Source organism: Bradyrhizobium sp. HKCCYLRH2047, from assembly GCF_051168175.1.
Classification (GTDB): Bacteria; Pseudomonadota; Alphaproteobacteria; order Rhizobiales; family Xanthobacteraceae; genus Bradyrhizobium.
In genome coordinates, this window is record NZ_JBNPUM010000012.1 from 1 (window position 1) to 57,671 (window position 57,671).

A 57,671-nucleotide genomic window follows, 5' to 3' on the forward strand; every position below is an offset into this window, starting at 1 on the left:
GTCGCGGCATGGTGGCCAACAAGCCCGGCGCACCAGGGAGACTGCGTATAAGCGTGAAGACCGTCGCGCAGGGAATGCCGGAGTGTTCGGCTTTGCCTGTGGTACCTGCCGCCTGCATTTTTTTCGCAGGCGGGCCATGGGTGAGGCCTTCACCCGGCATTCCCTGCGCCCTCTGCATGATTTGCGAGGGGCGAATTGAATGTAGAACTCGGGCGCGACGCGCCGCGAGGCTGAGATGTCGTGTCCCGTGCTGTTTGAGACTGTGAATTAGATGAACGGAGACACCTCTGCCGTGCAACAGCTGGATTCAATAGCGCCGCTTGACGACGGAGAAGATGCGACATGCTGATGACTGCGCCCTCTCCCCTTGTGGGAGAGGGCATGTACGACAGTGTGACAAGGACGGTCGGGTGAGGGGTATCTCTCCAAAAACGCCAATCGCGGAGAGATCCCCCTCACCCAAACGAGTATGCGGAGAGGCTATACATGCCCTCTCCCGCAAGGGGAGAGGGCACTATATCACACAGCTCGACTTGTCGAGCCAATCGTCGCCAGCACTATGCGCTCATGTAGCAAGCTTATCCAGCCGCCTGCCGCGCCGCCGGCTTGCGCTCCACCGGGTGGATGTCGATGCCGCGCAGCCTTCCCAGCCGCAGCACATCCATCGCGACGGTGCGGCCGATGCGATCGCGGTCGAGCACGCGGATCAGGTCGTCGACGCCGTTGATGTCGGCGCCGTCGAGGCTGATCACGACATCGCCCGGCAGCAGGCCGGCACGCGCCGCCGGGCCATCCGGCTCGATCTGCATCAAGAGCGCGCCCATCTTGTTCTCGACGCCGGCGAGCAGCGCGTGACGCCGCGGCACCGGCGCGGTCTGCCCGGAGACGCCGATATAGGCGCGGCGGACATAGCCGTGGCGGATGATTTCCGACAGCACGAACTGCGCGGTGTTGCTCGCGACCGCAAAGCAGATGCCTTGCGCCCCCTGGATGATGGCGGTGTTGATGCCGATCACCTCCGCGGCCGAGGACACCAGCGCCCCGCCGGAATTGCCGGGGTTGAGCGCCGCATCGGTCTGGATGACGTCCTCGATCATGCGGCCCGAGACCGAGCGGATCGAGCGCCCCAGCGCCGACACCACGCCGGCCGTCACCGTCGATTCGAAGCCGAGCGGGTTGCCGATCGCGACCACGAGCTGGCCGCGCCGCAGGCTCTTGGAGTTGCCGAGCGCGGCGTAGCGCAGGTCGCGCGCGTGATTGGCGCGCAGCAAAGCGAGATCGGTGTCGGGATCGACGCCCAGCACCTGCGCATCGGTGACGACGCCCTCGACGTCGCGCAGCCGGATGGCCTTCGACGAGCCGACCACATGGCTGTTGGTCAGCACCAGCCCGTCGGGCGAGATCACGATGCCCGAGCCGAGGCCGCCGCGCTCGGCGCGGGAGCCGGCTTTGGGGCCAGTCTCGACACGCACGACCGCAGGGCCGACGCGCTCGGTGACGTCGATGACGGCATTGGAATAGGCGTCGAGCAGCGCCCGGTCATCGGCCGGGGCAGCAGACGACGCTTGCGCCGGCGACAGCGCGTCGCCGGCGAGATCGGAGGTAAAGTCCAACATGGCAAGATTTCCTTCGGCCGCTCAGATGGGTAGCAGCCTGCCCCGGCGCAAGGTGGCGGTCTGTCCCGTTCGCAAGGCGGGCGAGCTGATCCGCACTTGCGGCCGTCGTTCAAGACGCCCGCCTCCGGCAGGCTCCTCAGGACGAGGACCGGCTGCGCGGCAATATCTCAAACCCTCATGGTGAGAAGCGCCGCACGCCAAAATGAGCCAAGCAGTCGGTCCAGATGGCGGTGCGTCTCGAACCATGAGGCCGAGACGCCGGATCCCAAGCCGCACTTGCCGTGACTCACGAGCGATGTGATAGGACTGGACGCGGATATTTGATGCAATTGATTGCGGGAGAAAACATGCGGCTGCGAGACCGGCTGTTGTCGTTGTGTGGGGCCATTGTGCTGGGAGCCGGCATGACCGGCGCATCGCTGGCGGCGAGCGCCACGGTGCGCAGCGGCGACACGATCCAGCTCGGCGACACTGTGTTCCGGCTCGACGGCATCGATGCGCCGGAGGTCGACCAGCTCTGCATCGACGATCACGCCGATTCCTGGAGCTGCGGCGTCGAGGCGCGCGAGCAGCTCGGCAAGCTGATCGGCGGGCGCTCGGTGCGCTGCGACGATCTCGGTCCCGACAAGCCGCTCAAGACCCGCAGGATCGGCCTCTGCACCATCGACGGCGACAAGGTCAGCCTCAACCAACAGGTCGCGCGCGCGGGCTACGCCATGAGCGCGGATCCGGCGATCAAGTATCGCGCCAAGGACGATGTCGCCGCGGCCAAGGAGGCGGTGCGCGGGCTGTGGAAGGGATGCTTCGTCGCGCCCTCAGAGTTCCGCGCCGACAAGAAGGACGGCGCCCTGCTCGGCGCCGCCTGCCGCGCCGACCGCGACCGCGAGATCCGTGCGGTGCTGTTCCCGGACGCGCCGAGCGCGCCGCCGGGCTGCAGCATCAAGGGCAAGTTCGCGGTGCGCGCCCGCGTGACCGGCAACATCGGCATCTACCATTTGCAGGGCTGCCCGAGCTATCCCGCGACCACCGAGCCCGACCGCTGGTTCTGCTCGGAGGACGACGCACGCGCCGCCGGCTTCCGCCGTGCGTTCAACTGCCGCGCACCGAAGAAGTGAGGACGGCCCGCTCGTGCTTCTCAATGCCGCATCAGCTGGTCCATCAGCGGCTGACGCGCCAGATCGTGCCGTTGCCGTCTTCGGAGATGAGCAGGCTGCCGTCGCGCGCCACGGTGACGCCGACCGGCCGCCCCCAGACCTCGCGATCGTTGACGACGAATCCGGTGACGAAATCCTCGTATTCGCCGGTGGGCGCGCCGTCCTTGAGCCTGATCCGGATCACCTTGTAGCCGGTGCGCTTCGACCGGTTCCACGAGCCGTGCTCGGCGGCGAAGGCATCGCCGCGATACTCCGGCGGAAACAGATTTCCGTCGTAGAACGTCAGACCGAGCGAGGCCGAATGCGGCTGCAGCAGCACGTCGGGCACGGTGATCCTGCCCTTCAGGTCGGGGCGCTCGCCGGCATGGCGCGGGTCGGGGTTGTCGCCGATGTAGTACCAGGGCCAGCCATAGAAGCCGCCCTCCTTCACCCGCGTGACATAATCCGGCACCAGATCGTCGCCGAGCCCGTCGCGCTCGTTGGTCGAGCACCACGGCGCTCCGGTTGCCGGCTGGATGGCGAGGCCGACGCAGTTGCGGATGCCGGTGGCGAACAGGCTGCGGTTCTGGCCGTCGGGATCGAATGCCAGCACGCCGGCACGGTCGGTCTCTCCGCCCCAGCCCGCGCCGAGCGGATGCGCCTTGATCCAGGCACTGATTCCGCCGGCTGGCTCTCCCAGCGCTTCGCCGACATTGCCGGCGGAGCCGACCGACACCAGCATGCGCTTGTCGTCCCTGGTGAAGACGATATCGCGCGTCGAATGGCCGTAGCCGGCCGGCAGATCGGCGATCGTCTGGGCCGCGGCCGACGCCTTCATGTCGCCAGCCCGATAGGGAAAGCGCATGACGCGCTCGGTGCTTGCGACATAGACCCATTGCGGATCGCGGCTCGGATAGAACGCGATGCCGAAGGGATGGCCGAGACGGTCGGCAAAGATCTCGCTGGAGGCGACCTTGCTGCCGTCCTCGCTCGGGCGCAGCACGCGGACGCGCCCGGCCCGGGTCTCGGCGACGAAGATGTCGCCATTCGGCGCGGTGCGGAGGATGCGCGGCCCGTTCAGCCCCTCGGCGAACAGCGCGACCTTGAAACCGTCGACGACCTTCGGCACGGCGGAGGCCGGTCGTTGCACCACGCGGGACACGTTCGAGGCGGACGCCGTCGCCCCGGGCTTGGGCAGGTCTTCAGGGCGGATCAGCCTGATCGTGCCCGGTGCATCACCCTGCCAGCTGCCGAACGCGTCCTTGCCTTTCAGCACAGCAGGTTCGGCTGCGGCGGCGGTCGCCGCCAGCGCGCTCAAGGTCGCCACGACAGCCGTGCTCATCAGTCTCGTCATGCAGTCCTCGCGCGTCTCGAACGGCCGGCAGTCTACCCCGGTCGAGGACCGGCGATCACGTGTCGCGGCGATGGGACGCGATCACGACAGCGCCCCGAGCACACCGCGCGTCGCCTGGTCGATCTCCTCGACATAACGTCGGCGCGCGAAGGACTCGGTCAGGAAGCCGATCACCTTGCGGCTGTTCTCCGATTCCAGCACCGCCAGCTCTTCCGCGCCGGAATCGTCGAAGATCTTCATCGCCGTCTTGACGTTCATTTCGGGCAACAGCGCGACCTCGAAATATTTAGCGAGCTCGACCACCTGGATCTCGTCGGCAATGGAGTCCAGTTCGCCCGAGAACAAATCGGGCAAGGAGACCAGCCCGCAATAATCGTCGCTGTTGTTCACCACCACCACCGCCTGGCGCGTGCCCAGCGCGAACTCGCGCCGACAGGCCGCGATGCTGGTCGTGGTCGGCACCTTGGCGACGTCGGAGCGCATCAGCCGCTCGACCGTGAGGTTGCGCAGCCAACCGACGTCATTGGCGCTGCGGATGGTCTCGCCGCGCAGATGCAGTCGCCAGGTCGAGAACGAGTGGCCGAACAGGACGCGGACGCACACCGACGTCACGATGCAGGCGCCCAGCACGACGGCCGTGACGTCGACGCTGCGGGTCATTTCCAGCACCAGGAACGACATCGTCAGCGGCCCGCCGACGATGGCGACACCGAGCGTCGCCATGCCGGTGAGCATCGCCACCAGCGGGTCGATCGCGAGCCCGAGGCCGGCCAGCGCGAGCAGTCCCGCAAACAGCTTGCCGAGCAGGCTGCCGACGAACAGCGAGGCGAAGAACAGACCGCCGCGGAAGCCCGAGGCCAGCGAGATCAGGCAGGCGGCGAGCTTGAGCACGATGATGGTGGCGATCATGCCGACCGCCATCTCGCGATGCAGATCGAGCAGCATCGCGCCGTGGCCAGCCGCCAGCACCTGCGGCGTCACGATCGCCATGGCGCCGACACAGACCCCGCCGATCACCGGGCGCAGCCAGACCGGGATGCGGACGAACAGCCGCTCGACCGCCGGCGAGGCGCGCATCACCACGATGCCGATGCCGGCGACGAGGAGCGCCAGCACGAACAGCGCGATGTATTGCTCGAAGCCGACCGCGCCGACCTTGGCGATCTCCAGCGAATACGGCGCGCCGGCGAGATATTGCGAGGTCAGCGCACCTGCCAGCGACGCCGCCAGAATCGGCGCCGCGCTGCCCACGGAGTAGACGCCGACGATCAGCTCACAGGCATAGAACGCGCCGGTGATCGGCGCGCCGAAGGCGGCCGCAATGGCTGCCGCCGCACCGCAGCCGAGGATGAGGCGCAGATCGTTGCGGCGGAGTGTGAGATACTGCCCGAGCAGCGAGGCGACGCCGGCGCCGATCTGGGTGTAGCCGGCCTCAAGCCCGACCGACGCGCCGGAGCCGTTGGAGACCAGGGTCTGGCCGCTCACCACGATGCTGTCCCGCATCGACAGCCGTCCGCCGCGCAGCGCATTGGCCTCGACGGGGTCGACCGCGGCGGCGATCTTCCAGCGCCGCCGCAGCCATTCCATGATCCCGAGCGCGAGGCCGCCGCAGGCGGGTGCGATCAGCGCGACCGCCGGGTTGACCCAGGTATGAGCGCTGAGCCGGACATCGATCGGAATGCCATAGATGACCACATGCGCGACCTGCGCGATCAGGCTCATCACCGTCACGATCGCACCCGTCGCGACGCCGATCACCAGCGCCAGCGGTATCAGGTAGAACTCGTTGCTGCGCAGCAGGGCCCGCAGCCGCGTGACCACCCGGTTCGAAGCCTTGCGATCGATGATATGCGACAGCGTCGACAGCACGGAGAGCCATTTCTTCTACGATGAGGCCTCGCCGTGGCAATAACCTGTCGCAACTAGCGGAACAAGCGCGAATTCCTGTCCAGTCGAAACGTGGTTGACCGGTCCGGAAAGTGGAACCGCCGCGGCCCGCGCGATCCTACGCCTCCGCGCGGCACCGCTGAGGTCACAAGCAGCCCAAGTTTAAAACGACGGCGCCCGCCACGGGAGACTCCGCAACGGGCGCGTGCAACTCAAATCGAGGAGATCGACCGTTCAGACCCGCTCGATGATGATCGCGGGTGCCATGCCACCGGCCGCGCACATCGTGACCAGGCCGCGCTTGAGATCGCGCCGCTCGAGTTCGTCGAGCAGCGTCCCGATCAGGATGGAGCCGGTGGCGCCGATCGGATGTCCGAGCGCGATCGAGCCGCCGTTCACATTGACCTTGGCGCGATCGAGCTTGAGGTCGCGGATGTACTTCTCGGCGACGACGGCGAACGCCTCGTTGATCTCGAACAGGTCGATGTCATCAAGCTTGAGCCCGGCCTTGGCCAGCACCTTGCGCGTCGCCGGCACCGGGGCGTTCAGCATCAGGGTCGGGTCGTCGCCCATGTTGGCCATCGCCACGACGCGTGCCCGCGGCTTCAGACCATGAGCCTTGGCATAAGACGGCGACGCCAGCAGGATCGCTGCCGCACCGTCGACCACGCCCGAGGAGTTGCCGGCGTGATGGACGAAGTCGATCTCGAGGTCGGGATAGCGCTGCAGGATCAGGTTGCGATAGGTCGTGCCCTTCTCGTCAAGCGCGTAGTCGGCGATCGCCGGAAACGCCGGCTTCAGCCCGGCGAGCGCCTCCGCCGTGGTCTGCGGCCTGGGATATTCTTCGTGGTCGAGCGCGAGGCTGCCGTCCTCGCGGCGTACCGGCACCAGGCTCTTCTTGAAGTGGCCGGCAGCGATCGCCGCCGCCGCGCGCTTCTGGCTCTCCAGCCCGAGCGCGTCGACGTCGGCGCGGGTGATGCCTTCCATCGTGGCGATGGCGTCGGCACAGACGCCCTGGTGCGACTGCGGGTGCAGCGCGCGCAGATGCAGATTGCCGGCATCCATCATCAGCGGCCCCTCGCCGCGCCGGCCCTCCATCGACATCATCTCGCAGCCGCCGGCGACGACGAGATCCTCCTGCCCTGCCATGATCGAGGCGGCGGCGATGTTGACGCTGGTGATGCCGGAGCCGCAGAAGCGGTCGAGCGTGACGCCGGAGGCGCGGATGTCGTAGCCGGCATCGAGCGCCGACATGCGGCCGAGGTCGCCGCTCTGCGGGCCGCGCTGCGACGAGCAGCCCCAGATGATGTCGTCGACATCGCCGGTGTCGATGCCGGTGCGCTCGGCCAGCGCACGCAGCACGGTGGCGCCGAGATGCTGCGGATGCAGCCCGGCGAGCGCGCCCTTGCCGGCCTTGCCGATACCGCGCGGCGTCCTGCAGGCATCGATGATGAGCGCGTCGACCATGGTGTTTCCTTTGCCCGATGTTGCTGTGCGCTGACAGCGCGCAGCGTCTCGGCGGCCGCACGCTCTCTTTGTTGTCGCATAGCATTGCGCATGCGGTCTTCACAACGGCGCTTGAAGCTGCCGGCGCATGACCAAAACGCACGCCATGGCGTTGATGCAACTCACCTTTCCGTCGCACGAACAATTCCGCGGATCGGCGCGCTCACGCGGCCTTCTCGCAGACTGGTTGAAGAGCAGCCGATCTCGCCCAGCCGCGCTGCAACGCAGCTCGAACGGAGGGTCTCGGCAACGTTGGCAGTTGGACTGCGGAGCATTGTCCAAGCAAGCGAACTGTCCGTTCACCCAATGCTTCTTGTCGTGCCGCAGAGGCTGCAAGATCCTCGATCGGGAACGACCGGGATCACAGCGATCCGCCGGCTCCGGATCCGGAGCACTCATGATCACGACGCCACGTTGAAATGTCGCCTGACCTCGCCATTGTGGCGTGACGATAGCAAACACGAACGATGCCGGCGCCTGGCAAGCGACGCCTGCCGTGACCGCGGCCATCCCGAGGAGGACGCTCTGATGTTGAGACGAGACCTGCTGGCCACCATGGCCGGACTGGGAGCGGCGAGCGTGCTCGGCGCGGTCCCCGCGCAACTCTCCGCCGAAGAGGCCAAGATCCCCAACATCGCCGGGCCGGATCCGGCACCGAAGACCCCAAGCTTCAGGGCGCCACCGGGCAGCGTCGATACCCACACCCATATCTTCGGACCGGCCGCGACCTATCCGTTCTCGCCCACCCGCCCCTACACGCCGCCCGACGCATCGCTGGAGATGTTCCGGGCGCTGCACGCCAAGATCGGCGTCGAGCGCGCCGTCATCGTCAACGCCACCGTCCACGGCACCGACAATCGGGTCGTGACCGATGCGATCGCGCAGAGCAACGGCAACTACAAGGGCGTCGCCAACATCAATGCGGCGATGTCCGATGCCGACCTCGCGGCGCTCGGCAAGGCCGGCATCTGCGCCTGCCGGTTCGCCTTCCTCCGCCGCCTCGGCGGCGTCGGCGACATGAACGTCTTCCGCAGCCTGGTGGACCGCGTCGCGGCGATCGGCTGGCACGTCGACATTTATCTCGAGGCCGGAACGATCCAGGAATTCGTGCCGATCCTGAAGGCGCTGCCGGTCACCTATGTGATCGACCACATGGGCACGATCAGCGCCGCCAAGGGGATCGACGATGCCGGGTTCAAGGCGCTGCTCGACCTGCAGGCGAGCGACGACAAGTGCTGGATCAAGATCACCGGTCCCGAGCGCGCTTCGGCCTCCGGCCCCCCATTCCACGACGCGGTCCCGTTCGCCCGCAAGCTGATCGACAACGCGCCGGATCGCGTCATCTGGGGCACCGACTGGCCGCATCCGAACGTCAAGATCATGCCCAATGACGGCGATCTGGTCGATCTGATCCCACTCTACGCCCCGGATCCGGCCATGCAGCGAAAGCTGCTTGTCAGCAATCCCGAACGGCTGTTCAAGTTCGAGCCCAAGAGCTGAGTCACCGCCAGCTGCGACTTCGAACCTTTCAGCGACAGGACCGATCATGACCGCCACGACCCTCACCGCCGACAGCAAGCCAGGCGCCCGCCGAGGCTGGTGGAAGGAGCTTTGGGTCCAGGTCATGATCGCGATGGCAGCGGGCATCCTGCTCGGTGCCATCAAGCCGGATCTCGGCGCCCAGATGCAGCCGCTCGGCGACGCCTTCATCAAGGCGATCCGGATGCTGATCGCGCCGATCATCTTCTGCACGGTGGTCAACGGCATCGCCCACATGGCCGACATGGCCAAGGTCGGCCGCGTCGCGATCAAGGCGCTGATCTATTTCGAGGCCATCACGACGCTGGCGCTGATCATCGGCTTGACCGCGGTGAACCTGTTTCAACCCGGCGTCGGCATGAACGTCGACCCGGCGACGATCAACTCCGCAACGATCGAGCCCTATGTCAAGCAGACCGCTGCGGTCGGCTTTGTGCCGTTCCTGCTCAACATCATCCCGCAGACCTTCGTTGGCGCCTTTGCCGAGGGCAATATCCTGCAGGTGCTGTTCATCTCGGTGATGTCAGGCTTTGCGCTGATCTGGCTCGGCGATCGCGCCAAGCCGGTGACGGACGTGATCGAGGTCGCCGGGCAGATGATCTTCGGCGTCGTCCGGATCGTGATGTGGGCAGCGCCGCTCGGCGCCTTCGGGGCAATCGCCTTCACCGTCGGCAAGTTCGGCATCGGCTCGCTCGCCAAGCTCGGCCTGCTGCTCGGCAGCTTCTACCTGACCTGCCTGATCTTCATCGCCGCCGTGCTCGGACCGATCGCCGCCTTCACCGGCTTCAGCCTGTGGAAGCTGATCCGCTACCTCAGGGACGAGGTGCTGGTCTGCATCGCCACCACGTCATCGGAGACCGTGCTGCCGCGCATGCTGGCGAAGCTCGAAGCCGCCGGCTGCGAACGCAGCATCGTCGGTCTCGTCATCCCCACCGGCTATTCGTTCAATCTCGACGGCACCTGCCTCTACCTCGCCACCGCCGCGGTGTTCCTGGCGCAGGCGACCAACACGCATCTCGACGTCAGTCACCAGATCGGGCTGCTGCTGATCCTGCTGGTGACATCGAAGGGCGCAGCCGGCATCGCGGGCGCCGCTTTCGTCGTGCTGGCCGCAACGCTGGCCGCGACCGGAACGATTCCGGTCGCCAGTGTCGCCTTGGTGCTCGGCATTCACCGGCTGATGTCGCAGGGGCTGACGCCGACGAACCTGATAGGTAACGCGGTCGCCACCATCGTCATCGCGAGGTGGGAGAATGGCTTGGACGCGACGCGCCTGCGCGAGGTGCTCGATGGCGTCATGACGGCATCTGATGCAAATTGAAATCATTGAAGCAGACGTGAAGCGAGTCTCGCCGCATTGACGCCGATCAAACGGCGCATGACCTAAAATTAATAGTTGTCTTCTTTCGTCTCGCTGCTGTGCTCAGCTAATGAAGCGCAGCGGACGACGTGTCGATATCCCCGCGTCGTCCAGCAAGAACGATCAGAAACGTTCACGGAGCAAGCGCCTGAGGACCACCGGTCCCGCATGACACCGTGCGCGAGACGATCAATCGGAGACGATCATGAACAAGCAGCTTCTGCTCAAACTTCACCGTTGGATCAGCCTCGTCTTCGCGCTGCCATTGCTTGTCATCATCGTGACCGGGATGATCCTCTCCTTCGAGCCGATGGCACAGGTCGCCGCCGTCAAGCCGCACAGCGTCGATCCGGCGCGCGTGGTCGCGCTGATCAAGCAGTACGATCCCGACGGCAAGGCACGCGGCCTGTCAATCGACGCCTCCATGCAGCACCTGACCTTGCAGGGGGCGCCAGGCACCGAGGTCGACATGACGACCGGCGCCGCGGTCGAGAGGCCGGCGATGGCCAGCGTCTTCTCGTGGGCGCGCAGGACCCACGAGCATCTGATCGGAATCCCCGGCCTCACCCTGATCTCGACCGTCGCCATGGTCGGCATCATGATCATCGGCATCCTGATGGGACTGCCGCGGCTACGCAACACGCTGTCCGGCTGGCACAAGGGCACGGCCTGGTTCACGCTGCCGCTGATTTTGCTCAGCCCGCTCACCGGACTCTGCCTCGAGCTCGGCCTCACCTTCGCAGGCAGCGCGCCGCCCGCAGCGGCCAAGCGCATCTCGCTGCCTGAGGCCGTCAGCATCGCCTCCAGGGACCACGACCTGTCGTCGGTGAACTCGATCGGCAATCGCGGCGGGCGGATGATGGCGAGGATCATCGAGGACGATGAGCTCAGGGCCTATGCGGTCACGTCCGACGGGCTCTCCGCATTGCCGCGCAACTGGCCGCGCCTGCTGCACGAAGGCAACTGGTCTCTGATCGGAAGCGCGGCCAACATTCTGATCTCGGTCGCGTTGTTCGCGCTGCTGGTCACCGGCGTGTTGATCTGGACGCAGCGCCGGCTGCGGCGCCCGAGCCGCGCGCGCGACGTGCCGGCGAAGACCGCCGTGGCATCCTCGATGCCGTCCTGACGATTGCGATCATCGCATGGAGCCGGCCCGCCCTGCGGGCCGGCTTCCAATTACGACCTTCTGCGCGATCTGCGCGGCCCGGTTCGTCGCCGCGGCCTGGCCCGGAGAACGCGGGCCCGGCAGCAGAACGTTCCCGATCATTGTGACGAGCGACGTCGGCCCTCGCCAATACGCGACGAGCAGCGGCGTTCTCGGCGTTCGTCTCAGAACTGTCATTCGCGTCCGGCGCAGGCGGGCACCGACAGTGCGCGAGACGTCAAGCTGTGAGTAAGCCCGTCCTGTCATCAACGTGACTTGACCAGATCGGTACTGCCAAGCATCGTCAGCAGCAGAAAACGAAACGGTTTAGTTTCATGTCTGATGATGTCCATTTGTTTCCCGCCTGTTCGGGACCCGTCCCGAGACGCAGCGCATGGCCTCTGCCGCTCGGCCTGCTCGGCTGCGGCGTGCTGCTCGCGTCGTGTGCTGTCGGCCCGGACTTCTTGGCCCCCGATGCGCCGGCCACAACCGGCTACGTGACCGAGCACCGCCTCGCCGCGACCGCCAGCGCCACGACGCCGGGCGGCAATGCGCAGAGCTTCGCGCCGGGAAGCGACCTGCCGGGCACCTGGTGGGCACTGTTTCATTCCCGGCGGATCAACGCCTTCGTCGAGGAGGCGATTCGCAATCATCCGGACATCGAGGCCGCGCAATTGGCGCTGCGTGCCGCGCGCGAAAATGCGCTGTCGCAGCAGGGCGCGCTGTTTCCGCAGGTGAGCGCGAGCGGCTCGGCCGAGCGCGCCCAGGCCTCCACCACGCAGCAGGGACAATGGCCCGGCCAGACCTCGCTCTACACGCTCTACGGCGCCTCGGTGAGCGTCAGCTACGCCCTCGACCTGTGGGGCGGCACGCGGCGCCAGGTCGAGGCGCTGCAGGCCCAGGCCGACTATCAGGGATTCAAGATGGAGGCGACGTATCTCGCGCTGACCGCCAATGTCGTGACCGCCGCGATCACCGACGCCTCGCTGCGCGACCAGATCACGGCGACCGAGGAGATCATCAAGGCCGAGACCGATCAGCTCGGCCGCATCCAGCGCCAGTTTGACGTCGGCGCGATCTCAAAATCCGACGTGCTGGCGCAGGAGGCGACGCTGGCGCAGGCCAAGGCGACCCTGGCGCCGCTGCAGAAGCAGCTGGCACAGCAGCGCAACCAGTTGATGGCCTATCTCGGCCGGCTGCCCAGCCAGGACCGCGGCGAGCACGTGACGCTCGCGGAGCTGAAACTGCCGCGCAAGCTGCCGGTCTCGCTGCCCTCTTCGCTCGTCCGTCAGCGTCCCGACATCCGGCAGGCCGAGGCGACCCTGCACCAGGCGACCGCGACCGTCGGCGTCGGGATCGCCAACCTGCTGCCGCAGGTGACGCTGTCCGGCAGCTACGGCGCGAGCGGGCCGGAGCGGCTGTTCTCGCCGACGACGCTGGTGTGGGATGCCGCCTCGAGCGTCAGCCAGAAGCTGCTCGACGGCGGCACGCTGTATCACACCAAGGAAGCCGACGTCGCGACGTTCGAGCAGGACCTGTCGCTCTACAAGAGCACGGTCATCACGGCGTTCCAGAACGTCGCGGATTCGCTGCGCGCCATCCAGTACGACGCCGAGGCGCTGAAGGCGCAGGCCGCCGCCGAGAAGGCCACGGCCGACAGCCTTGCAATGTCGGTCGAGCAGTTCAGGACCGGCGCCGTTCCCTACGCCAACGTCATCACCGCGCAGCAATCCTATCTCAACGCCCGGGTCTCCCGCATCAAGTCGCAGGCCACGCGCTTCACCGACACCGCGGCGCTGTTCCAGGCGCTCGGCGGCGGCTGGTGGAATCGGCAGGACGAGACACCGGCGGCGCTGCCGCGCGCCAATCCCGGCTATTTCGCCGGTCCCAATCGTACGACCCAGGAAGCAATGTAATGAAGAAGCGCATGGTCATCATGCTGGCCGCCATGGCCGCTCTGTTCGGCGGCCTGTACGGCTTCCAGACCTTCAAGGGCGTCATGATCGCCAAGGCGATCGGCGCCATGGCGAACCCGCCGCAGACGATCTCGACCACGGTCGCGGCGACCGCGCCGTGGCGCTCCAATCTCACCGCGGTCGGCTCGCTGCGCGCCGTCAACGGAGCGGATCTGTCGCTGCAGGTCTCGGGCATTGTACAGAGCATCCAGTTCAATTCGGGTGATGCCGTCGAATCCGGCCAGTCCCTGCTGCAACTGGTCGCCACCGACGACGTCGCCAAGCTGCAATCGCTGCAGGCGACCGCCGAGAACAACGCCATCGTCGTCAAGCGCGACGAGGAGCAGATCAAGTTCAATGCCGTCAGCCAGGCCACGCTCGACAGCGACCGCGCCAACCTGAAGAACGCGCAGGCCCTGGTCGCGCAGCAGAAGGCGGTCGTCGAGCAGAAGACCCTGAAGGCGCCGTTCGCCGGCCGGCTCGGCATCCGCGCCGTCGATCTCGGACAATTTCTCAGCGCGGGCACCACCATCGTGACCTTGCAGAGCCTCGATCCCATCTTCGTCGACTTCTATCTGCCGCAACAATCGCTCGCCGACATCCGCATCGGCCAGGACATCACCATCGTGGTCGATGCCTTCCCTGCCGAGCGTTTCGCCGGCCAGATCTCGGCCATCAACGCCAAGGTCGATTCCACCAGCCGCAACGTCCAGGTCCGCGCCACGCTGCACAACGAGGCGGCACGGCTGCTGCCGGGCATGTTCGCCAAGGTCGAGATCGCGACCGGACAGCCCGAGCAGCTCGTCACCCTGCCGCTGACGGCTGTCGTCAGCAATCCCTACGGCGACCTCGTCTATGTCGTCGACGATCTCAAGGACGGCCAGGGCAAGGCGCGGCAGACCTTCGTCAAGAGCAAGCCGGCCAAGGGCGACCGGATCGCGATCACCGACGGCATCAAGCCGGGCGAGACGGTGGTGATCGCGGGCCAGATCAAGCTGCGCAACGGCAGCCCGGTGAGAATCGACAACTCGCACGTCCCGGTCGCTGAGGCCGCGCCTGACGTCGTCGATCAGTAATTCGCGAAAAGCCTCCGACCTTCAGAGCCCGCCCATGCGCTTCACAGACATCTTCATCCGTCGGCCGGTGCTGGCGCTCGTGGTCAGCGCGCTGATCCTCGTGCTCGGCCTGCGTTCGATGACGACGCTCGCCATCCTGCAATATCCGCGCACGCAGAACGCCATCGTCACGGTCAGCACGGCCTATGCCGGCGCCGATAGCGATATCATCGCCGGCTTCATCACCACGCCGCTGGAGAATGCGATCGCCCAGGCCAACGGCATCGACTACATGACGTCGACCAGCGTCACCGGCAGCAGCACCATCACGGTGAACCTGCGGCTCAACTACGATTCCGGCAAGGCGATGACCGAGATCAACGCCAAGGTGAACTCGGTGCTGAACCAGTTGCCGACCGGCACGCAGCAGCCGACCCTGACCCTGAAGGTCGGACAGACCATCGACGCGATGTATATCGGCTTCGCCAGCGACGTGCTGGCGCCGAACCAGATCACCGACTATCTGACGCGCGTGGTTCAGCCGAAGCTGCAGGCGGTCTCCGGCGTGCAGACCGCCGAATTGCTCGGCGCCAAGAAGTTCGCGCTGCGCGCCTGGCTCGATCCCGACAAGCTCGCGGCCTATGGCCTGACGGCGACCGACGTGTCGACGGCGCTGTCGGGCAACGACTACATCTCCGGGCTCGGCACCACCAAGGGCCGCCTCGTGCAGGTCGACCTCGCCGCCGCGACCAACCTGCATTCGCTGGAGCAATACCGCAACCTCGTCGTCAAGCAGGTCAATGGCGCCATCATCCGCCTGCGCGACGTCGCCAATGTCACGCTCGGCAATGACGACTACGACAGCGCGACGCGTTTCAACGGCAAGACCGCGGTCTATATCGGCGTCCAGGTGGCGCCGACCGCGAACCTGCTCGACGTCATCAACGGCGTGAAGGCGGTCTATCCGGAGCTGCAGCGGCAATTGCCGAACGGCATCACCAGCGAGATCCTCTACGACTCCACCGACTTCGTGAACTCGTCGATCGACGAGGTGATCCACACGCTGGTGGAGGCCATCGGGATCGTGATCGTCGTGGTCTTCATGTTCTTAGGCTCGTGGCGCTCGGTGCTGATCCCGGTGATCGCCATTCCGCTGTCGTTGATCGGCACCTTCGGCCTGATGCTGCTGATGGGCTTCTCCATCAACCTGCTGACCTTGCTGGCGCTGGTGCTCGCGATCGGCCTCGTCGTCGACGACGCCATCATCGTGGTCGAGAGCGTGCACCGCCTGATCGACGAGGGCGTGCCGCCGGTCGAGGCGGCGATCCAGTCGGCGCGGACGCTGGCGAGCCCGATCATCGCGATGACCGTGGTTCTGATTGCGGTGTACGTGCCCGTCGGCTTCCAGGGCGGCCTCACCGGCGCGCTGTTCACCGAATTCGCCTTCACGCTGGCCGGCGCCGTCACCGTCTCGGCGGTGATCGCCCTGACCTTGTCGCCGATGAACTGCGCCTGGCTGCTGCGCCGGACCGAGCGCGACGCCACCACCCTCGAGGCGCGGCTGGTGAGAACGATCGACCATGTGCTCGAACGGCTCGCGCATGGCTATCGCCGCGGGCTCGAAAGCGTGTTCTCGACCAAGCCGGTGGTCGTGGTGTTCGCGCTGCTGCTGCTCGCGATGATCCCCTGGCTCTATGTCAGCTCCACCAGCGAGCTCGCGCCGGACGAGGACCAGGGCATCGTGCTGTCGCTGACGAATTCCGCGCCCTCGGCCACGCTCGAGCAGCGCCAGTTCTACGGCCAGCAACTGTACGGCCTCATTGCCCAGCGGCCGGAGACGCGCACCGTGTTCCAGATCGACACCTCGACGCAGGTGATCGGCGGCTGGGTGCTGAAGCCGTGGGATCAGCGCAAGGCGACGACCAAGACCCTGCAGCCGGAATTCCAGCAGCTCCTGAACGGCATCGCCGGCGCGCGCTCGGTGGCGTTCCAGCCCTCGCCGCTGCCGGGCAGCAACGGCCTGCCGGTCCAGTTCGTGATCGGCACCACGGGGGCCTTCAACGAGCTCAACGACGTGTCGCGGGATTTCATGACCAAGGCGCTGGCGAGCGGCAGGTTCATCTTCCTCGACAGCGACCTGAAGATCGACAAGCCGCAGACCACCGTGGTGTTCGACCGCGACAAGGCCGCCGATCTCGGCCTCAAGATGAGCGATCTCGGCGGCGCGCTCGCGACCATGCTCGGCGGCAATTATCTCGACTATTTCAGCCTGGAGGGCCGCTCCTACAAGGTGATCCCGCAGGTCCGGCAGAACGACCGCCTGACCGACACGCAGCTGCTCGACTATTCGATCCGCACCAGCGGCAATGCCATGGTGCCGCTGTCGACCGTGGCCCGGCTCGAGCGCAAGACCATTCCTGAGTCGCTCAATCACTTCCAGCAGATCAACGCGGCGACCATCTCCGGCGTGGCGATGCCGGGCATCGCGATGGGTGACGCGCTCGCCACCCTGAAGGAGATCGCGAAGTCGCTGCCCTCGGGCTACTCGATCGACTATGGCGGCGCGTCGCGGCAGCTGATGCAGGAATCCGGCGGCTTCGTCACGACCTTCGTGTTCGCGCTGATCATCATCTTCCTGGCGCTCGCCGCGCTGTTCAACAGCTTCGTCGATCCGGTCATCATCCTGGTGTCGGTGCCGATGTCGCTGGCGGGCGCGCTGATCTTCATCAGCCTCGGCATCGGCGGCGCCAGCATCAACATCTACACCCAGGTCGGCCTCGTCACCTTGATGGGCCTCGTCAGCAAGCACGGCATCCTGATGGTGGAGGTCGCCAACGAGCTCCGCGAACACGGCAAGGACCGCACCGAGGCCATCATCGCGGCGGCCACCGTCCGCCTGCGCCCGATCCTGATGACCACGGCGGCGATGGTGCTCGGCGTGATCCCGCTGATCGCCGCGAGCGGCGCCGGCGCGGTGTCGCGCTTCAACATGGGGCTGGTGATCGCCACCGGGCTCGCCATCGGCACCCTGTTCACGCTGTTCGTGGTCCCCGTCGCCTATGCGCTGATCGCCCATCGGGGTACGGCGCACGAGACGCCGGCCCAGGCTGCCGGGGCGACAGCCGCTCCTTAAACGGCTTACAAAACAACGAAATATCAGAAGCTTAGGCGAAGACCCGACAATCGAGCAGCCCGGCATTGACAAACGATATACGTAAACGATATATCGTTTGTACGAACGGGAGATCATATCGTATGAGACATCATCATTGGAAATTCGGACCTTCTCGCCGCGACGACGAAGAGCGCGGTTGGGCGCAACGCGGACGGCATGAGCGGCATGGCTTCGGCGAGACCTGCGAGGACATCCGGCTCAGCGGGCGCGGCCCCGGATTCGGCCGCCATCGCGGTCCCGGCCTGTTCGAACGGGACGGTCGCCGTGGCGGGCGCGAGGAATTCGGACGTGGCGGCGGGCGCTTCTTCGGCCCCGGCGACCTGCGCAGCCTGCTGCTGTGGCTGATCGGCGAGAAGCCGCGCCATGGCTACGAGCTGATCAAGGCGGTCGAGCAGCTGGTCGGCGGCGCCTATTCGCCGAGCCCGGGCTCGGTCTATCCGATCCTCAGCCTCCTCGAGGACATGGGCCAGATCGAAGCCGCCTCAAGCGAGGGTGGCAAGAAGCTGTTCGCGATCACCGACGCCGGACGCCAGGCGCTGAAGGACGACGAGGCGGCGATCGAAGGTCTGCTCAGCCGGCTGCGCATCATGGCCCGCACCATGGGCGGCATGCGCCCGCCCGAGCAGGTGCTGCAGACGGTGCAGACGCTGAAGATGGCGCTCAAGATGCACCGGCAGGGTTGGAGCGAGGACGAGGCCAAGCGTGTCAGCGACATCCTCACCCGGGCCATCGCCGAGATCCAGGGCGATGACGACGGCGCGGCGAGCTGACATCAACATCAGCCAGAAGCGGAGGCGTAGCAGCCGGAATTGATATCCGTGCTTGCGCCGTGCAGACGGTGCGCTCCCTCTCCCCGTTCTTCACGGGGAGAGGGGCAGCCACGCGGGAAGCGTCGGTTGAGAAACCATACTCCCCTCATCCAAAACATCTGCTGTCGTCCCGGCCTTTAGCCAAGACTGCTAACATCGGGTCGCGATGAGACAGGCGACTGATAGCGACGTTCCTCGATAGCATCCGCGGTATGGGTCCCGGCGTTCGCCGGGACGACACCGTTGATGCGGCCTAGTCGAGCCAAACACACTGCTGTCGTCCCGGCCTTGCGCCGGGACCCATACCGCGTGATGGTCATTGGCGGAACGGCTCTCGGTCATCACCGTCCGCACCAGGATCCCGCAAGAGCCGCTACACCGGCTCCAGCACCATCAGTCCCGTCGCCGTGTTGGAGATCGGGATGTGATAGTTGGAATGCTCCTTGCGGACCTTCTCCGGCAAGGTGCCGCGCGCCACCATCCAGTTCAGCAGCTCGACGCCCTGGGTGCCCGACAGCTCGACCAGCTCGGTGGTCGAATACTTCGTCGCCCACGAGGGATCGTCGACCATGCTGGCCATGAACTTCTCATCGAAATCCTTGTTGATGAAGCCGGCCCGCTCGCCGTCGAGCTGGTGCGACAGGCCGCCGGTGCCCATCACGACGACGCGCTCATCCCCAGGCCAGGATTCGATCGCCCGCGCCAGCGCCTGACCGAGCTTGTAGCAGCGTGCAGCCGATGGCAGCGGCGCCTGCACCGTGTTGACGACGACCGGCACCACCCGCACCGGCCATTTCTGATCCGGCCAGCACAGCGCCATCGGCAGGGTGAAGGCGTGATCGACCGCCATCTCCTGGCAGGTCGTGAGGTCGAAATCCTCCTTCACCAGATGCTCGATCAGGTGCCACGACAATTCGCTGTCGCCCTTGAACGGCGCGGTCTGCGGAATGCCCCAGCCCTCGTCGGCATTGCTGTAGCTGTCGGCCGCGCCGACCGCGAAGGTCGGCATCTTGTCAAGGAAGAAGTTGAGGCCATGGTCGTTGTAGACGAGCACGACGACATCCGGCTTCACCCTGGCGAGCCATTCGCGCACATGCGGGAAGCCGTCGAAGAACGGTTTCCAATACGGATCCTGTTGCAGGCCCTTGGCGATTGCGCCGCCAATGGCCGGAACGTGGGAGGTGGTGATGCAGCCGACGATCTTTGCCATGACGATTACCCCCTCGCCGCCAGAAGCTTGGCCTTGAACTGCTCTTTCGTCAGGCCGGTCTGCTGCGCGCCGATGTCCTGCATGTCGAGCCCGAAGATGCCGGCAAACTTGGCGAGGTAATAGGCGTTGCCGCCGGCCTCGATCAGCTCCAGCACGTTGCGGTTCTTGATCGCCGCGCGCTGCTGGGCATTGAGGCCATATTTGGCGCAATAGCCGTCCTCGTCGGCGACGAAGGCCTTGCGGTTGGCGGCATCGTTGAACGAGTAGCACATCTTGTTGAGCGCGTAGCCTTTGCGCGCCTGCTCGCCGTCGAAGATGGTGGTGCCGGGCACGGGCTGCCGGGCTGACGTGGCGGACATCGTCGCCTCCCCTGTTCGTGTTACGACGACCACGCTTGATCTGGATCAAACGCGGCGCCGGTTCGTGCCGCCAGTATCGCCGACAGACATCCCCGATAAAGGCCGCGCGGCCGATCTGATCCATGAGCCAATTCGATCATTTGGACCTCGACGGCCACCTGCTGCAGCTGCTGCTCGCCGTCATCGAGGAAGGCTCGGTGACGCGCGCCGCGCAGCGGCTCGGCGTCACGCAGTCGGCCGTCAGCCATCTGCTCGACAAGCTGCGCGCGATCACCGGCGATCCGCTGTTCGTGAAGTCCGGCCGCGGCATCGTGCCGACCGCGCATGCGCAGCTCCTGGCGTTGCGCGCCCGCGCGCTGCTCGACGATCTCCGGAGCTTCTCGCACACCGCCGCGTTCGAGCCGGCGAAAATCTCCGCGCAGGTGACGATCGCGGCCAATGATCTGCAGCGCGACCTGCTGCTGCCGTCCCTGCTCCGCTACGCCCGCGCGCAGGCGCCGGGCCTCAGCCTGCGGGTGATCCCTTCAGGCGCACCGGTGCCGGAAATGCTGCGCGAAGAACACTGCCAGCTGATCATCACGCCGCGCCCGCCCGAGGGCAGCGACATCCTGCAGAAGCGGCTGTTCGAGGACAGCTATCGCGTGTTCTACGATGCGGGCCAGCGCGAGCCGCCGGAAAGCCTGGAAGACTATCTCGCCAGCGACCATGTCACCGTGCTGTACGAGCCGCGACGCCGGCTCGACATCGACGAGGTCCTCGCCGAGCGCGGCATCGTCCGGCGCTTCGCGGCGCAGGTTCCCGGCTTCGGCGGCATCGGGCCGTTCCTGCGCGGCAGCCGCATGATCGCGACCCTGCCGAGCCTGCTGCGCGCCTACATGCTGCGCGGCCTCGCGGTCGCGCCGGTGCCGGTCCCCTGCCCGGCGATGCCGATGTACATGGTCTGGCACCTGCGCCACCACGAGGATCCGATGCACCGCTGGCTGCGCCAGCAGCTCGAGATCGTGGTCGCGCCGAGCCTCGCCGCTGCGGCCGAGCACATGCCCATCATGGCGTGACTCATCCCGAGAGGTGAGCGGCCCTCACCCCGGCGTATGGCACACCGCCTCGATGTTGTTGCCGTCGGCGTCGCGCACGAACGCGCCGTAATAGTTCTCGTGATAATGCGGCCGCAGTCCAGGCGCGCCGTTGTCGCGTCCGCCTGCCGCGATCGCCGCCTGATAGAATGCATCGACCGTGGCGCGATCCTTGGCGTGGAACGCGACATGCGTCGAGGTCGCGGCCGTCCCGCCGGTGCCGATCCAGAAATCCGGACGGCCGTCGCCGAAGCCGGCGTGATCACCGTGGCCGCCGGTCTGCGCGTCGGTGATCTCCATCATCAGGACGTAGCCGAGCGGCGCCAGCGCCGCCGCATAGAACGCCTTGGCGCGGGCAAAGTCGGAAACGGGGAAGCCGACGTGGTCGAGCATGGCGATCCTCATCGATGATGACGGCCGAATGCTAGCTCCGCCGGCAGGACGGCGCAACGATGCACGCGGCACGCTCACATCGCGAGGATGCGCCGCGCCGTCCGTTGCCCACTCGCCAGCGCCGCCTCGACCGTTCCCATGTCGCGGCCGCGATACAACGCCTCGCCGGAGATCAGCACCTGTCCGCCATCCCAGTGCGAGAGCATGTCCTGCGCCTCGCGCGAGGTCAGCGTCGCGTAGGAATAGGCGCCGCACGCGAACGGATCCTTCGCCCAATCCGTGACATGAGACGCGACGAGTTGCCGCTTCAGCGAGCCCAAGGGCCGTGAGAAGATGTTTGCGAGCGCCGAAAGCCCTTTTTCGATCAGCACGTCCACGTCGCACGCGGCGAAGGCAGCGGCCGGCGGCCCGGCGAGCCAGCCAGTCAGCACCGCGTCATCGTTCGGATGCTGCGTCCACCACACCGGCACGTCGGCATCGGACAGCACGAACAGCATGTCCGAAAGATCCTCGGTCCGGGCCTCGCGCCACCACCGCCGCTCGAAGCGCAGCAGCAGCTTGATGACGTTGCCGAAGCCGATGGTTTCGGCGGCGGCCAATTGCGGACGCATGGAAGGCGGCAGCGCGATGGTTCGCAGCAGCGGCAGCGGCACGGTCAGGATGACGCGATCGCCGCGCTGCGCGCGGCCGTCGGCGCAGCGCACGACGACACCATCATCGGCGCTCTCCACCGCGCGCACCACCGCCTCGAGCTGCATCGCCACGCCATGCGCCCGGCACTCCGCCAGGAGATGATCGAGCAGCGCCGCGTAGCCGCCGACGATGCGCGCCTGAGCGCCGCGCTCGCCGCCCATCCATTCGTCGCGCAGCGCGAACACGCTGGCACGGGCGGGATCGGCCGCGTCATAGCCCTGCACCATCCCGAGCACGGATTTGCGCAGGGCGGCGAACTCCGCGCCGGCGAAATGCCGGTCGAGCAGCGCCGTCACGGTCATGTCCTCGGCGAGCTGCCGCGCCACGCGGTGCAACTGGCGCATCTGCCGATCGGCGGGATCCTCGCGCGAGAACGCGCCATCCGCCACGTACCAGCGCGTGCCATCGACCGGCGTCGAGGCCAGCCCCGCCTCCGCCATCAGCGAATGGGTGACCGGCGCCTCGCCATGGATGAATTCCGCGCCGGCATCCGCGCGATATCCGAACCTGCTCGCGGGCAGCGGATGGATGCGTCCGCCGCAGCGGTCACGCGCTTCCAGTAGCGTCACCTGCAGGCCGGCGCGGGCCAGCTCGCGCGCGGCCATCAGGCCTGCGGCACCGGCACCGACGATGATGATGTGCATTCGCCGCTCAGCCATGACTTGCCTGGGCCGGCATGGCCGAGCCGTTGGTGATCTTGTAGCGCAGCCACAGCGCGCCGCCCTCCAGCGCCGTGCTGCTTTCGAGCGTCATCGCCGTGATCGGCGCGCGCATGCCGGACTCGGCTTCCGTCGAATCGAACACGCTGGGCGCCCCCTTGGCGCCATCCACCGCCGGACACAGAACGAGGTTGAACTCGTCGACCAGACCGGCGCGCAGGAACGCGCCGTTGGCGCCGCCGCCGCCTTCGAGCAGCAGCCGTTTCACGCCGAGCTCCTGCGCGACGATGTCGAGCACGCGCTGGAGATCGAGCTTCGACTGGCCGGCGAAGACGTAGGACACGCCTTCGCCGCGCAGTCCCGCGAGATGCGCATCGGACACGGCCTCGGTCAGCACGACGACGATCGGATCGCCGCCGATGTCGGAGCGGCCCCAGCAGATCTTGCCATGGGGATCGAGCACGATGCCGTAGGCCTTGGCGCCGGGCCGCGCGATCCAATGGGTGCGCGGGAAGCGCTCGGTGGTCTCGGCGGGATAGGCCGAGCCCTTGGCGAATTCCTGGCCGGTGACGCGGCCAATCAGCCAGGCGTCGCCGCCGAGCTGGTCATGCACCTGCTCGAACAGATCGCCCGATCCCTTCGGACGCCAGCGGCTCGGCAACGTGCGGCCGTCGACGCTCGACGCCATCAGGCAGATGACTTCCGGTTTCATGCATCCTCCTTGTCGCCGCCAAACGGGGGTCACCGAATATCGGTGCGGCGGCGTTGTCAACGAAGCGGCGTGCGTTTCGTTCGATCGCGGCCACGCCGCTCGCCTGCGGCGTCGTTGTTATGGCGCACATTCCTGCGCTAGTTTCGGCTGCAAACGGAGCCAATCATGGACGCTGCGGCGCGCAGACGGGACGCCATCGGTTTGCGCGGGGCAGCCCTGCTGGCTGCAGCGCTTGCCGGCCTCGCGCTCTGCGTCGCCGGACTCTGGCGCCTCGAAGCCGAGCGCATGGGCATCTCGATCACCCCGCTGCAGGCGGGCTCCACTCCCGTCACCGTCTATCGGCGCGACGGAGCGGCTGCGTCGCCCGTCGTCGTCATTGCCCACGGCTTTGCGGGCTCGCGCCAATTCATGGAAGCCTATGCGCTGACCTTGGCGCGCGCCGGCTATGTCGCGGTCTCGTTCGATTTCGAGGGGCATGGCCGCAATCCGACGCCGATGTCGGGCGACGTCACCCGCATCGACGGCACGACGAGGAAGCTGATGAGCGAGATCGGCCGCGTCACCGACGCCGCGCTGTCCCTGCCGGGCAATGACGGCCGGGTGGCCCTGCTCGGGCACTCGATGGCTTCCGACATCATCGTACGCCAGGCCCTGGCCGACCCACGGATCAGGGCAACGGTGGCGATCTCGATGTTTTCCGAGGCCGTCACGCCGAGCGCGCCGCGCAATCTGCTGATCATCACCGGCGAATGGGAGACGGCCCTGCGCAGGGACGCGCTGCGTAACCTCCGGCTCGCCGATCCCGCCGCGCGCGAGGGCGACACCGTGGGCGATCCCGCGGACAACGGCGGACGCCGCGCCGTCGTCGCGCCCGGAGTCGAACACGTGAGCGTGCTGTATTCGACGACCGCGCTGCGCGAGGCGCGCGACTGGCTGGATCGCGTGTTCGGGCGCACCAGCAGCGGGCCGGTGGCGGCGACCGGCGGCCCGATCGCGCTGCTGCTGGCCGGCATCGTACTGCTGGCCTGGCCGTTGGCCGCGCTGCTGCCGAAGGGCGATGCGCCGCCGCCTTCGATTCCGCCGCGTCAGCTTGCGATCGCCACGCTCGTGCCCGCGGCAGTCACTCCGGTCGTGCTGCGATTCGTCGACACGCATTTCCTGCCCGTGCTCGTCGCCGACTACCTCGCCGTTCATCTCTTCGTATACGGCGCGCTGTCGCTGTCGCTGCTGCGCATGCAGGGTGTTCGCTTCGGCCGCGTAGCCCGGCTCGCGGCGCTGGTGCTGGCCGCCTATGGCATCTTCGGTTTCGGTGGCGCGCTCGACCGCTACGTCGCCTCGTTCATGCCGATCGCCGCCCGCCTGCCGATCATCGCGGCGATCGCCGTGGGCGCAGTGCCCTGCATGCTGGCCGACAGCATCGCCAACCAGGGCGGGCACGCCGCGCTGTGGCGCACGGTGTGGATCCGGACCGCGTTACTGGCCTCGCTCGGCGGCGCGGTCGCGCTCGATTTCAGGCGGCTGTTCTTCCTGCTCATCATCGTCCCGGTGATCGTGCTGTTCTTCGTCGTGTTCGGACTGATCGGCGGCTGCGTCGGCCGCCGGACCGGCTCGCCGATGGCCGAGGGCATCGGTCTCGGCCTGATCCTGGCGTGGTCGCTCGGCGTATCGTTCCCGATGTTCCTGCCGGGCTAGCGCTCCGGTTTCCCCGGTGCACGAAGGGGCTACATCATGATACCAATGACGGACAGGGAGCACTCATGGCGAAACACCGCATCTACACGACGAGCTTCGCGAGCGTGTACCGGCTCTACGTCGCGAAGGGGGAAAAGAAAGGACGAACCAAGGCCGAGGTCGATCAGATCATCTGCTGGCTGACGGGCTACGATCAGAAACAGCTCGACGCCGAAGTGGACCGACAGACGGACTTCGAGACCTTCTTTACGCGGGCGCCGGCCATGAATCCGGCGCGCTCCCTGATCAAGGGCGTGGTCTGCGGCGTCCGCGTGGAGGACGTCGAGGAGCCGACGATGCGCGAAATCCGCTACCTGGACAAGCTGGTCGATGAGCTGGCGCGCGGAAAGGCGATGGACAAGATCCTGCGCACGCCGTGAGCGCCAAGCGCGCGGCGGCGGTCGTGCAAACCCAAGCCTCAGTCCTGCTCCTGCCCCGGCGCCTGCCGCAGCATGAAATGCCCGAATGCGGTGGCAATCGGCTTCGTATCATCGTCCTGCCAGGCGCGGGCCTCGAAGGCGACGACGCGGCGGCCCTGCTTGACGATCGACGCCGACGCGATGCTGTCGAGCGCGCGCCCCGAACGGAGATAGTTGATGGTGAGGCCGATCGGCTTCGGCGGCGCCGACGCGCCGAGCTCGCGCATCACGGTGATGATCGCCGCGGTTTCGAGGAATGCGCCGGTCATGCCGCCGTGGATCGCCGGCAACACGGGATTGCCGATGATCTGCTGCGAGAACGGCATCATCAGCGTCTCGTTCTCGGCGAGACGAATGCCGAGACAGCGCGCGAACGGACTGGTGGCGAACGGCCCCGTCGGATCCTCAGGCGCCTCGAGCGGTGGCGGCGCGCCGGTGAACGCCGGGCGATCGGTCAGCATGTTGGTGCGGTTGGCGCCGATCATGAAACAGGCCGTCGCGGTCGCGACCGGTTCGCTTTCTTCCTCCTGATAGGCGGTGGCGCGCACGAAGGCGATCGAGCGCGTGACGCGGAAGCACACGGCATGCGCCTTGATGTCGAGCCCGGGGGTCGCCGGCTTCTGATAGTCGATGCGCAGATCGAGCGTGGCGATCGCCCGGCTGCCGTCGAGCGCGAGCTGCACCGCCATGCCGCAGCTCTCGTCGAGCATCGCGGTGACGACGCCGCCATGGATGACGCCGGTCTCGCTGTCGCCGACGAACACGGGACGATAAGGCAGGGTCGACCAGGCCTCGCCGGGCGCGAAGCGGTCCATCCTGAGCCCGCTGATATGGCCGTAGACCGAGCGGCGATTCCTGATGGCCCCGGCGAGTGCGTCGAATGCCGGCGGTGCGGCGGTAGGCGGAAGGTCGGACATGCGCGATTTAGAGCATGATCGCACGGAGGCACGAAGTCTTTTTCCGGCACATCTGCGTTGTGTGCGAACGATCCGCCCCGGACCACCGCTGCTCCCGCCTCCGCACCGTTCTGCACCGCCGACCACGTTCACGACGCGCGCCGCGAGACCGACGTGCAGCAGCGCGCACCGCACGGCCTTGCAGCTCGGCGCCGGGACCGCATTCCGCAAAACTACGTGGATGAAATGTTCCACCGGCGCGGCGCGCTTAGAACATTGGCAACCTTAATATGATCATAATTGTCTCCATCAAATCCCGGAGACCCCGTCGATGCGCAGATCCACCAAGACGCCGGACGCCCCGCCGAGCAGCGGCACGGCCTCTCTACGAATTGTCCTGAGCCTGGCGCTCGTTGCCAGCGCCGGCGCGATGTGGTGGAGCAGCGGCGGCGCCAACAGCTTCTCCTTCGGTAACGGAGCGCCTTCGCTCGAGACCCGCGTCGCCACGCTGACATCGGAGCTGGCGCAGCTCAAGGCCGAGACCGCCCAGTTGCGCGACCGCCAGAGCGACACCTCCGGCGAGCTCATGCAATTGCGCGCCAGCCTCACCACGACCGAGACCGGCCTGGCCACTCTGCGCACCGCCGCCGACGAGACCGAGGCGCGCCGCCGCGATACGGCCGACAAGATCGAGTCCGATCTCGCGCTGCTGAAGCGCCAGGCGGTCCGCCTCCGCGGTGCCCAGGAAGATGCGGCGACCGAGCTGAGCGGGCTGCGCACCGCCGCCGCGAACAGCGACATGTCCATCGAGCAGCTCCGGACCTCCACCGGCGAGATGCGTCAGCAGTTGGCGCGCATCGAGACCGCGCGCGAAGCGACCAGCTCGATCTCCCGCAGGCCTCACCGTGTCAGGCGCGTAGCGCGCGCGGCCGAGGCGCAGCACGAGCCGCAGCCCTTCCTGATGCAGTGGCCCGGCGTCCTCCCCGCAGGCCGCAACTGATTTGAAGTGCCACCCGGCCTGACCCGCGAATCGCGGTCAGGCATCAGCCCGGCTGGTCACCACCAGCCCGGCTGCACCGGCCGGTAGTAGGTCGGAGGCGGCCCGCGACGACGCGGCGCCGCGACGGGCTGGCCATCCCAGCTGCGCTGGAAGAAGCTGCCGAAGCCATCGTCATATTCGTCCCCGCTGGCGACGACATCGGCATTGGTCGTCGGCCGCCGCGTGATGAAGCCGCCCTGCGGCTGGTTGCTCAGCACCGCCACGAACTCGGTCCGGTAGTTGGTCTCGCTCGACAGCGGCTCGTCCGAGACGATGATCGAGGAGCGCGGCACCGCCGTCGGCGCGATGCGGTCGAGCACGTCCTTCGGAATGGTGATGCGGTCGAGCGCGTCCTTGGCGGTGTCGCCGTCGTCGATGGTCACCGCCGTCCAGCGCAGCCCCGCGCCGTCCTGCGCCACCGCGGTGAACACATGCGTTCCGATCGGCCGGTCGGGATCACGGATGGTCACCGGGGCCTCGATCGAGGTGTCGAACACCTCGCCGCCGCCATCGGGGGCCGGCTTGTGCGTGTTGCGCCTGACATAGAGCATCTGCGTCGACCGGCTGATATAGACCGCGACCGGCTCGGTCGCGAGCCTGGCGTCGGTCGCGGCCTTGCTCGTCTCGGTCTTCCTGGCCGCCGCCGCCTTGGCGGCGTCCTTGGTCGAGGTCGCCGCTGCGAGCTTCACGGTCGCGTCCGACTTCGCGGCCTCGAGCTGCGCTGCCGCGTCGGTCGCCTTGGCGGCGGCCTTCTGCTTCGCATCCTCGGCCAGCGTCCTGGCCTGATCGGTCTTGGCGGCGCCTAGCTTCCTGTCGGCGAATTTGAGCTCGGCCTCGGCGCGTGCCTTGGCCTGCTCCAGCTTGCGCAAGGACGTCTTCAGCGCCTTGGCCTCGCGCTCGGCCGCGGCGGCCGCCGCCTTGGCCTCGTCGGCGCTCTTGGCGGCGTCCTCGGCTTCGTGGCCAAGCGTCGCGGCCCGCGAGGGCACCGCGGCGAGCGCCTGCGCATTTGGTACGAACAAGGCGGGATGGGAGAACTCGACCGGCGCCGGGTCACCCGGCGCGATGATCACCCGCATGCCGATCCAGGTCCGATCGAACAGCTTCTCGGCAAAGCCATAGGGCATGCGGACGCAGCCATGCGAGGCGGCATAGCCAGGCAGCGGCCCGCCGTGCAGCGCCACACCATTCCAGGTGATGCGCTGCATGTTCGGCATCCAGGCATCGTCGTAGAGCGTCGAGTGGTGGTCCTTGTCCTTCTCGATGATGGCGAACACGCCGGCCGGCGTCTCGCGGCCGGAGACGCCGGTCGAGACCGGCGCGCGCCAGATCCAGCCATCGGCGTCGTAGAACGTCACCTTCTGCGCCTTGATCGACACGATCGCCATGATCGGATCGCCATGCGCGCGCGGCGCCGTCGCCTCGGTCACCGGCGCCGGACGCGCCTGCCGTGCACCGGCCTCGGATCCGGCCAGCGCCAGCACGGTGGCAGCCGCGAGAGTCGTCAGGAGCGCTCCCCGACGCCGCATCGCTGCAAGGTTCTGAGCCGCCGTGGATCGTGTCGCCATGCTGTTTCCCGAATCGTCATTGCTGTTCCGCCGGCGCGATCGGCGCAGGACGATCTATACGCTCGATCATGTCTTGGGGTGAAGTGAGGCGAAGGCGCGTCCTGATGTCATCGGCTTTCCGCTCGCCGCAATTGGGGCAGGATCGGGCAACGAATCGGACTTGGGACGCGCCCTTCCGTCGCACGCCCCCAAGACCCGCATTCCACCACCCCACCGGTTGCCCATCGCTTAACGCCGAACAGGGCGATCGGGTCCGTGGCTCGGCCTGGAGAACCGCAAGGCGCAGGCGCCGCGAGATCAACCTGAAATCCGCTTCTCGAAGAACAAGTCCGGATAGGGGTCGTCGTTGAAGCGGTCGATCTCGGTCCAGCCGGTGCGGCGATAGAGCTGCATGGCCTCGGCGAGCGCGCTGTTGGTGTCGAGGCGAAGAAGGCTGATCGAAAGCTTGCGCGCAGCCGCTTCGGCCGCATCCATCAGGCGGCGGCCGAGGCCGAGGCCGCGCGCGGCGGGCGCGACCCAGAGCCGCTTGATCTCGGCGGCATCGCCGCCGCTGCCCTTCAGCCCGACGCAGCCGAGCGGCAGGCCGTCCGACAGCGCGACGAAGAAGGCGCCGCGCGGCGACGTCATGTCGGCGGCATCGGGATCGCGCGACAGCGCGACGTCGAAGCCGCGCTCGAACCGGCGTGACAGCTCGGCGTAGTATTCGCCGAGGCAGTAGCGCGCCTGTTCGCTCCTGGGATCGGTCTCCCCGATCGTGATGCGGCTGCGGCCCAGTGCGGCGGCTACCATGTCCATGGCGGCAAGCAGCGCCTCGGGCTGGTTCGACCGCGCCAGCATCGACTCCGCCTGAGCGTTGGAGAGCGTCTCATAGGCCTCGAATTCGCGCCGGCCGCCTGCGGTGAGCCTGGCGATGCGGCGGCGCGCGTCGTCGGGATGCGGCCGGGTCGTCACCAGCCCCTCCTCCTCCAGGCCGCGCAGCAGCCGGCTCATCAGCCCGGAATCGAGCGCGAGATAGTCGCGCAACTCGGCGACGTCGCTGCGGCCGTGGCCGATCGCGTTGAGCACGCGGGCCGCGCCGAGCGGCCGACCCCGCCCGAGAAACGAGGTGTCGAGCGCGCCGACCTCCGAGGTGACGGCGCGGTTGAAGCGGCGGATGCGGGAGATTGGGTCGAGCATGATATCTGACCTAAGTCAGATAACTCGCGATGTCAACGCGGAGACAATCACGCCGACTGCAAACAAAAAAGGGCGGCCCAGCCGCCGGCCGAAGCCGGATGCCGGACCGCCAGGTTTTCCCCGGGAGGAACTCAGTTCAGGAGCTTGGCGACGTTGTCCTTGGTGACGAGGTCGAGACCCGTGTAGATCACCTCAGGCACCTTCTCGCCCTTCTTGATCGCGAGCAGCGTGTCCATCGCCTTCTCGCCCATCTCGAACGGACGCTGGCCGGTCAGCGCGTTGGAATAGCCGTCGCGCAGCAGCTCGAGCTGCATCTTCAGCGTGTCGGCCACGACCAGCGTCAGCTTGCCGGCGTCGATGTCCTTCTTGTTCTTGTTGACGAAGGCCTTGTAGCCCTCGGGTGCGAACATCGGCCAGCCGCCGATCGGCACGATCGCGCCGAGGTCCGGCGTCGCGATGCGCAGGTCGGCCATCTGCTGCACGGCGAGCGCGGGATCGTCGTTGCAGAAGGTCGGCGAACCGGCCACTTCCGTCCACTTCGAGCCCTTCAGCGCCTCGCGCACGCCGTCGACACGCTCGGCGAGGTTCTTGGCGCCGGGACCGCCGGAGACGATGGCGTACTTGCCGCCGTCAGGCCGGAGCTCCCGCAGCTGCTTGCCGAGCGCGAGGCCGAAGTCCTTGTTGTTGGTGCCGATATAGGCGAGGCGCTTGGAGCCCGGCGCATCGGCGTCGAAAGTGATGACGGGAATGCCGGCGGCGGTCGCCGCCTCGATCGATTTCGTCATCGATGGAACGTCGGCGACCGAGATGGCGAGGCCGTCGACCTTCTGGGTGATGAAGTCCTGGATGATCTGCGCCTGCGTGGCCGGCTCGTGCTCGACCGGACCCTTGTAGATGCACTCGACATTGCCGAGCTCCTTGGCGCGCTTCAAACAGCCGTCGCGCGCGACGTCGAAGAACGGGTTGTTCATCGCCTTCGGCACGATGGCGAAACGATATTTGGTTTCGGCCTGCGCCGGGGCCAGCATGATCGCGAGCGACGCGACCGCAAAGAGCAGCTTCTTCATGGGTTCCCTCCTCCATGTCTATCCCTGATGATTGTCTGTTCCGGGTGAGGATAGACGTGATTGTCATCCCGGCCAGTATTCGTCACAGCAGGCGGGCGCGGATGCGGTCGACCAGCACGGCGGCGATGATGATCACGCCGACCAGCGTCTGCTGCCAGTAGGAATTGACCTGCGCCAGCACCAGCCCGTTCCTGATCACCTCGAGCAGCACGCAGCCGACGATGGCGCCGAGCGGGCCGCCGAGACCGCCGGCGAGGTTGGCGCCGCCGATCACGGCCGCGGCGATCACGTTGAGCTCGTAGGACGTCGCCATGTTGGCAGGCGCCGAGCCGAGCCAGCCGGAGATGATGATGCCCTGCAGGCCGGCTGCCAGCGCGCCGATCACATAGACCTCGATCTTCACGCGGGGCACGGAGACGCCGGTGAGCTCCGCGGCCTTCTCGTTGCCGCCGATCGCGAACACGTGGCGGCCGAACGCGGTGTGGTGCAGCACCAGCGCCATCACCAGCGCCAGCGCCATCAGATAGATGAAGGGCGCCGGCACGCCGTACACGTCACCCTGCGTCAGCGCGTAGAAATAATCGGCGTCCGGCCCGCCGGGGAAGCTGCCCTTGCCGTTCGAGATCACGTAGCTCAGGCCGCGCACGATCGAGAGCATGCCGAGCGTGGTCACGAACGGCGACAGCCCGAGCAAGGCGATGCAGACGCCGTTGATGAGGCCGACGACCAGCGAGACCGCAAGGCCGGCCAGCACCGAGACGATCAGGATCAGGCCGGGCACGTTGGCGACGACGGTCTTGCCGTCCGCGGCGAGATGCACGAACAGCGAGGACAACGGCATGCCCGGCGTCGACAGCGTCGTCATCACCATCGAGGTGATCATCGCCGCGAAGCACATCATCGAGCCGACCGACAGGTCGATGCCGCCGGTGATGATCACGAAGGTGATGCCGAGCGTCGCGATGGCGATGAAGGAGAAGTTCTTGGCGACGTTCTGCAGATTGCCTTCGGTCAGGAAATAGGGACTGGCGAAGCTCATCACGATGATGAGGGCGATGAGCGCCAGCGTGACGTAGGCCGTCTGCGAGGCGAACACGCCGCGATGCCACCATCTGATGGCGCCGACATTGGTGAAGGTGACGTCGGTGCCGGCGGAGCTGGTCTCGGATGGAACGGACATCACGCCGCCTCCTTGGCGCCGGTGATCAGCGCGGTCACTTCCTCGGGGCTGGTCTCGCCGACCGGCTTGTCGGCCTTCTTCTCGCCGCGGCGCATCACCACGACGCGATCGCAGACCGCGAAGATGTCGGGCATGCGGTGCGAGATCAGGATCACCGCGATGCCCTGCTCCTTCAGGCGATGGATCAGGCTCAGCACCTGCTCGACCTGACGCACCGAGATCGCCGCGGTCGGCTCGTCCATCATCACCAGCTTGGCGTTCGACAGCCGCGTGCGCGCGATCGCCACCGCCTGGCGCTGGCCGCCCGACATGTCCTTGACGAGATCGTGCGGCCGCGTCTCCGAGCGCAGCTCGCGGAACAGCTCCAGCGCGCGCGCCTCCATGCCCTTGTGGTCGAGCAGCACGAGGGGACCGAAATTGCGTTTCAGCTCGCGGCCGAGAAACACGTTGGCGGCGGCGGTGAGATTGTTGGCCAGCGCGAGGTCCTGGTACACGACCTCGATGCCGACGCTGCGCGAATCCATCGGACGATGGAAATGCACCTCGCGGCCGCCGAAATGGATGGCGCCCTGGCTCGGCGGAAAGTTGCCGGCGATGATACGCACCAGGGTCGACTTGCCGGCACCGTTGTCGCCCATCAGGCCGACAACCTCGCCCGCGCCGATTGTCAGATCCACGCCCTGCAGCGCGCGGATCGCGCCGAACTGCTTGCCGAGGCCCTTCAGCTCCAGCACCGGCTGCGCGGCGGTGCTCATCGCGGCGCGCCCAACCTCGTTCGTGGACATGCGCAGGCTGCTGTCGTCAGACATAGCGGTTCACCACGCTTTCGAGATATTCCTGCCGGCCGGAGCGCGGCTGCGGATCGAGGCCGGTGTCGGCGGCGCGGTCGGCGAGCTCGGCAAGCGAGCGGCGGCCGGCGAGGATCGCCTGCCCCTCCTCGCCGTCCCAGCCGGCGTAGCGGGCTGCGAGCGGCGCGGTCAGCGCGCTGTCGGTCAGCATCTCGTCGGCCGCGATCAGCGCCCGCGCGCAGGCGTCCATCGAGCCGACATGGGCGTGCAGCAGATCATCCGGATCGATCGACTGCCGGCGAATCTTAGCGTCGAAGTTCAGCCCGCCGGTGGTGAAGCCGCCGCCCTTGAGCATGTCGTGGAACACCAGCGCCAGCTCCGGCACGTTCATCGCGAACTGGTCGGTGTCCCAGCCCAAGAGATCGTCGCCGCGGTTGATGTCGAGCGAGCCGAACACGCCGAGCGCCTGCGCAAGCGCGATCTCGTGCTGGAACGAATGGCCGGCGAGGATGGCGTGGTTCTGCTCGATGTTGAGCTTGACGTCGTCGAGCAGGTCATAGCGCTGGAGGAAGCCGTAACAGGTGGCGACATCGAAATCATACTGGTGCTTGGTCGGCTCCTTCGGCTTCGGCTCGATCAGCAGCGGGCCCTTGAAGCCGATCTTGTGCTTGTGCTCGACGACCATCGAGACGAAGCGGCCGAGCTGATCGAGCTCGCGCTTCATGTCGGTGTTGAGCAGGGTCTCATAGCCCTCGCGGCCGCCCCACAGCACGTAGTTGGCGCCGCCGAGGCGGTGCGTCAGCTCGAGCGCGGCGCGCACCTGCCCGGCGGCATAGGCGAAGACATCGGGATCCGGATTGGTCGCGGCGCCCGCCATGTAGCGGCGGTGCGAGAACAGATTGGCCGTGCCCCATAGCAGCCGCACCTTGGCAGACGCCATCTTCTGCTCGAACAGGTCGCCGATCGCATTGAGATTGGCGACCGACTCCTTCAGCGTCGCGCCTTCCGGCGCCGCATCGACGTCGTGGAAGGTGAAGAACGGCACGTCGAGCAGCCGGAACAAGTCGAACGCGACGTCGGCCTTGGCGCGCGCCATCGCCAGCGCATCGTCGCCATGCTGCCACGGCCGCAGGAAGGTCTCGCCGCCGAACGGATCGCTGCCCGGCCAGCAGAACGAATGCCAGTAGCAGACCGCGAAGCGCAGATGATCCTCCATCCGCTTGCCCCGGATGACACGGTCCTTGTCGTACCAGCGGAACGACAGCGGGCTGCGTGACTCGGGCCCGACATAGCTGACGGTCGCGCCGGTCTGGAAGAAGGGAGCCTGGACGTTCACGAGATGCACTCCTTGAGAGCGGGATAGAGCTTGCGCCATTGCGCGTAGGCGTCGTCGTAGGCGGCGCGCTGCGGCGCGCGGGGTTCGAAACTCTGCAGCCGCTGTGGCTTGCGGCAGACATCGGCCGGGGCTTCGCCGGTCGCGGCCAGACGGCCGAGCCTGGACGCACCGATGGCGGCGCCGACCTCGCCCTCCTCGACGCGATGCACGGTGACGCCGAGCACGTCGGCCATGATCTGCGCCCACAACAAAGAGCGCGAGCCGCCGCCGACGAGATCGAGCTCTGTGATCGGCTGCGCGCTGCGCGCGAGCGCGGCGAACATGTCGCGTGAGGCGAACGCCACGCCCTCCAGCACCGCCTGCACGAGATCAGCGCGGCCGGCAGCGCTGCGCAGCCCGACCAGGGCGCCGGCGGCATGGGCATCGTTGTGCGGCGTGCGCTCGCCGTCGAGATAAGGCAGGAACTGCACCGGGCTCGGACGTTCGACGCTGATACCGAGCGGCGCCAGCAGCGCGGCTTCCGGCGTCTCGAGAAGGCGCGCCAGCCACGCCAGCGAGGCCGCGGCCGACAGCATCACGCCCATCTGATGCCAGAGACCGCCGAGCGCATGGCAGAACGCATGCACGGCCGCTTCCGGCACCGGCGCGAAGCGGTCGGTCACCCGGAACAGCACGCCCGATGTGCCGAGCGACAGGAATGCATCGCCGGGCGTGATGGCGCCGAGCCCGATCGCGCTCGCCGCGTTGTCGCCGGCGCCGCCCGCGATCACGACGTCAGCGCCCATGCCCCAGCGCCGCGCCAGCTCGGGCGACAACACGGCGCTGCGCTCATTGCCCTCGACCAGGCGCGGCATGTGATCGAGACCGAGCCCGGTTGCCGCCAGCAGTTTCTCCGACCAGCGCCGCGCGCCGACGTCGAGCCACAGGGTGCCCGCCGCATCCGACATGTCCTCGACCATCTCGCCGGACAGCCGATAGCGCACATAGGCCTTCGGCAGCAGCACTTTCGCGACCTCGGCAAATATCCTCGGCTCGTGCTTCGCCACCCAGACGAGCTTCGGCGCGGTGAAGCCGGGCATCGCGAGGTTGCCGGCGATCGCATGCAGTTCGGGGCAGCGGCGTTCGAGCTCGGCGCATTCGGCTTGCGAGCGGCCGTCATTCCACAGGATTGCCGGCCGCAGCGGCCGACCGGTGCGGTTCAGCAAGGTCGCGCCGTGCATCTGGCCGGACAGGCCGATGCCGCTGACGGCAGCGGTCTCGCGCGGACGCGCCCGCGCGAGATCATCGACCGCGCCGATGACGGCCTCGACCCAGTGATCCGGGTTCTGCTCGGACCACAGCGGCTGCGGATGCGACAGCGCCAGCGGACGCCCGGCGCTTGCGATCAGCGCGCCCGCCTCGTCCTCCAGCACGGCCTTCACGCCGGATGTGCCGACATCCAGTCCGAGAAACACGACTCCACTCCTCCCACCGACCGCCAGGCGCTTCGGCGATCTGCTGTCGCCTCGAAACCAGCACCTCGGTCTTTCCCGTTCCGTACGCAAACGACCGCGTCACCGCGGCCGCCCGCTCACGGCAGATTGTCCCGCATCACGATGTCGATGCGGATCGTCTCCTGTTCGCTCAGGATCGGCTCGCCGCGCGCCAGCGCCAGCAGCACGCGCACCGCGGAGCGCGCCTCGTGGCCCGGGTTCTGCGAAATCGCCGCGTCCATCACGCCGTTCAACAGCAGCTTGCGCGTCAGTGCCGTCACGTCGTGGCCGACGAACACGATGTCGTCGGCGCGCCCCGACTCGGTCAGCGCCTTGGCGACGCCGGCCGTGCCGGCGCCGACATTGTAGAGCCCGACGATGTCGCGGTGCTCGGTCAGCAGCTTGCGCATGAGGTGCTCTGAGCGATCGTCCACGTCATGCCCCTCAGCAACCGGCAAAACCTCAAGTTGCCGAAACTCCGCCGCGAGAACCTGGCCGAAGCCGAAGATGCGCTCGGCATGATCGCGCAGGCCTTGCGAGCCCGCCATGATCGCGATCCGCCCCGCCTTGCCGCCGGCGAAGCGTCCGACCAGCGCCCCCGCGGTGCGGCCAGCGGCGATGTTGTCGATGCCGACATAATGCTGCCGCCGCGACGATGGCACGTCCGACACCAGCGTCACCACCTTGGCGCCGGACTCGACGAGATCGTTGATCGCCGCGCGCACGCCCGGATGATCGAGCGCCACCACCGCGACGCCGTCGACCTGACCGACGAGCTGCTCGAGCTTCGCGGCCAGCACGGCGGCATCGAACACGTCGGTCGTGACGACATCGACCGTGAGCCGGCGCGCGGCCATCCAGCTCGCCAGATCGCCGAGATGCGCCTGAATCTGCTGCATGAAGGGATTGATGCCGGACGGCATCACGAAGGCAAAGCGCCGCGCGCGGGCACGGGCGAGCTCGGAGGCCGCCGCATGCGGCTGGAACGCGCTACGCGCCATGGCGTCCTTGACGCGTCGCACCGTGTCCGGGCGCACGCCCGGCCGGTTGTGCAGCACGCGGTCGACGGTGGCGAGGCTCACACCCGCCTGTCGCGCAATGTCCCGCAATGTCAGCGGCGCGTTCATGGTCCTCCCCTTTGGGTTGAGGACCATAACGCGGTTTTTGAGGTGCGCAACTCATTTTTGAGGGGCGGCGCGCCCGGCCGCGCCTGGAAGCCCCGAGGGAGTTAGACGAAAGCGACCTCGATCCGCTTGTCGGACCGCGCCGTCATGCGACAGGCGCGTGAGAAGCCGTCGCTGGCGATCGCGAGCTTGAAGTGCTCCGGCAACTCCGCCGTCGAGATCACGTCCAGTGCAGCCGCGTGTTCGGACAGTGCACGGACCGTGCAGTCGAACGTCGAACGTCCGGCGTTGAACGCGATCTGCCCCGCCTTGAACACGCGGCGCAGCGCAGGCGCGATCGACGGTGACGCCTCCACCCAGGCGATGACCTGATTGCGGCCGTTGTTCTTGGCGGAGTACATCGCCATGTCCGCCCGCTCCTGCATGGCATCGAAGCCCAGACGGGAAGTCAGATCCGCGGCGCCGAAGCTGGCGGTGACCCTGATCGGTCCGCATGGCGTGTCGATCGACAGGCCGGCAGCCGCCGACCGCATCTTCTCCAGCACCGCCAGCCCGTCGTGCAGGCCCGTATGCGGCAGCAGGATGCCGAACTCCTCGCCCCCGAGACGGCCGATGACGTCGGAGCTCCGCAGCACCGACCGCCAGGTCTCGACCAGCCTGGACAGAACGAGATCGCCGACGGCATGGCCGTAAGTGTCGTTCACCGATTTGAAGTGATCGATGTCGACCATCGCATATGTCAGCTTGTGGCCGTGACGCTCGGCCAGCGCCCGCAACCGCTCGCCTTCGTTGTGAAAGGCGCGGCGCGACAGCGCGCCGGTGAGAGCGTCGCGCATGCTCAGCTTGCGCAGCATCAGCTCGTCGACGGCGATCGCGGCGAGATCCTTCAGCATGTCGACATCGTGCGCACTGAACTCGCGCGGCGCCGTGTCCATCGCGCATAGCGTGCCGACGTTCACGCCGGAGATGCGCAGCTGCGCACCGGCGTAGAATCGAATGAAGGGCTTGCCATGAACGAGCACGTTGTCCGCGAACCGCGCATCCTGGTGCGTGTCGGGGATGATCAGCGGCTCGCTTTCCTGAATGGCATAGTTGCACAGCGCGGGCCGCCGCTCGCCCTCACGGTCGGCCATCCCTGTGGCCGCCTTGAACCATTGGCGATGGCCGTCGATGAGGGTGAGTGTCGACATCGGGACGCCAAAGACCTTCCGGCACAGGCCGGTGAGACGGTCGAAGGCGAGCTCGCTGGGTGTATCAAGGATGTCGAGTTCGGCAAGGGCTTCCAGGCGGCGGGCATCGTCGTGGTGGTGGGCTGACATCGGCAACTCCTCGCCGACAGCTTCTCGCGGAGGGACTTAACGCCGGATTTAGGAGGAGAATGAGCAAATTCCTAACAGGAAGCACGACGTCCGGCGGGGGAACCGCCCGAGGGCCGACCTGCCTGCCATCGGCCGGCCAGCCGCCGCCATCTTCCGATAAAAATAATCATCTTGCCATTTATCCGAATTCATGATTATCTCCCGCCATCCCGCCTCAACGAGAGGGGCGTTGCGCGCGATCGTCACGACACGCGAGGCGGGGATGCGGTGGCCGCGAGAGATCGCAGCAGGCTCGTTGAGAGCGGGCGGACGAACGATCGCTTGCGGACGTGAAGTCGCAGCGGCCTGACACCCCGAAGCTGGTGTTAACCCGCGACGAAGCTTTGCTTCGCGTGGGGATGGTGGCCAACAAGCCCGGCGCACCAGGGCGACTGCGTATAAGCGTGAGACTGCCGCGCAGGGAATGCCGGTTGATCGGCTGCACCTGTGGTACCTGCCGCCTGCATTTTTTTCGCAGGCGGGCCATGGGTGAGGCCTTCACCCGGCATTCCCTGCGCCCTCTCATTTTAGAGGGACACGTTGATCGCAGACCTCGGGCGTAACGAGCCGCGAGAACGAGATATCATGTCTCTCTTGCCTGCTTCGCTGTTTGAGCCGTGAATACCGCCCCGCCCAAAGCCGTCGTCCCGGACAAGCCGCGACGCGCAAAGCGCGGCACGGCGCCGATCCGCGATCCATACGCCGCCGCAGCCGACGTGAATGGCACAAAGCCAGTGGCCAGCCTGCCTCAAACCGCTCCCGGCGGGTATGGGTCCCGGCTCAAGGCCGGGACGACAGCGGATTTTGCCGATGCGCTTGCGCCACAATCAACGCAGGCGAAGCACGGAGCGCGGGCATCACTCAGAACGGCAGTCCGACATAGTTCTCCGCCAGCGACCGCTGCGCGGCCTCGGACGAGAACAGATAGGCGAGCTCGGTGTCCTGAAGTCTGTCGTCGTAGGACAGCCGGTCGGGGAAGCGATGCAGCAGCGTCGTCATCCACCACGAGAAGCGCTGCGCCTTCCAGATCCGCGCCAGCGCGCGCTTGGAGTAGCCGTCGATGCCGGTGTCGTCGCCCTTTTTGTAATGGTCGAGCAGCGCATGATAGAGATAGTAGATGTCGGACGCCGCCGAGTTCAGCCCGCGCGCGCCGGTCGGCGGCACGATGTGGGCGGCGTCGCCGGCCAGGAACAGCCGGCCGTAGCGCATCGGCTCGGCGACGAAGCTGCGCAGCGGCGCGATGCTCTTCTCGATCGACGGGCCAGTGATCAGCTTGGCCGCGATCTCATTGGGCAGGCGGCGCTTCAGCTCCTCCCAGAACGCATCGTCGCTCCAGTCCTCGACCTTGTCGGTGAGCGGCACCTGGACGTAATAGCGGCTCAGCACCTGGGAGCGCAGCGAGCACAGCGCGAAGCCACGCTCGTGCTTGGCATAGATCAGCTCCGGCGACACCGGCTTGGTGCGCGACAGCACGCCGAGCCAGCCGAACGGGTACACGCGCTCGTATTCCGTCAGCTTGTCGTGCGGGATCGACTTGCGGCTGACGCCGTGAAAGCCGTCGGCGCCGATGATGTAGTCGCAGTCGACGCGGATCACCTCCTCGCCGCTGCGATAGGTGACGTAGGGCTTGTCGGAGGCGATGTCGTGCGGCGTGACGTCGGCCGCGTTGTGCACGACCTTGCCGCCGAGCTTGTCGCGGGCCTCGTAGAGATCGCGCGTCAGCTCGGTCTGGCCGTAGACCATCACCGAGTTGCCGCCGGAATATTTGTGCAGGTCGACGCGGTCGAGCTTGCCGTCATGGGCGATGTAGAAGCCGTGATGGATTTCGCCCTCGCGATCCATGCGCTCGCCGCACTGCGCCTCGCGCATCAGCTCGGCAAAGCCGTGCTCGAGCACGCCGGCACGGATGCGCGACAGCACGTAGTCGCGGCTGGACTTCTCCAGGATGATCGTATCGATGCCCTGCAGATGCAGGAGCTGCGACAGCATCAGCCCCGAGGGGCCTCCGCCGATGATGCAGACTTGGACTTTCATGGGCGTGTTCTCCCGGATTCGCAGACGCAGGCTTATTGGGTTTGGTTTTCAGTCGCGGATTTTAGCAAGGAATGCACAGGGATCACTTGGATGGACGCGGCATTCTCTTGCACTTTTCCAACACCATGCCGCGATGCAAAACGAATGCGACGGTGGTATCGGGCGACGCCGGTCAGCCGGCCGGCGGCGCCGCGCCGTCTCCCACGCCCATCGCGCGCCGATAGTCGCGCGGGCTGGCGCCGGTGTGGCGCTTGAAGAAGCGGCAGAAATAGGCCGGGTCCTTGAAGCCGAGCTCGAACGCCAGCTTCGACACCGGCGCTGCAATATAGGTCAGCCGACGACAGGCCTCACGGGCCAGACGCGCATGCACGATATCGAGCGCGGACTGGCCGGTCTCGGCCCGCGTCAACCGATTGAGCCGCTCCGGCGTCATGCCGAGCTCGTCGGCGTAGCGCGCCACCGACCAGTGATCGCGGTGATGCGCCTCGACCAGCACGATGAAGCGGGTGAACAGATCAGCGTGCCCACTGCCGCGCCGCGCGCCTTGCGACTGCCGCGCGCTCTGCTGCGCCAGCCGCCACACGATCGAGCGCCCGAGCCAGTGCGGCACCGGCGAAGCCGCGGAATCGGCCGCGGCGAACTCGTCGGCGAGGTCGACGAACAGCGTGCCGATCCGGCCCGTCGCAACGGCTTGCGGCTCCAGATGCAGGATTTGCGGCGCTGCAAACAGGTCGCGCAGCGCCTCGCCGGTCGCCGGCACGTCGCCCTCGACGACCGCCCGCGGATTGAACGTCAGCACATAGCCGTCGGTGTCGCGCGAGAAGCGGAAGGCATGGACGACGCCGGGGGGAATGATCACGGCGACCGGGCCGGTACAGCGCTCGCGGCTTTCGTCCAAGGCGATCTCGGCCGGGCCGGAGGCGACCCAGAGGATCTGATGCAGGCCCTGGTGCGTATGCGCCTCGATTTCCCAGCGATACAGCTTGCTGCGCACCTGGATCGGCTCGACATGCAGCATGTCCGGCTGCGCGGCGGAGGCTTCGCCGTACAGCGCGAAGGCCGGGATCGACGGCTTGGTGCGAAAGCGGGGCATGAGCGAGAGCTAACCCCGAATGTCGGAAAAGTACAAGTCTTGACCGGCTTTCGTGTCTCACGCCGCGGCCACGGCTCGGCTAGATCAGTGAAAAGAACAACAACGACCACACTCAATGGAGAGGAGGCCCGACATGTTCACGTTCGACCCGTATTCGCCGGCGGTCGATGCCGACCCGTTCCCGTTCTACAAGACGCTGCGCGACGAGCACCCCTGCTTCTGGAGCCAGCAAGCCCAGATGTGGATCCTGTCGCGCTATGCCGACGTGGCAGCGGCGGGCACGAACTGGCAGACCTATTCGTCGGCTAAGGGCAACCTGATGACCGAGCTGCCGAACCGCGCCGGCGCGACGCTCGGCACCACCGATCCGCCGCGCCATGACCGGCTGCGTGGCCTCGTCCAGCATGCCTTCATGAAGCGCAATCTGGAGAGCCTGTCAGGCCCGATCCGCGACATCGCGCGCGACAGCGCCGAGGCGCTGCGCGGCCAGGACCGGTTCGACTTCATCGACGCCTTCTCGTCGAAGTTCACGGTGCGCGTGCTGTTCGCCGCACTCGGCCTGCCGCTCGGCGACGAGCAGACGGTGCGCGACAAGGCGGTGCTCATGGTGCAGAGCGATCCGGTGAGCCGCGCCAAGGGACCGCAGCACATCGCAGCCTACAACTGGATGCAGGACTATGCGGCCGGCATCATCGCGGAGCGCCGGGCGCGGCCGCAGAACGATCTGATCTCGCATTTCAGCATGGCCGAGATCGACGGCGACAAGCTCGACGAGCGCGAGGTGCTGCTGACGACGACCACGCTGATCATGGCCGGCATCGAGTCTCTCGGCGGCTTCATGACGATGCTGGCCTACAATCTCGCCGATCACGACGACGCCCGCCGTGCGGTCGTCGCCAATCCCGATCTGCTGGCGGACGCCGTCGAGGAGTCGCTGCGCTTCAACACCTCGGCGCAGCGTTTCCGCCGCTGCCTGCAGAAGGATCTCACCCTGCACGGCCAGACCATGCGCGAGGGCGATTTCGTCTGCCTCGCCTACGGCTCCGCCAATCGCGACGAGCGGCAGTTTCCCAATCCCGACGTCTACGACATCACGCGCAAGCCGCGCGGCCACCTCGGCTTCGGCGGCGGCGTGCATGCCTGCCTGGGATCGGCGATCGCGCGCATGGCGATCAGGATCGCGTTCGACGAGCTGCACAAGGTCGTGCCGGACTATCGCCGCACCCAGGAGCAACTGCCCTGGATGCCGTCATCGACCTTCCGCAGCCCGATGTACCTGGAGCTGACGGTGCATTAGTTGCGGGGTTGCAAGCTCAGTCGAGCAGGGCGCAAGGTGACTGCCCCTCACGAGACAACAACAAGCGTTCCACTTCGTCGAGAGGAAGGACGAACGAGCGACAACGGCGGTGCACCCTCTTCCCTTGTGGGAGAGGGTGCACCGGGCTCGTAGCGACTACTCGAACTCAACTGACAGCGCAGATAGCCTGCGCTGCGAAAGGAGGACGCGAACAGACTGGATGAAGGAGCCGCGACACAGCTCACACCAGCGCGCCGAGATCCGCCGCGCTGAAGCCCTTCAGGCCGGCCTTGTCGCCGGACTTGATCTTGGCGACCCATTCGGCATCGCTGATCAGCGCGCGGCCGACTGCGATCAGGTCGAACTCCTCCTTGGCCATGCGCTCCAGCAGCGCATCGAGATCGGCTGTCGTCGACGGCTTGCCGGCGAACGCCGAGAAGAACTCGTCGGACAGGCCGACCGAGCCGACGCTGATGGTCGCGGCGCCCGTGATCTTCTTGGCCCAGCCGGCGAAGTTCAGGCCCTTCTCGCCGTCGACGTCCGGGAATTCCGGCTCCCAGAAACGGCGCTGCGAGCAGTGCAGGATGTCGACGCCGGCCGCGACCAGCGGCTGCAGCCAGTCGGCCATCAGCGCCGGCGTCTCGGCGAGGCGCGCCGCATAGTCCTGCTGCTTCCACTGGCTGACGCGCAGGATGATCGGAAAATCCGGCCCCACCGCCTTGCGGATCGCGGCGACGATTTCGCCGGCGAAGCGCGAGCGCTCCTTGATGCTGGCGCCGCCATAGCGATCCTCGCGCTTGTTGGTGCCGGACCAGAAGAACTCGTCGATCAGATAGCCGTGGGCGCCGTGGATCTCGAGGGTGTCGAAGCCCGTGCGCTTGGCGTCGGCCGCGGCCTGCGCGAATGCGGCGACGGTGTCGGCGATGTCGTTCTCGGTCATCGCGTTGCCGCGCGGCTTGCCAGGCGCAACCAGCCCGGACGGGCTCTCGACCGGCGCATCAGGCTCCCAGCGGCTCATGCCCTTGGTCGAGCCGGTGTGCCAGATCTGTGGCGCGATGCGGCCGCCGGCCGCGTGCACGGCGCTCGCCACGCTCCGCCAGCCGGCCAGGGCTGCGTCACCGTGGAAGAAGGGAATATTGGGCTCGTTGCGCGAGGCCGGACGGTTGACGACAGTGCCCTCGGTCAGGATCAGCCCCACGCCGCCTTCGGCGCGGCGACGGTAATAAGCGGCATTGGCCTCGCCGGGAACGCCATTCGGCGCCGCGTTGCGGGTCATCGGCGCCATGACGATGCGGTTCTTCAGCTCCAGCGACTTCAGGCGAAACGGACGAAACAGCACGCTGGTATCGAGGTCGGACATTCAGAGGGCTCCATTGCGTTCGGAACCGCTCCAGTATACTTCGTAAACCTGAAGTCAATCAGGCACCCGAAGTCGCTCAGGTATATCAGAGGAAACCGCGTCGTGACCGTCGCGTCGACATCAGAGACCGCCCCGCTCCGCTGCAAGCCGCAGCACTTCTCGTCGGAGTGCCCGAGCCGGGTGCTGATCGACCAGATCGCCGACAAATGGTCGATGATGGTGCTGGCCGTGCTGGACGGCGGGCCGTTGCGCTTCAACGTGATCAAGAAGCAGCTCGAGGGCGTCACCCAGAAGGCGCTGACGCAATGCCTGCGCCGGCTCGAGCGCAACGGCCTCGTCGCGCGGGAGGTGATCGCGGACTCGCCCGTTGCCGTCCAGTACGAGATCACGCCGCTCGGCCGGACCCTGCAGCCGCCATTCCGCGCGCTCTACGCCTGGACCATCGCCAAGATGCCCGAGGTCGAGCAGGCGCGTCAGGCCTTCGACGAGCGCCGCGGCCGCTGATCGGCGGCGGTCGCAGACCGCTACTGAAAGGCGACTTCGGCGAAGCTGCGCAGCTTGCGCGAATGCAGCCGCTCCGACTCCTGGTGCTTCAGCAGTTCCAGCGCCTTCAGCCCGATCTGAAGATGCTGGCCGACGCGCTGCCGGTAGAAGTCGCCGGCCATGCCGGCGAGCTTGATCTCGCCATGCAGCGGCTTGTCGGAGACGCAGAGCAAGGTGCCGTAGGGCACGCGGAAGCGATAGCCGTTGGCGGCGATGGCGGCGGACTCCATGTCGAGCGCGACGGCGCGCGACTGCGACAAGCGGCGGATCACCCCAGGGCCGGAGATCTCCCAATTGCGGTTATCGACGCTGGCCACCGTGCCGGTCCGCATCACCCGCTTCAGCTCAAAGCCGGAATAGCCGGTCACCGTCTCCACGGCCTCTTCGAGCGCGACCTGCACCTCGGCCAGCGCGGGGATCGGCACCCAGGGCGGCAGCTCCTGGTCGAGCACGTGGTCCTCGCGGACGTAGCCGTGCGCGAGGACGTAGTCGCCGAGCCGCTGAGTGTTGCGCAGTCCCGCGCAGTGGCCGACCATCAGCCAGGCATGCGGCCGCAGCACCGCAATGTGGTCAGTGACGTTGCGCGCATTCGACGGGCCGGTGCCGATGTTGATCAGCGTGATCCCCTGATGGCCCGGCTCGACCAGATGAAGCGCCGGCATCTGCGGCGTGCGCGCCGGCGCGGAGCCCGTGGTTCCGCCGCCGAGCCGCGCGGTTCGCGTGATCACATTGCCCGGCTCGACGAAGGCCTCGGCTGCCCCCTGCGCGGCCGCCAGCTGCTGGCGGCCCCAATCGGCGAAGGCGTCGACATAGAACTGATAGTTCGTGAAGATCACGAAATTCTGGAAATGGTCCGGGTCGGTCCCGGTGTAGTGATAGAGCCGACGCAGCGAGTAGTCGACGCGCGCGGCGCGGAACAGCGACAGCGGCTCCGGCATGCCGGGCTTCAGCTCGAGCGTGCCGTCGGCGATCGCATCGTCCATGGTCGCGAGATCCGGAGCGTCGAACACGTCGCGCAGCGAGCGCGTCACCAACGGGCTCTCATGGTGCGGAAGCGCCGTCTCGATGTTGATGTCGCGGCGATAGGCGAAATGCACCGGGATCGGCTCGGCCGACTCGCCGATCTCGACCGGCATGCCGTGGTTCTCCACCAGCAGACGGATCTGCTCGGTGAGATACGAACGGAACAGGTCTGGCCGCGTCACGCTGGTCTCGTGCACGCCGGGCCCTGCGACGAAGCCATAGGCCAGACGCGAGTCGAGCCGGGCATGACTTGCGGTCGTCAGCCGCACGAAGGGATAGGTGGCGCGGATCCGTGTCGCCGGCACGAGGCCGTTGGCATAGGCCTCGAAATGGCCGCGCAGAAACGCCGTGTTGCGCTCGTAGATCTCCTCGAGCCGGGCCACCGCGGCGGCCGCGTCGGTAAAGCTTTCGGTCTGGAACGGTTGCGGCGATTGCACGGTCAAGGGCGGCCTCATCTTGCTGAAGCCGATGGTAAGCGAAGCCGCCATACGAGTGCAACGCTCGTCGGCGGATCTTCCAGGCGCCGCCGAGGGTCCCCTCCCCGCGCGCCGAGACGCGAGGAGGGAATCGGCTCAGCCCTTCGCGAGCTGCGCGTCGAGGTCGTGCAGCACCTGGTAGCAGGGCAGCACCTGGGCAACGGACGCGTTGGGCTCGCGGCCCTCGCGGATCGCGGCGAAGAACTCGCGGTCCTGCAGCTCGATGCCGTTCATGGAGACATCGACCTTGGAGACGTCGATCTTCTCCTCCTTGCCGTTCACCAGATCGTCGTAGCGCGCGATGTAGGTGCCGGTGTCGCCGATGTAGCGGAAGAAGGTACCGAGCGGGCCGTCATTGTTGAACGACAGCGACAAGGTGCAGATCGCGCCATTGGCGGCCTTGAGCTGGATCGACATGTCCATCGCGATGCCCAAGGTCGGATGGATCGGCCCCTGGATCGCATTGGCCTTCACGATCGGCGAGCCCGCCTGGTAGGCGAACAGGTCGACGGTGTGCGCGGCGTGGTGCCACAGCAGATGGTCCGTCCAGCTGCGCGGCTGGCCCAGCGCATTCATATTGGTGCGGCGGAAGAAGTAGGTCTGCACATCCATCTGCTGGATGTGAAATTCGCCGGCCTTGATCTTCTTGTGCACGAACTGGTGGCTCGGATTGAAGCGGCGGGTGTGACCGCACATCGCGACCAGCTTGGTCTCCTTCTGCAGCTCGACCACCTGCTGGGCGTCCTTCAAGGAGTCGGCGAGCGGAATCTCGACCTGCACGTGCTTGCCGGCCTTGAGGCAGTCGATCGCCTGCGCCGCATGCATCTGGGTCGGCGTGCAGAGAATGACGGCGTCGACCTCCGGCAGCTTGAGGCTGTCGGCGAGCTCAGTCGCGACGTGCTTGATGCCGTATTTGTCGGCGACTTCCTTGGTCTGGTCGAAGCGGCGGCCGACCAGCGACACCACCTCGACGCCATCGATGTTCTTGATGCCGTCGAGATGCTTGATGCCGAAGGCGCCGGCGCCGGCGAGCGCGACCTTGATCGTCTTGGCCATTTAGTTGTTCTCCAGGATCAGATGGCCGACCGCGGTGTTGCTGGCCGGCACATGATAGAAGCGGTGGCGCACGGTCGGAGCGTTGCCCTTCTTGGTCTCGTTGACGTCGCTCATGGCGCCGCGCGCGATCAGCCACATCACGAGCTCGATGCCCTCGCTGCCGGCCTCTCGGACGTAGTCGATATGCGGCACCTTGGACAGGCCTTCGGGATCGTTGATCAGCTTGTCGAGGAACATGTTGTCCCATTCCCGGTTGATCAGGCCGGCGCGCGGGCCCTGCAGCTGATGGCTCATGCCGCCGGTGCCCCAGATCTGCACGTTGAGCGGCTCGTCATAGCTCTCGATCGCCTTGCGGATCGCCTTGCCCAGCATGAAGCAGCGGCGGCCCGACGGCACCGGATATTGCACGACGTTGACGGCGAACGGGATGACGGGGCACGGCCAGGCATCGACCTGGCCGAACACGAGGCTAAGCGGCACGGTCAGGCCGTGGTCGACGTCCATCTTGTTGACGATGGTGAGGTCGAAATCGTCCTGGATCACCGACTGCGCGATATGCGCGGCGAGCTTCGGATGCCCGATCACCTTGGGCACCGGGCGCGGCCCCCAGCCCTCGTCGGCCGGCTGATATTCGGCTGCGGTGCCGATCGCGAACGTGGGAATCATGTCCAGGCTGAAGGCGGTCGCGTGGTCGTTGAAGACCAGGAACACCACGTCCGGCTTCTGCTCCTTCTCCCACTGCTTGGCGAAATCGTAGCCGGCGAACACCGGCTTCCAATAATCCTCGCCGGTCTTGCCGAGGTCGAGGGCGGCGCCGATCGCCGGCACGTGCGAGGTGAAAACGCTTGCGGAGATTTTTGCCATTTACTTCTTCTCCCCGGTGTAGCGGTTGCCCTCAACCGAGCGGCCGCCCTTGATCATCATCTCGCGATACTGGTCTTCAGTCATGCCGGTCATGCTGCCGGCCATCTGCTGAAAGCTCTTGCCGTCGGTCGCGCCGATCTTGGCGAGGAAGTAGATGTTGCCACCAAGCGCAATGCAGCGGTTGAGGTCGCGGTCGAGCACGGCCTGCTTCTGCTCCTCGCTCATCGGCCATTCGTCGAGATAGGCGCGCTCGTTGGCCTTGAAGCGGGCGCGGTTCTCCGCCTTCATCAGCGACATGCAGAACTGGTTGAGGTGATAGCCCATCCGCGACATGTCCGCGTCGAAGATGGTCGTGCCGGGAACGTCGGTATAGGGTTTGTCGAGCGACATCGCTTCCCTCCTTCAGGATTCTTCGGGCCAGTACAGCCGCATCGGATTGTCGACCAGGAGCTTCTGCTGCAGCTCCGCGGTGACGGCGATGTGGGGAATGAAGTCGACCAGCAGGCCGTCATCGGGCATGTGGTCCTTGAGGTTCGGGTGCGGCCAGTCGGTGCCCCACAGCACGCGATCCGGGAAAGTCTCGACGATGCGCTTCGCAAACGGCACCACGTCGCGATAGGCGTTCTGCTCGCCGTTCAGCGCTGGCGGTCCCTTGACCGAGAGACGCTCCGGGCAGCTCACCTTGGACCAGACGTTGGAATGCTCGCGCATGAACTTCACGAACAGCTCGAACTCCGGGCCATCGACCGGCTTGGTCACGTCAGGACGACCCATGTGGTCGACGACGACGGTGGTCGGCAGCGACGTGAAGAAGTCCCACAGCTCGGGCAGGTCGACGGCTTCGAAATAGATCACGACGTGCCAGCCGAGCTTGTTGATGCGGTTGGCGATCTCGATCAACTCGTCCTTCGGCGTGAAGTCGACCAGGCGCTTGACGAAGTTGAAGCGGACGCCGCGCACGCCGGCGTCGTGCATCGCCTGCAACTCGGCGTCGGTGACGCTGCGCTTGACGGTGGCGACACCGCGCGCCTTGCCGTTCGAATGCGCCAGCGCATCGACCATCGCGCGGTTGTCGGCACCGTGGCAGGTCGCCTGCACCACGACGTTGCGGGCGAAGCCGAGATGGTCGCGCAGCGCGTAGAGCTGCTGCTTGGAGGCGTCGCAGGGCGTGTACTTGCGCTCGGGCGCGTAGGGGAATTCGGCGCCAGGGCCGAACACGTGGCAATGCGCGTCGACGCTGCCGGCCGGCACCTTGAAGCGCGGTTTCGACGGGCCGTCGTACCAGTCGAGCCATCCCGGGGTCTTCTGGAACTCCATGAGGTTCCCTACTCCTTGGACTTGATCTTGTTAATGATACGATCGGCCTCGGTGCGCCAATCCGGGCTGCGCGCGAACTCCTTGGTGCCGCGCATGCCGAACAGGCCCTCATCGGCGAGATCGGCGACCCAGGCCTGGCGCTCGGCGGTGCCGTCCGCCGACCACGGCGTCAGCCCGATGTCGCGTACGGTCTCGGCCACCTCCCTCACCTCCTCGGCGCGGCGGCGGCCATGCTCGATGACCCGCTGAAAGAAATAGGCGCCCTGCTTCTCCCAGTCGATCCCGGGAAAGGTCTCCTTCAGCGAGGCCAGCACCGCGTCCTCGACGCCATAGGCGCGGGCGGTGGTGAAGCTCTCGATCACCATCGCCTCCAGGCCCTTGATCATGATGCTGCGGCACATCTTTGTGGCCGAGGCCACGCCGAGCTTGTCGCTGGCGGGCTTGGCGGCAAAGCCGAGATCGTTGAGCAGCGGCGCCAACTCGCGCGCACCGGCACCGCCGAGCAGCAGCGGCACCTTGATGCGATAGGGCGGCACCGAGGTCATCACCGCGCCTTCGACATAGCGGCCGCCGGCGCCGTCGATCAACGCGGCCGCGCGCTGCTTGGCGCCGGGCGAAGCCGAGTTGAAGTCGAGGAACCACGCGCCTGGCTTGATCTTCGGAGCGCAGGCTTCCGCCACCGCCACGTCCTGACTGGCGGTCACTGCCGAGACGATGAAGTCGGCCTGCGCCGCCAGTTCGGCATGCGAGGCCGCGAGCGTCACGCCGATGCCGTCGGCATGGCTGCGCATGGCGTCGCCGCGGCTGTCGGCAAGCTTCACATCATAGGCCGAGACGCGCACGCCATCCTTGCGCAGATCCTCGGCGAGTATCTTGCCGACCTCGCCGTAGCCGATCAGCCCGACATGCCACTGGTTCGACGCCGCGGTCATCGCTGCTCAATCGATGTATTTGAGCCCGGCCTTCGCCAGCGGCTCGCGCATCTTGTACATGTCGAGGCCGAGCACGCCCGACGCCAGCTTCTCGCGCTTGTCGGCCTCGTTGGCCTCGCGCGCCGCGGCCGCATCCGCCGCCTGATGTGCGACCGCGGCCGGCACCACGACGATGCCGTCGACATCGGCGACGATCACGTCGCCCGGATTGACCGCGGCGCCGGCGCAGACGATCGGGATGTTGACCGAGCCGAGCGTCGCCTTGACCGTGCCGCGCGCGGAGATCGCGCGCGAGAACACCGGGAACTGCATGTCGGTGAGATCGGCGACGTCACGGACGCCGCCGTCGATGACGAGGCCCTGCGCGCCGCGGGCGCGGAAGCTGGTCGCCAGGAGATCGCCGAAGAAGCCGTCGGTGTTCTCGACCGTGCAGGCCGCGACGACGACGTCGCCGGGCTGGATCTGCTCGGCCGCGACATGCAGCATCCAGTTGTCGCCGGGCTGCAGCAGCACGGTGACGGCCGTGCCGCACATCTTGGCGGTCGGATAGATCGGGCGCATGTAGCATTGCATCAGGCCGACGCGGCCCATCGCCTCGTGGATGGTGGCGACGCCGAACTTCGACAGCTTCTCCACCGCCGCCTTGTCGGCGCGGTTGATCTTCGTCTTGACGATGCCGAGATTGTTCATGGGGGTGCTCATATCGCCTGCCCTTTAGATTACTTGCCCTTGGCCTTCAACGCGGCGTCGAGACGCGGGAACACGCGCCGCGCATTGCCTTCGTAGATCTGGTGGCGCTGCTCGGGGGTCAGCTTGGCGGCCTCGATGTAGCGCTTGGTGTCGTCGTAGTAGAAGCCGGTCTCCGGATCGATGCCGCGGACGGCGCCGATCATTTCCGACGCGAACAGGATGTTGTCGATCGGGATCACGCCGGTCAGGAGGTCGATGCCCGGCTGGTGATAGACGCAGGTGTCGAAGAAGATGTTGTTGAGCAGATGGTCCTTCAACAGCGGCTTCTTCAGCTCCTGGGCGAGGCCGCGGAACCGGCCCCAGTGATACGGCACCGCGCCGCCGCCATGCGGGATCAGGAACTTCAGGGTCGGGAAGTCCTTGAACAGGTCCGACGTCAGGCACTGCATGAACGCGGTGGTGTCGGCGTTGAGATAATGCGCGCCGGTGGTGTGGAAGCAGGCATTGCAGCTGGTCGAGACGTGGATCATCGCGGGGATGTCGAGCTCGACCATCTTCTCGTAGATCGGATACCAGTGCCGGTCCGACAGCGGCGGCGAGGTCCAGTGGCCGCCGGACGGGTCCGGGTTCAAATTGATGCCGACGAAGCCGTACTCCTTGATGCACTTCTCGAGTTCGGGAATGCAGGTCTTGGGGTCCACGCCCGGCGACTGCGGCAGCATGGCGACGCCGATGAAATTGTCCGGGAACAGCTTGCTGACGCGGTAGCAGAGCTCGTTGCAGATCCCAGCCCAGGTCGAGGACACCTGGAAGTCGCCGATATGGTGGGCCATGAAACTCGCGCGCGGCGAGAACACGGTGAGGTCGCTGCCTCGCTCCTTCATCTTCTTGAGCTGGTTGCTCTCGATGCTCTCGCGCAGCTCATCGTCGCTGATCGAAAGCTCCGACGCCTTGGGCATGACGGAGGGATCCTTGATGCCCGCGATCTGCCGGTTGCGCCACTCTTCGAGCGCCTTCGGAGCCGTCGTGTAATGGCCGTGCACGTCGATGATCACGTCAGTCTCTCCCTCAGATTGTCTCGCGAGCCAGCTAGCGCCTTCAATGCGCCGCCACGGGGGCGCCGACATCCTTGCCGCTGGCGCGGCCTCCCGGTCCCACGACCTGCTTTACCACAAGGGCGAGCGCCGCGATCAAGCCGGGAACTGCGATCACGGTGAAAATCTCGCTGAAGGTCAGGTGCCGCGCGGTCAATTCGGCGACCAGAAAGGAGCCGGCGATACCGCCGAAGCGGCCGATGCCCATCATCCAGGCGACGCCGGTGGCGCGGCCCTGGGTCGGATAGAACGCCGCGGCCAGCGCCGGCAGCGACGACTGCGCCGTGTTCATGACGACGCCGGCGACGAACACGATCACCACCAGGAAGCCCATGTTGCCGGCGGCCTGCCCGATCAGGAAGATCGTGACCGCCGTCAGCGCATAGCCGACCGCGACGATGCGGTTGGCGTTGAAGCGGTCCATCAGCACGCCGAAGAACACCGCCCCGACTCCGCCGAGCGGGAACAGCGCCGAGATCAAGGTCGCGGTCTGCGGATTCAGCCCGACATCCTTGAACAGGATCGGCATCCAGTTGATCAGCGAATAGAAGATCACCAGGCCCATGAAATAGGTGACCCACAGCATCAGCGAGCCCACACGCAGCACCGGCGACAGCACCATGCCGATGCCGGTGGCATTGACGCGCCGGGTGGTCTCGGCATGCTCCGGCTCCAGCATCACGAACTGGCCGACTTCGGAGGCGGCAGAAGAGACCCTGCGCATGACCTTACGGACACGCTCCACACTGGCGCCTCGCGACAACAGGTAATGCACCGATTCCGGCAGGATCGCGATCAGCAGCACCGTCAGCACCAGCGGGGTGACGCCGCCGAGCACCAGCACGCTGCGCCAGCCCCATTGCGGGATCATCCACGCCGCGAGAAAGCCGCCGCATGCCGCGCCCAGCGGAAAGCCGCAGAACATCAAATTGGTCATGGTCGCGCGCAGCCGGCCCGGGCAATACTCGCTGAGCAGGGTCACGGCATTCGGCATGGCGGCACCGAGGCCGATACCGGTGACGCAGCGGAGCACGGTGAGCTCGGTGAGGTTGCTCGCGAACGCCGAGGCAAGACAGGCGATGCCGAAGATCAGCACGGAGCCGACCAGCACCAGCTTGCGGCCTAGACGATCGGCGATAGGCCCTGCGAACAGCGCCCCGCCGGCAAGGCCGAACAGCGCCGCGCTCAGCACCGGTCCCAGCGCCGACTTCTCGATGCCCCACTCCTTCAGGAGCGACGGCGCGATGAAGCCGATCGCCGCGGTGTCGAAGCCGTCGAGCAGCACGATGACGAAGCCGAGCGCGAAGATCAGCCACTGGAAGCCGGAAAACGGGTGGTCGTCGAGAAAGGCCTGGACGTCGACACGGGCGGTCGTTGGCATCGCTTCTGCTTCCTTGGGGTGCTGTTCTGGCGCATCAACCGAGGTCCGCAGACGCCCGTTCCTCGCGTGGTCGGGTCTTGCAGCTTCGGCAGCTTGACAGGCTATGTGACGGACAGGGACAGCGCGCACCAGCGCCCGGGGGCTTCTATCAGCTATTCCGAAACGGCATAAGATATCACATGAGCCATGCTGAATTTAGAATGGGTCTGGAGAGGCCGCCACAGCCGCTTGGGCGCAACGTCGAGGCTCACACCTCCACCTCCCCAGGCGACGCTGCTACACTTGCTCCCCAGGCGACGCTGCTACACTTGAAGATCGGAGCTTTGCGCTCGCGTGTCTCCAAGTCGTCAGGGCCGGGCTTGTCCCGGCCATCGACGTTGGTCGGCATCCTGGGAATGACGTGGATGCCCGGGACGAGCCCGGGCATGACGGAGTAACTCACTGGCGGGGTTGCTCGTCCCAGGAGTCCGATATCTTCACATGCCCGCCTTGAACCTCCAGGGGACAATGGCGCCGCCCGAACCGAACTGACGCAGCGCTCAGCGCGGCAGCTTCCTGATCAACGCGGTCGCCAGCTTGATCGTCTGCTGCGCCAGCGGCGTCGGGCGCTTGTGCGCCGAGGTGACGAAGCACAGCACGCTTGTCGGGGCCGGCTCGGTCAGGGGCCGGATCGCGAGTTCGCCGGCGCGGCCCGAGGCGGCGACGCCGCTCGGGGTCAGCACCGCGTGGCCGTAGCCGGCGCAGACGAGATCGATGATCGAGGGCACGCTCGACACCTCCCAGGCGATGTCGAGCTTGATCCCGGCGAGCGCGGCCTGCGTCTCCAGCAGGCGCCGCATCGCGTGCACCCGCTCCGGCATGATCAGGCTGTAGCGCGACAGCTCGGCCATCGGCAGCGGCGCGGTGACGCGGCGCTTGCTCTTCGGCGCGTGGCTGACGAGGGCGAGCGGCTCCTGCAGCACCGGCGTGATCTCGATGCCGGCCTGCGCCTCGGGATTGTAGACCATGCCGACATCGATGCGGCCCGTGGTGACCCACTCGACCACATGCGTCGACAGGCCCTCGACCACGGCGAGCCGCGCCGCCGGATATTCCTTCCGGAAGCGATCGATCAGCGGCAAGGTCAATTGCCGCGCGATGCTCGGCGGCAGGCCGATGGTGACGCGGCCGACCGGCGCATCGCGGCTGGCGCCGAGATCCTCGCGCGCATGCGCCACCAGCTGCAGCACGCCGACGCTGTGGTCGAGCAGCCGCTTCCCCGCTTCAGTCAGTTCGACGCCGCGCCCGTTGCGCGCGAACAGCTGCTGCTTCAATTCCGATTCCAGCGCCCGCACCTGCCGCGACAGCGCCGGCTGCGCCACGTCGAGCACGGACGCGGCCTTGCTGAACGAGCCGAGCTCGGCGACCTGGACGAAGTATTCGAGCTGCTTGAGGTTCATGGGCGGTGGCCCCGCGAATGCCCGTGGTGTGACGCGAACTCGGAGCCGCAAGCGCGCTGCAACCTCGCCCCGCTTGCGGGGCCGCGACGAGCTTCGCTCGCGCTGAGAGGTCGGATTGCATCGTCAGATGCAATCCGGGTGAGAGGGTACAGGTCTATCCGCGAACACCCCCCGCGCGGCTGCCCCTCACCCCAACCCTCTCCCCGTAAGAACGGGGAGAGGGAGCGCACCGTTGTTCTCATCTGACAGCGAGCTTTCATCAAACCCGCCTCATCTCAATTCAACACGTTCACCGAAAAATTCAGCACCGACGCAAACCCTACCCAACACGCATAGGGCACTAACAGCAGCGCCGCGATCCGGTCCTCGCGCCATTGCATGACGATGAAGATCACGATCAGCACGAACATGCTGGCGATGATCGCGAACGCGACCCACATCAGATGCGCGGTGAAGAACACGGGCGACCAGGCGAAGTTCAGCACCAGCTGTCCCCACCACACCTGCATCACAGCGCCGCTTTCGACCCGCTCATAGGTGCGCCAGCCGGCGACCGCAATCATGATGTAGAGCACGGTCCAGGCGATCGGAAACAGCCAGCCCGGCGGGGTGAACCAGGGCTTGTTGAGCGAGCCGTACCAGGCGCCGGGCATGTTGGAGGCGCCGATGATCCAGCCGCCTCCGACCACGAGGACCAGCAGGACGAGGAGATGCAGGATGGATCGGTTCATATTCCGCTCGGCGTGATTTACAGGAGGAGGTTCTCGGTCCGTCCGCTGGCGACCGGCAGCCATGCGGCTTGGGCACCCACGCACGCACTGGACAGGGCTGCCGGGTGCGCGTAGCCAGGACATAACACAATGCGAGGAAAAGTCAGGGTTTTCGCCCTGATACCAACGTCCAGGGACCGGAACGCCGATCACATCTGCGCCGGGTCCTGATACCAGGAAACGGAGTTTCGTCAGTGGCTGATTCCCCGGCCTCCCCTTCAGCCATCGCCTCGATCGCGGCCGTCGAAGCCGGCCTCGCCGCGCAGGGCTATATCGCCAGCCGCCAGATCGCCACCGCCGTCTACCTGTCGCAGGCGATCGACAAGCCGATCCTGGTTGAGGGGCCGGCCGGCGTCGGCAAGACCGAGCTCGCCAAGGCGATCGCCGCCTGGCGCGGCCTGAAGATGATCCGGCTGCAATGCTATGAGGGTCTCGATGAGGCCAAGGCGCTGTACGAGTGGAAATACGCCAAGCAGCTGCTCTACACCCAGATCCTGAAGGACAAGCTCGGCGAGGTGCTCGGCGGCGCCCAGACCTTGCATGCCGCGCTCGGCCAGCTGCATGATTTCGGCGACGTGTTCTTCTCCAAGGAGTTCGTCGAGCCGCGGCCGCTGCTGCAGGCGCTGCTCGAGCCAAACGGTTGCGTACTGCTGATCGACGAGATCGACAAATCCGACGCCGAGTTCGAATCGCTGCTGCTGGAGATCCTCTCCGATTTCCAGGTTACGATCCCCGAGCTCGGCAGCATCGCCGCCGCAAAGCCGCCGACGGTGATCCTGACCTCCAACTCCGAGCGCAATCTCGGCGACGCGCTCAAGCGGCGCTGCCTGCATCTGCACATCGGCTTCCCCGAGCAGAAGCTGGAGGAGCGCATCGTCGAGAGCCGCGTGCCCGGCATCGCGCAGAATCTGCGCCGGCAGCTCGTGGCCTTCATCCACGACGTCAGGACGCTCGACCTGAAGAAGCAGCCTTCGGTGAGCGAGACCATCGATTGGGCGCGCGTGCTGGTGCTGCTGCAGGCCGCTGAACTCGGCCACGAGGTGGTCAAGGACACGCTCAACGTGCTGCTGAAATACGAATCGGACATCGAGGTCGCGCTGCCGCAGGTGACGACCTTCGTCGCCAAGGCGCAGCGACAGAACATCTTCGGGTAGGCGCCATGCAGGAGAACCTGCATCGGTTCTTCCGGGCGGCGCGCGGCGCCGGCGTGCACGTCTCGCCGGCCGAGAGCATCGACGCCATGCGCGCGGTGGCGAGCGTCGGTCTCGCCGACCGCACGGTGCTGCGCGACAGCCTGCTGCTGACGCTCGCCAAGAGCGAGGACGAGAAGAAGGCGCTCGGCGCCTGCTTCGACCTGTTCTTCGCCCATGTCGATCCGGCGCAGGCCGAGGCGGATGACGAGACGCGGCAGGACGCGGCGTCGAAGGAGGCCCAGGCAGCTCCGCCATCATCGGGACAGCCGGCCGGCGCCGAGGCGGATGCAGAGCTTGGGCCCCTCGCCCAGATGCTGCTGACGCAG

Annotated in this window: 49 protein-coding genes (1 of these 49 running past the window's edge); 16 read left to right on the forward strand and 33 right to left on the reverse strand. The window is 66.8% G+C overall.

What is annotated here, in order from left to right; all coding sequences use genetic code 11:
- Positions 1-578 precede the first annotated feature (578 nt).
- Positions 579-1,616: a S1C family serine protease gene (locus tag ACQR1D_RS25435; RefSeq protein WP_316218344.1), complete on the reverse strand. Its 1,038-nt coding sequence runs from the start codon at positions 1,614-1,616 to the stop codon at positions 579-581.
- 347 nt (positions 1,617-1,963) lie between these two features.
- Here ACQR1D_RS25435 and ACQR1D_RS25440 point away from each other — a divergent pair, with 347 nt between their 5' ends.
- Entirely contained in the window at positions 1,964-2,731 is a 768-nt protein-coding gene (locus ACQR1D_RS25440) for a thermonuclease family protein (protein WP_315802468.1), read from the forward strand.
- Between the two features lie 43 nt (positions 2,732-2,774).
- On the opposite strand, the gene ACQR1D_RS25445 is transcribed toward ACQR1D_RS25440, so the two are convergent.
- The 3 genes from ACQR1D_RS25445 to ACQR1D_RS25455 form a co-directional block, all read right to left on the reverse strand.
- Entirely contained in the window at positions 2,775-4,103 is a 1,329-nt protein-coding gene (locus ACQR1D_RS25445) for a PQQ-dependent sugar dehydrogenase (protein ID WP_434894136.1), read from the reverse strand.
- 81 nt (positions 4,104-4,184) lie between these two features.
- Positions 4,185-5,972: a chloride channel protein gene (locus ACQR1D_RS25450; protein ID WP_316218342.1), complete on the reverse strand. Its 1,788-nt coding sequence runs from the start codon at positions 5,970-5,972 to the stop codon at positions 4,185-4,187.
- 252 nt (positions 5,973-6,224) lie between these two features.
- Complete coding sequence (locus tag ACQR1D_RS25455) at positions 6,225-7,457, reverse strand: acetyl-CoA C-acetyltransferase (RefSeq protein ID WP_316183264.1); 1,233 nt, start codon at positions 7,455-7,457, stop codon at positions 6,225-6,227.
- 567 nt (positions 7,458-8,024) lie between these two features.
- On the opposite strand from ACQR1D_RS25455, the gene ACQR1D_RS25460 reads away from it, so the two are divergent.
- From ACQR1D_RS25460 to ACQR1D_RS25490, 7 genes are all read left to right on the forward strand, one after another.
- Positions 8,025-8,996, forward strand: coding sequence for an amidohydrolase family protein (locus tag ACQR1D_RS25460; RefSeq protein WP_315802464.1), 972 nt, complete (start codon positions 8,025-8,027; stop codon positions 8,994-8,996).
- Positions 8,997-9,042: 46 nt separating this feature from the next.
- Positions 9,043-10,356 (forward strand): C4-dicarboxylate transporter DctA, encoded by a 1,314-nt coding sequence (dctA, locus tag ACQR1D_RS25465; RefSeq protein WP_316218340.1) that lies wholly within the window; start codon positions 9,043-9,045, stop codon positions 10,354-10,356.
- A gap of 244 nt (positions 10,357-10,600) precedes the next feature.
- Positions 10,601-11,521, forward strand: a complete 921-nt coding sequence (locus tag ACQR1D_RS25470; RefSeq protein ID WP_434894137.1) for a PepSY domain-containing protein — start codon at positions 10,601-10,603, stop codon at positions 11,519-11,521.
- Positions 11,522-11,874: 353 nt separating this feature from the next.
- Positions 11,875-13,455, forward strand: a complete 1,581-nt coding sequence (locus tag ACQR1D_RS25475; protein WP_434894138.1) for an efflux transporter outer membrane subunit — start codon at positions 11,875-11,877, stop codon at positions 13,453-13,455.
- Complete coding sequence (locus ACQR1D_RS25480) at positions 13,455-14,570, forward strand: efflux RND transporter periplasmic adaptor subunit (protein ID WP_434894139.1); 1,116 nt, start codon at positions 13,455-13,457, stop codon at positions 14,568-14,570. Before ACQR1D_RS25475 ends, ACQR1D_RS25480 begins: the two co-directional genes overlap by 1 nt.
- Before the next feature lie 34 nt (positions 14,571-14,604).
- Positions 14,605-17,682, forward strand: a complete 3,078-nt coding sequence (locus ACQR1D_RS25485; RefSeq protein WP_434894140.1) for an efflux RND transporter permease subunit — start codon at positions 14,605-14,607, stop codon at positions 17,680-17,682.
- A gap of 122 nt (positions 17,683-17,804) precedes the next feature.
- Complete coding sequence (locus ACQR1D_RS25490; RefSeq protein ID WP_316183258.1) at positions 17,805-18,494, forward strand: PadR family transcriptional regulator; 690 nt, start codon at positions 17,805-17,807, stop codon at positions 18,492-18,494.
- A gap of 412 nt (positions 18,495-18,906) precedes the next feature.
- Here the strand turns inward: ACQR1D_RS25490 and ACQR1D_RS25495 are convergent, their stop codons facing one another.
- Both ACQR1D_RS25495 and ACQR1D_RS25500 read right to left on the reverse strand, forming a co-directional pair.
- Entirely contained in the window at positions 18,907-19,743 is an 837-nt protein-coding gene (locus ACQR1D_RS25495) for a class III extradiol dioxygenase family protein (protein WP_316218335.1), read from the reverse strand.
- A 5-nt stretch (positions 19,744-19,748) separates the two neighbouring features.
- Entirely contained in the window at positions 19,749-20,102 is a 354-nt protein-coding gene (locus ACQR1D_RS25500) for a protocatechuate 4,5-dioxygenase subunit alpha (protein WP_315782786.1), read from the reverse strand.
- Positions 20,103-20,224: 122 nt separating this feature from the next.
- Between ACQR1D_RS25500 and ACQR1D_RS25505 the strand changes: the two genes are divergently transcribed.
- Entirely contained in the window at positions 20,225-21,157 is a 933-nt protein-coding gene (locus ACQR1D_RS25505; RefSeq protein ID WP_434839742.1) for a LysR family transcriptional regulator, read from the forward strand.
- A gap of 24 nt (positions 21,158-21,181) precedes the next feature.
- Here the strand turns inward: ACQR1D_RS25505 and ACQR1D_RS25510 are convergent, their stop codons facing one another.
- From ACQR1D_RS25510 to ACQR1D_RS25520, 3 genes are all read right to left on the reverse strand, one after another.
- Complete coding sequence (locus tag ACQR1D_RS25510; protein WP_434839743.1) at positions 21,182-21,568, reverse strand: VOC family protein; 387 nt, start codon at positions 21,566-21,568, stop codon at positions 21,182-21,184.
- A gap of 74 nt (positions 21,569-21,642) precedes the next feature.
- Positions 21,643-22,920, reverse strand: coding sequence for a flavin monoamine oxidase family protein (locus ACQR1D_RS25515; RefSeq protein WP_434839744.1), 1,278 nt, complete (start codon positions 22,918-22,920; stop codon positions 21,643-21,645).
- Positions 22,913-23,632, reverse strand: a complete 720-nt coding sequence (locus ACQR1D_RS25520) for a RibD family protein (RefSeq protein ID WP_434839745.1) — start codon at positions 23,630-23,632, stop codon at positions 22,913-22,915. Before ACQR1D_RS25520 ends, ACQR1D_RS25515 begins: the two co-directional genes overlap by 8 nt.
- 165 nt (positions 23,633-23,797) lie before the next feature.
- On the opposite strand from ACQR1D_RS25520, the gene ACQR1D_RS25525 reads away from it, so the two are divergent.
- Complete coding sequence (locus ACQR1D_RS25525; RefSeq protein WP_434839746.1) at positions 23,798-25,324, forward strand: alpha/beta hydrolase; 1,527 nt, start codon at positions 23,798-23,800, stop codon at positions 25,322-25,324.
- Positions 25,325-25,389: 65 nt separating this feature from the next.
- On the forward strand, positions 25,390-25,743 hold the full coding sequence (locus ACQR1D_RS25530) for a DUF2200 domain-containing protein (protein ID WP_315802451.1): 354 nt from the start codon (positions 25,390-25,392) through the stop codon (positions 25,741-25,743).
- Positions 25,744-25,781: 38 nt separating this feature from the next.
- Here ACQR1D_RS25530 and ACQR1D_RS25535 read toward each other — a convergent pair whose 3' ends face one another.
- Positions 25,782-26,699, reverse strand: coding sequence for a PaaI family thioesterase (locus ACQR1D_RS25535; RefSeq protein ID WP_434839747.1), 918 nt, complete (start codon positions 26,697-26,699; stop codon positions 25,782-25,784).
- A 310-nt stretch (positions 26,700-27,009) separates the two neighbouring features.
- Here ACQR1D_RS25535 and ACQR1D_RS25540 point away from each other — a divergent pair, with 310 nt between their 5' ends.
- Positions 27,010-27,678 (forward strand): hypothetical protein, encoded by a 669-nt coding sequence (locus tag ACQR1D_RS25540; RefSeq protein WP_315802449.1) that lies wholly within the window; start codon positions 27,010-27,012, stop codon positions 27,676-27,678.
- Positions 27,679-27,734: 56 nt separating this feature from the next.
- On the opposite strand, the gene ACQR1D_RS25545 is transcribed toward ACQR1D_RS25540, so the two are convergent.
- The 11 genes from ACQR1D_RS25545 to ACQR1D_RS25595 all read right to left on the reverse strand — a co-directional run bounded on the left by ACQR1D_RS25545 (position 27,735) and on the right by ACQR1D_RS25595 (position 41,910).
- The gene (locus ACQR1D_RS25545; protein WP_434839748.1) at positions 27,735-29,282 is read right to left on the reverse strand and encodes a L,D-transpeptidase; all 1,548 of its coding nucleotides are present in this window, start codon (positions 29,280-29,282) and stop codon (positions 27,735-27,737) included.
- Between the two features lie 297 nt (positions 29,283-29,579).
- The gene (locus ACQR1D_RS25550; protein ID WP_434894141.1) at positions 29,580-30,458 is read right to left on the reverse strand and encodes a bifunctional helix-turn-helix transcriptional regulator/GNAT family N-acetyltransferase; all 879 of its coding nucleotides are present in this window, start codon (positions 30,456-30,458) and stop codon (positions 29,580-29,582) included.
- 131 nt (positions 30,459-30,589) lie between these two features.
- Positions 30,590-31,525: a sugar-binding protein gene (locus ACQR1D_RS25555; protein ID WP_434894142.1), complete on the reverse strand. Its 936-nt coding sequence runs from the start codon at positions 31,523-31,525 to the stop codon at positions 30,590-30,592.
- A gap of 82 nt (positions 31,526-31,607) precedes the next feature.
- The gene (locus ACQR1D_RS25560; RefSeq protein WP_315802445.1) at positions 31,608-32,705 is read right to left on the reverse strand and encodes an ABC transporter permease; all 1,098 of its coding nucleotides are present in this window, start codon (positions 32,703-32,705) and stop codon (positions 31,608-31,610) included.
- Positions 32,705-33,490 carry an ATP-binding cassette domain-containing protein gene (locus tag ACQR1D_RS25565; RefSeq protein WP_316183246.1) on the reverse strand — a complete coding sequence of 262 codons (786 nt, stop codon included), beginning with the start codon at positions 33,488-33,490 and terminating at the stop codon, positions 32,705-32,707. Before ACQR1D_RS25565 ends, ACQR1D_RS25560 begins: the two co-directional genes overlap by 1 nt.
- Before the next feature lie 16 nt (positions 33,491-33,506).
- Positions 33,507-34,829, reverse strand: coding sequence for a xylose isomerase (gene xylA / locus ACQR1D_RS25570; RefSeq protein WP_434894143.1), 1,323 nt, complete (start codon positions 34,827-34,829; stop codon positions 33,507-33,509).
- Positions 34,826-36,283, reverse strand: a complete 1,458-nt coding sequence (gene xylB, locus ACQR1D_RS25575) for a xylulokinase (protein ID WP_434894144.1) — start codon at positions 36,281-36,283, stop codon at positions 34,826-34,828. Before xylB ends, xylA begins: the two co-directional genes overlap by 4 nt.
- 116 nt (positions 36,284-36,399) lie before the next feature.
- Entirely contained in the window at positions 36,400-37,428 is a 1,029-nt protein-coding gene (locus tag ACQR1D_RS25580) for a LacI family DNA-binding transcriptional regulator (RefSeq protein WP_315802441.1), read from the reverse strand.
- A 101-nt stretch (positions 37,429-37,529) separates the two neighbouring features.
- Positions 37,530-38,744, reverse strand: a complete 1,215-nt coding sequence (locus ACQR1D_RS25585) for a sensor domain-containing diguanylate cyclase (RefSeq protein WP_434894145.1) — start codon at positions 38,742-38,744, stop codon at positions 37,530-37,532.
- A gap of 900 nt (positions 38,745-39,644) precedes the next feature.
- Entirely contained in the window at positions 39,645-40,817 is a 1,173-nt protein-coding gene (gene pobA, locus ACQR1D_RS25590; RefSeq protein WP_316238994.1) for a 4-hydroxybenzoate 3-monooxygenase, read from the reverse strand.
- Positions 40,818-40,989: 172 nt separating this feature from the next.
- Positions 40,990-41,910, reverse strand: a complete 921-nt coding sequence (locus ACQR1D_RS25595) for a helix-turn-helix domain-containing protein (RefSeq protein ID WP_434894146.1) — start codon at positions 41,908-41,910, stop codon at positions 40,990-40,992.
- Between the two features lie 133 nt (positions 41,911-42,043).
- Here ACQR1D_RS25595 and ACQR1D_RS25600 point away from each other — a divergent pair, with 133 nt between their 5' ends.
- The gene (locus tag ACQR1D_RS25600; RefSeq protein WP_316183241.1) at positions 42,044-43,207 is read left to right on the forward strand and encodes a cytochrome P450; all 1,164 of its coding nucleotides are present in this window, start codon (positions 42,044-42,046) and stop codon (positions 43,205-43,207) included.
- 241 nt (positions 43,208-43,448) lie between these two features.
- Here the strand turns inward: ACQR1D_RS25600 and ACQR1D_RS25605 are convergent, their stop codons facing one another.
- Positions 43,449-44,567, reverse strand: a complete 1,119-nt coding sequence (locus ACQR1D_RS25605; RefSeq protein WP_315802436.1) for an NADH:flavin oxidoreductase — start codon at positions 44,565-44,567, stop codon at positions 43,449-43,451.
- 180 nt (positions 44,568-44,747) lie between these two features.
- On the opposite strand from ACQR1D_RS25605, the gene ACQR1D_RS25610 reads away from it, so the two are divergent.
- Positions 44,748-45,071, forward strand: coding sequence for a winged helix-turn-helix transcriptional regulator (locus ACQR1D_RS25610; RefSeq protein ID WP_434884524.1), 324 nt, complete (start codon positions 44,748-44,750; stop codon positions 45,069-45,071).
- Positions 45,072-45,091: 20 nt separating this feature from the next.
- Here ACQR1D_RS25610 and ACQR1D_RS25615 read toward each other — a convergent pair whose 3' ends face one another.
- The 11 genes from ACQR1D_RS25615 to ACQR1D_RS25665 form a co-directional block, all read right to left on the reverse strand.
- Positions 45,092-46,588, reverse strand: a complete 1,497-nt coding sequence (locus ACQR1D_RS25615) for an AMP nucleosidase (protein ID WP_315802547.1) — start codon at positions 46,586-46,588, stop codon at positions 45,092-45,094.
- Between the two features lie 117 nt (positions 46,589-46,705).
- A complete protein-coding gene (locus ACQR1D_RS25620; RefSeq protein ID WP_315802434.1) occupies positions 46,706-47,665 on the reverse strand; it encodes a Gfo/Idh/MocA family oxidoreductase in 960 nt (319 codons plus the stop codon).
- Positions 47,666-48,529 carry a class III extradiol dioxygenase subunit beta gene (locus ACQR1D_RS25625; protein WP_315802433.1) on the reverse strand — a complete coding sequence of 288 codons (864 nt, stop codon included), beginning with the start codon at positions 48,527-48,529 and terminating at the stop codon, positions 47,666-47,668.
- A complete protein-coding gene (gene ligA, locus ACQR1D_RS25630; RefSeq protein WP_257168873.1) occupies positions 48,530-48,919 on the reverse strand; it encodes a protocatechuate 4,5-dioxygenase subunit alpha in 390 nt (129 codons plus the stop codon).
- A gap of 12 nt (positions 48,920-48,931) precedes the next feature.
- Positions 48,932-49,846: an amidohydrolase family protein gene (locus tag ACQR1D_RS25635; protein WP_316183236.1), complete on the reverse strand. Its 915-nt coding sequence runs from the start codon at positions 49,844-49,846 to the stop codon at positions 48,932-48,934.
- An 8-nt stretch (positions 49,847-49,854) separates the two neighbouring features.
- Positions 49,855-50,778 carry a DUF1932 domain-containing protein gene (locus ACQR1D_RS25640; protein ID WP_434891124.1) on the reverse strand — a complete coding sequence of 308 codons (924 nt, stop codon included), beginning with the start codon at positions 50,776-50,778 and terminating at the stop codon, positions 49,855-49,857.
- 6 nt (positions 50,779-50,784) lie between these two features.
- Positions 50,785-51,468, reverse strand: coding sequence for a 4-carboxy-4-hydroxy-2-oxoadipate aldolase/oxaloacetate decarboxylase (gene ligK, locus ACQR1D_RS25645; RefSeq protein WP_316238990.1), 684 nt, complete (start codon positions 51,466-51,468; stop codon positions 50,785-50,787).
- 29 nt (positions 51,469-51,497) lie between these two features.
- Entirely contained in the window at positions 51,498-52,523 is a 1,026-nt protein-coding gene (locus ACQR1D_RS25650) for an amidohydrolase family protein (RefSeq protein ID WP_316183233.1), read from the reverse strand.
- A 43-nt stretch (positions 52,524-52,566) separates the two neighbouring features.
- Positions 52,567-53,943 carry an MFS transporter gene (locus tag ACQR1D_RS25655; protein WP_316238989.1) on the reverse strand — a complete coding sequence of 459 codons (1,377 nt, stop codon included), beginning with the start codon at positions 53,941-53,943 and terminating at the stop codon, positions 52,567-52,569.
- A gap of 539 nt (positions 53,944-54,482) precedes the next feature.
- On the reverse strand, positions 54,483-55,382 hold the full coding sequence (locus tag ACQR1D_RS25660) for a LysR family transcriptional regulator (protein WP_434891125.1): 900 nt from the start codon (positions 55,380-55,382) through the stop codon (positions 54,483-54,485).
- A 275-nt stretch (positions 55,383-55,657) separates the two neighbouring features.
- Positions 55,658-56,071 (reverse strand): TspO/MBR family protein, encoded by a 414-nt coding sequence (locus tag ACQR1D_RS25665; RefSeq protein WP_434847023.1) that lies wholly within the window; start codon positions 56,069-56,071, stop codon positions 55,658-55,660.
- Between the two features lie 275 nt (positions 56,072-56,346).
- Here ACQR1D_RS25665 and ACQR1D_RS25670 point away from each other — a divergent pair, with 275 nt between their 5' ends.
- Complete coding sequence (locus ACQR1D_RS25670; RefSeq protein ID WP_315802426.1) at positions 56,347-57,306, forward strand: AAA family ATPase; 960 nt, start codon at positions 56,347-56,349, stop codon at positions 57,304-57,306.
- 5 nt (positions 57,307-57,311) lie between these two features.
- A protein-coding gene (locus ACQR1D_RS25675) for a vWA domain-containing protein (protein ID WP_434891126.1) crosses the window boundary here: on the forward strand, positions 57,312-57,671 show its beginning. 1,017 nt of this gene lie beyond the right edge of the window; the window shows 360 of its 1,377 coding nt (coding positions 1-360); it begins with the start codon at positions 57,312-57,314; its stop codon lies beyond the right edge, outside the window.

Bases quoted from the DNA above. Each gene is read 5' to 3' on its own strand.
- ACQR1D_RS25435 (WP_316218344.1), bottom strand. From the start codon at position 1,616: ATGTTGGACTTTACCTCCGATCTCGCCGGCGACGCGCTGTCGCCGGCG.
- ACQR1D_RS25440 (WP_315802468.1), top strand. From the start codon at position 1,964: ATGCGGCTGCGAGACCGGCTGTTGTCGTTGTGTGGGGCCATTGTGCTG.
- ACQR1D_RS25445 (WP_434894136.1), bottom strand. From the start codon at position 4,103: ATGACGAGACTGATGAGCACGGCTGTCGTGGCGACCTTGAGCGCGCTG.
- ACQR1D_RS25455 (WP_316183264.1), bottom strand. From the start codon at position 7,457: ATGGTCGACGCGCTCATCATCGATGCCTGCAGGACGCCGCGCGGTATC.
- ACQR1D_RS25460 (WP_315802464.1), top strand. From the start codon at position 8,025: ATGTTGAGACGAGACCTGCTGGCCACCATGGCCGGACTGGGAGCGGCG.
- dctA (WP_316218340.1), top strand. From the start codon at position 9,043: ATGACCGCCACGACCCTCACCGCCGACAGCAAGCCAGGCGCCCGCCGA.
- ACQR1D_RS25470 (WP_434894137.1), top strand. From the start codon at position 10,601: ATGAACAAGCAGCTTCTGCTCAAACTTCACCGTTGGATCAGCCTCGTC.
- ACQR1D_RS25475 (WP_434894138.1), top strand. From the start codon at position 11,875: ATGTCTGATGATGTCCATTTGTTTCCCGCCTGTTCGGGACCCGTCCCG.
- ACQR1D_RS25480 (WP_434894139.1), top strand. From the start codon at position 13,455: ATGAAGAAGCGCATGGTCATCATGCTGGCCGCCATGGCCGCTCTGTTC.
- ACQR1D_RS25485 (WP_434894140.1), top strand. From the start codon at position 14,605: ATGCGCTTCACAGACATCTTCATCCGTCGGCCGGTGCTGGCGCTCGTG.
- ACQR1D_RS25490 (WP_316183258.1), top strand. From the start codon at position 17,805: ATGAGACATCATCATTGGAAATTCGGACCTTCTCGCCGCGACGACGAA.
- ACQR1D_RS25495 (WP_316218335.1), bottom strand. From the start codon at position 19,743: ATGGCAAAGATCGTCGGCTGCATCACCACCTCCCACGTTCCGGCCATT.
- ACQR1D_RS25500 (WP_315782786.1), bottom strand. From the start codon at position 20,102: ATGTCCGCCACGTCAGCCCGGCAGCCCGTGCCCGGCACCACCATCTTC.
- ACQR1D_RS25505 (WP_434839742.1), top strand. From the start codon at position 20,225: ATGAGCCAATTCGATCATTTGGACCTCGACGGCCACCTGCTGCAGCTG.
- ACQR1D_RS25510 (WP_434839743.1), bottom strand. From the start codon at position 21,568: ATGCTCGACCACGTCGGCTTCCCCGTTTCCGACTTTGCCCGCGCCAAG.
- ACQR1D_RS25515 (WP_434839744.1), bottom strand. From the start codon at position 22,920: ATGGCTGAGCGGCGAATGCACATCATCATCGTCGGTGCCGGTGCCGCA.
- ACQR1D_RS25520 (WP_434839745.1), bottom strand. From the start codon at position 23,632: ATGAAACCGGAAGTCATCTGCCTGATGGCGTCGAGCGTCGACGGCCGC.
- ACQR1D_RS25525 (WP_434839746.1), top strand. From the start codon at position 23,798: ATGGACGCTGCGGCGCGCAGACGGGACGCCATCGGTTTGCGCGGGGCA.
- ACQR1D_RS25530 (WP_315802451.1), top strand. From the start codon at position 25,390: ATGGCGAAACACCGCATCTACACGACGAGCTTCGCGAGCGTGTACCGG.
- ACQR1D_RS25535 (WP_434839747.1), bottom strand. From the start codon at position 26,699: ATGTCCGACCTTCCGCCTACCGCCGCACCGCCGGCATTCGACGCACTC.
- ACQR1D_RS25540 (WP_315802449.1), top strand. From the start codon at position 27,010: ATGCGCAGATCCACCAAGACGCCGGACGCCCCGCCGAGCAGCGGCACG.
- ACQR1D_RS25545 (WP_434839748.1), bottom strand. From the start codon at position 29,282: ATGGCGACACGATCCACGGCGGCTCAGAACCTTGCAGCGATGCGGCGT.
- ACQR1D_RS25550 (WP_434894141.1), bottom strand. From the start codon at position 30,458: ATGCTCGACCCAATCTCCCGCATCCGCCGCTTCAACCGCGCCGTCACC.
- ACQR1D_RS25555 (WP_434894142.1), bottom strand. From the start codon at position 31,525: ATGAAGAAGCTGCTCTTTGCGGTCGCGTCGCTCGCGATCATGCTGGCC.
- ACQR1D_RS25560 (WP_315802445.1), bottom strand. From the start codon at position 32,705: ATGTCCGTTCCATCCGAGACCAGCTCCGCCGGCACCGACGTCACCTTC.
- ACQR1D_RS25565 (WP_316183246.1), bottom strand. From the start codon at position 33,490: ATGTCCACGAACGAGGTTGGGCGCGCCGCGATGAGCACCGCCGCGCAG.
- ACQR1D_RS25580 (WP_315802441.1), bottom strand. From the start codon at position 37,428: ATGAACGCGCCGCTGACATTGCGGGACATTGCGCGACAGGCGGGTGTG.
- ACQR1D_RS25585 (WP_434894145.1), bottom strand. From the start codon at position 38,744: ATGTCAGCCCACCACCACGACGATGCCCGCCGCCTGGAAGCCCTTGCC.
- pobA (WP_316238994.1), bottom strand. From the start codon at position 40,817: ATGAAAGTCCAAGTCTGCATCATCGGCGGAGGCCCCTCGGGGCTGATG.
- ACQR1D_RS25595 (WP_434894146.1), bottom strand. From the start codon at position 41,910: ATGCCCCGCTTTCGCACCAAGCCGTCGATCCCGGCCTTCGCGCTGTAC.
- ACQR1D_RS25600 (WP_316183241.1), top strand. From the start codon at position 42,044: ATGTTCACGTTCGACCCGTATTCGCCGGCGGTCGATGCCGACCCGTTC.
- ACQR1D_RS25605 (WP_315802436.1), bottom strand. From the start codon at position 44,567: ATGTCCGACCTCGATACCAGCGTGCTGTTTCGTCCGTTTCGCCTGAAG.
- ACQR1D_RS25615 (WP_315802547.1), bottom strand. From the start codon at position 46,588: ATGAGGCCGCCCTTGACCGTGCAATCGCCGCAACCGTTCCAGACCGAA.
- ACQR1D_RS25620 (WP_315802434.1), bottom strand. From the start codon at position 47,665: ATGGCCAAGACGATCAAGGTCGCGCTCGCCGGCGCCGGCGCCTTCGGC.
- ACQR1D_RS25625 (WP_315802433.1), bottom strand. From the start codon at position 48,529: ATGGCAAAAATCTCCGCAAGCGTTTTCACCTCGCACGTGCCGGCGATC.
- ligA (WP_257168873.1), bottom strand. From the start codon at position 48,919: ATGTCGCTCGACAAACCCTATACCGACGTTCCCGGCACGACCATCTTC.
- ACQR1D_RS25635 (WP_316183236.1), bottom strand. From the start codon at position 49,846: ATGGAGTTCCAGAAGACCCCGGGATGGCTCGACTGGTACGACGGCCCG.
- ACQR1D_RS25640 (WP_434891124.1), bottom strand. From the start codon at position 50,778: ATGACCGCGGCGTCGAACCAGTGGCATGTCGGGCTGATCGGCTACGGC.
- ligK (WP_316238990.1), bottom strand. From the start codon at position 51,468: ATGAACAATCTCGGCATCGTCAAGACGAAGATCAACCGCGCCGACAAG.
- ACQR1D_RS25655 (WP_316238989.1), bottom strand. From the start codon at position 53,943: ATGCCAACGACCGCCCGTGTCGACGTCCAGGCCTTTCTCGACGACCAC.
- ACQR1D_RS25660 (WP_434891125.1), bottom strand. From the start codon at position 55,382: ATGAACCTCAAGCAGCTCGAATACTTCGTCCAGGTCGCCGAGCTCGGC.